Source organism: Nocardia abscessus NBRC 100374 (assembly GCF_000308455.1).
Taxonomy (GTDB): Bacteria; Actinomycetota; Actinomycetes; order Mycobacteriales; family Mycobacteriaceae; genus Nocardia; species Nocardia abscessus.
Window position 1 is genome coordinate 1 of sequence record NZ_BAFP01000081.1, and the last position, 57,671, is coordinate 57,671.

Below are 57,671 nucleotides of genomic sequence, written 5' to 3' on the forward strand. Positions count from 1 at the left end.
AGCAGCGCTCTCGGCGCCCGCATCACCGGCGCTACCGCCCGAAGAGGCCGCCGCCAACACCTCCGGCGCCTGCGGCGCACCCGCACCCACCGGCGACTGCACCCCGGAACCACTCACCACCACACCAGCAACAACCAAAGCCGAGACCGTTATCGGAGCAGATACACGCATTCGGCCACACCCAATCCTCGACGTCGTCCGCGTCTCGGGACGGATGAACCGCACGGGACAACGGAGTCCTTCTTGCCGGGCCGCATCCACGACCCCGGCCCACGCCGCCGAGCGGTGCGAACCTGCGATAACAAACGGTACACAACACCGAGTACATCGCGGGTGAGATCCTGGAAATTCACACTAACTTAATGTCGAATGCGGCCCCTCTCGATCCAGAGTACCGGCCCGCCCCGCCACACGCCCGTGCCCGTTTCCGCTCCTCCTGCCACGGACAACGATCCGCGAAGACCTTGGCGCACTTCGCATGCCGGCCGATGTGGCCCGATCGAGCGTCGGCGCCACGCCTCCGCGCTCACAGCATCATGTCGGCGAGCAAGGGCTGCGGCCCGCGGCGTGCCACGAAAGGTACTCGGGCGGAGAGCTTTCCAGTAACCCCGCGTCGCCTAGGTCTCCCCGTGCTCGCCCTCGGGCGACTCTCCGGCAACCGGCCCGGTGAGGTTGGCGGTCAGCATGCGCACGGCGGCCACGCGCAGATCCGGGCGGGGACGGCGGGAGGTCAACTCCGCCAGGCAGATCTCGCCGACCAGGGCGACCTTCAGCCGGGAGGCGGCATCGGGATCGGGCCACCCGGCGGCGACCATATCCGGCCGCCCCACGTCGATGAACAGCTCGTGGCGGTGGCGGATCTCCTCGCGCAGGTCCGGATCGGTGCGCGCCTGGACCATGAACGCCTCGGTGCCGCGGGCGTCGAGGCAAGCGTCCAGGAACGCGTCGAGACTGGGGCCGATTCGTTCGATGCCCGGTGGGATTCCGTCCAGCGCCGCGGCCACCGACTGCGACAGCGCGTCGAAGAAGCGGCGGTGCAGCGCGATGACGTAGCTGCGGCGATTGACGAAGTGGTGGTAGAAGGTGCCCTTGGCCATCCCGGCTTCCTCGACCACCGCGTTGATCGAAAGCCGGTGCAGCCCCTCGCGTTCCGCCACCACGGTGCCCGCGATGAGCAGCGCCGTGCGACCGGGGTCGGCAATGACTGTCATGCTTTCGAATTCTCCCCACTCTTTCTGGAAAGCCTAGTGCCGGGCACCGGCCGCACCTACGCTGTGACCGATCGGTCGGTCGTAGCCTAGCCGGGTTCCGGGTGGGCCATCGGGTCATCGAGGACCGATCTGATTCCGGGCGTCCCTGGGGGTTCGAATTGTCCGCTGAGTGTAAATTGGTGAGCGGCGACGTGGTGCCGCTGGCGTCGAACGCGCACTATTTCGTATCGATCGACGAACTACTGCCCGCGGATTCGCCGCGGTCGAACGGCGAGGACCGCCGGCATATCGCGCGGCTGGCCGAAAGCGAAAACGATTTGCCGCCGATACTGGTGCACCGCAGCACGATGCGAGTCATCGACGGAATGCATCGGTTGCGCGCCGCACAATGGCTCGGTCACGAGCGGATCGCGGTCGTGTTCTTCGACGGGACGCAGGCCGAGGCCTTTCTGCGCGGTGTCGAACTGAATACGACGCACGGGCTTCCGTTGACGCTCTCGGACCGCAAAGCGGCGGCCGAGCGGATCATCGAGACGATGCCCCAATTGTCCGACCGCGCCATCGCGACCACCGCGGGGTTGTCCGCGCGCACGGTGGCCACGCTTCGTAAACGTTCGAGTGCGGAAGTTCCGCAGTCGAACGTGCGTGTCGGCGCCGACGGCAGGCGCAGGCCGATGGATCGCGCGCAACGCCGACGCCGCGTCGCCGAACTCCTGGCGGCCTCGCCGGACATGCCGTTGCGCGCGCTGGCCGCCGCCGCCGAGGTGTCCATCAGTACCGCGCACGCGATCCGCAAGCGGCTGCGCGAGACGGGATCACCCGAATGCGACGGTCCCACCGCTCAGCCCGAGGGCAGTGCGCTGCTGCTGCAGCAGCTCACCCGCGATCCCGCCATGCGGCACAGTCAGCAGGGCCGTGACCTGCTGCGGTGGCTGCACACCCACTCGATGCAGCGCGAGGTGTGGACCGCGTTGGTCGCCGCGGTGCCGCCACATTGCATTCCAGCCGTCGCCGAACTCGCCAGCCGCAACGCCAAGGAGTGGCGCGCACTGGCGGGCTACATCGATTCCGGTTCCGCCGAATAGCACCGAGCCACCGTCGCATTCGCACGGCCGGAGTTCGAGAAAAGGTCACTCATCATGCTCGTTGGTCTCGCACGCCTGGCAGTCCGGCGCCCACGATCGATCCTCTACGGTGCGCTGCTCGTCGGGTTCGTCTGTGTCGCGCTGGGCTGGTCGGCGCCCGCCCATCTGAAGTCCGGCGGCTACATCCCCTCCGACACCGAATCCGCCGAGGTCGCCGCGTTGCTCAACCGCGACTTCCCCGGCGCGGCGCCGAACCTCGTGCTGCTGGTCACGGCGCCGGACGGACTCGACAGTCCCGCGGCGCGAGCGGCGGGCGAACGTCTGACCGCGAACCTGCGCGGACGGGGCGAGATCGACGCGGTCCAGTCCTACTGGGAGCTTCCGCCGGATCTGCGGCAGGCCCTGCGCGGCAACGACGGCCGCTCCGGTCTGGTCCTGGCGCACGTCACCGGGGACGACACCGACGCGCCCAAGCGAGCGGGGGCGATCGCCGAACAGGTGAGCGGCGAGGTCGCCGGCGTCACCGTGCGGGCGGGCGGCCAGGCGGTGGCCTTCGCCGAAATGAGCCATCGAATCGTCACCGACCTGCTGATCACCGAGGCGATCGCGGTGCCGTTGACGGGGCTGGCGTTGATCCTGGTCTTCGGCAGTGTGACGGCCGCGCTGATCCCGTTGGCCGTCGGCGTGTTCAACATCTTCGCGACGCTGCCGATCCTGCGGCTGCTCACCGAGGTGGGCGACGTGTCGATCTTCGCGCTGAACATGATGAGCGCACTGGGTTTCGCGGTCGCGATCGATTCGAGCCTGTTCATGGTCAGCAGGTTTCGGGAAGAACTCGCCGGGGGCAGCGACACTGCCGCCGCGGTCTTGCGTACGGCGCGGACCGCGGGGCGCACCGTCCTGTTCTCCGGTGTGGTCATCGCGCTGTCGCTGTCGACGCTGCTGGTCTTCCCGCTGTATTTCCTCCGTTCGCTGGCCTATGCGGGACTGGCCGTACTCGGGGCGGCGGTGTTCACCACGCTGCTGCTGGTGCCTGCGGCGCTGGCACTGCTCGGCCCCCGGGTGGACGCGCTCGACCTGCGCATCCCCCTGCGCCGCCGGTTCCGCCTGCCGCCGCCGCGGCCGGTCGAGGTCACCGAGACGCGGTGGTACCGGACGGTGCGGCTGGTCATGCGCCGCCCGGTTGCGGCCGCGCTGGCGGTGATCGCGCTGCTGCTGGTGCTGGGTTCGCCGTTCCTGTCCATCCGCTTCGGAGCCGCCGACGACCGGGTCATCAGCGGGGCGTCCAGCCACGAGGTCGGCGACGCGTTGCGCACCGACTTCCGGGAGAACGCCATGGCCGGTGTTCTCGTGGCCCTGCCCGGATACCAAGGCGACGACGCCGAAGTAGCCGCCTACGCCGAGCGCTTGTCGCGAATCGACGGTGTCACGTCGGTGCTGTCCTCCGCGGGCGTCTACATCGTCGGCCTGCGAGTCGCCGCCGCGCCATCGGGCATGCGCAACGACGCGGGCACGTATCTGCGCCTCGGCACCCGGCTCGACCCGTACTCCGCTGCCGCGATCGACCAGCTCGACCAGGTGCGCGCGGTCCCCGCGCCCGGCCGGGCACTGCTCGGCGGCGCGGCGGCGGAGAGCGTCGACGCACTCGACGCACTCGCGGCCAAAATTCCTCTGGCCCTTGTCGTGATCGCGCTGTCGACCCTGGTGGTGCTGTTCTTCTTCACCGGCAGCGTGCTGCTTCCGGTCAAAGCGCTGCTGCTCAACACGCTTTCGCTGGCGGCGACCTTCGGCGCCATGGTCTGGGTCTTCCAGGAGGGGCACCTGTCCGGTCTGCTCGGCTTCACCCCGACCGGCTACCTCGTGCCGACCATGCCGATCCTCATGTTCTGCATCGCCTTCGGCGTCTCGATGGATTACGAGGTGTTCCTGTTGTCCCGCATCCGCGAGGAGTGGCTCGCCTCCGGCGACAACACCCGGGCCGTGGCCACCGGCGTCGCCCGCACCGCACGCATCTTCACCGCGGCCGCCTGCCTGATGGCGATCGCCTTCGCGGGCATGGTGACCTCACACGTGTCGTTCATCCAGCTGTTCGGCCTCGGCCTGACCCTGGCTGTGCTCACCGACGCCACGTTGATCCGCGGCGTGCTCGCGCCCGCGTTGATGCGGCTGCTCGGCTCGGCCAATTGGTGGGCGCCGCGCCGGCTCGCCCGCCTGCACGAACGTATCGAAATTCCCGAGACCAGCGCCGCTCTCGAACCCGTACCCGAATAGCGCGATAGGAACAACATGGCGAAATTCCGCACAGGCGTGATGGATTCCGGTGTCTACACCCGGTTCGCGCCGGATCTGCAATTTCGCGGCAGCCGCTCGGTGGCGATGGCGGGCGGAGCGGACTCGCTCTGGGTGACCGACCATCTGCCCTCGATCCTGCCCGCCTCGATCTGGACACCTCGCCACGTCGGCATCACCCGGCTCGCGCCGCACGCCGACGGCATCTACGAACCGTGGACCGCGCTGGGCTATCTGGCCGCGCAGAACCGCTTGGCCCGGCTGCGGCTCGGGGTCGGCGTCACCGACGCGGGCCGCCGCAATCCGGCGGTGACCGCGCAGGCCGCGGCCACCCTGCACCAGTTGAGCAGGGGCCGGGCCATTCTCGGCATCGGCACCGGCATCCGGGACAACAATGAGCCCTACGGCGTGGACTGGACCGCCCCGGTCGCACGGTTCGAGGAGGCGCTCGCGACCATCAGGGCGCTGTGGGATTCCCACGGCAGCCTCGTGACCAGGGACTCACCGCACTTCCCGCTGCGCAACGCGGTCTTCGACGTGCCGCCCTATCGGGGCACCCGCCCGGAGATCTGGGTGGCCGCGGGCGGGCCGCGCATGCTGCGGGCCGCCGGACGATACGCCGACGTGTGGTTCCCGGGCTTCGCCCAGCGCCCGCACGAGTACCGCGACCGGCTCGAGCGGGTACGCGCCGCGGCCTCGGACGCGGGCCGGGACCCCATGGCGGTCGCGCCCGCCGCCGTGTTCAGCGTGCTGACCGCGGCGCGGCCCGCCGAGGTGGACGCTCTCGTGGACAGTGTGGGCGCGCGAGCGCTGACCCTGTGCGCGCCGGGAGAGATGTGGACCAGGCACGGTGCGACCCACCCGCTGGGCGAGGACTTCACCGGCCTGCAGGACTACCTGCCGCAGACGCTGGACGAGCGCACCGTGCTGGACTACATCGAGAAGGTCCCGGCAGCGCTGGTGCGGGAATTCTGTTTGACCGGAACACCGGACGAGATCGTCGAGCAGGTCGAGGACTGGCGCGACCACGGTTTGCGCTACGCCGTCCTCATGAATCTCAGCGCAATTCATCCGCGCCTAGCGCGCGGGATGTTCTCGAACGCGCCACTGGTGGCGACTTTGCGGAAATTGAAAAGACTCTGACGCAAGACAATTGACGGCTCGGTGGCAGCGCAATAGCATTGCCATTCGAGCGAAGAAGCTCGTCAGATATTTGTGCTGCTGCGGTCGGGGGGCTCAGCATGGTCCCGCATTTCAGGCCAGGAGAAACAATGGTCGACATTGCAATAGTGGGTATCGGCTGCCGTTTTCCAGGCGGTGTATTCGACCCGAAGAGTTACTGGAATTTCCTGCTCGATAAAGGCGACGGGATCGTCGATATCCCGCCGGACCGTTGGAGTATCGAGAAGTACTACGACCCGGATCCGGACGCGCCGGGGCGTATGTACACCCGGCGCGGCGGCTTCCTCACCCAGCCGCTGTGGGATTTCGATGCCGACTTCTTCGGCATCGCCCAGAAGGAGGCCGCCATCCTCGACCCCCAGCAGCGGCTGCTGCTGGAGGTGACGTGGGAGGCGCTCGACGACGCCGGCATGGCGGGCCGGGTCTCCGGCCACCGCGTCGGCGTCTACGTCGGCGGGTTCATCCTGGACAACGTGCTCGGACGCAGCGGTCCGCTGGTGCGCTCGGCGATCACCAACCACACCGCGATGAGTGCCTCGCACACGTTGCTGTCCAACCGCATCTCGTATCTGCTGGACCTGCACGGACCCAGCCTCACCGTCGATACCGCATGCTCGTCCTCGCTGGTTGCCACGCATCTCGCGGTGCAGGCCATCGCCAACGGCGAATGCGAGATCGCGCTCGCCGGCGGAGCGAACGCGATGCTGCAGCCGGAGACGTTCATCTCGATGTGCAAAGGCCGGTTCCTGTCCTTCGACGGGCGCTGCAAAACCTTCGACGCCGCCGCCGACGGGTACGGCCGGGCCGAAGGCGCCGGGGCGGTGCTGCTCAAGCCACTGGACGTGGCGCAGCGCGACAACGACCGCGTCTACGCCGTCATCCGCGCGACGGGCGTGAACCAGGACGGCCGCACCATGGCCATCCCGGTGCCGAATCCCGTCGCGCAGGAACAGCTCGCCCGTCAGGTACGCGACGACGCCGGTGTCGCCGCGCACGAGGTGAGCTACCTCGAGGCGCACGGCACCGGTACGGCGGTCGGCGATCCGATCGAGATGTCGGCGCTGGGCGCGGTGTACGGCGCGGTGGACGGCCGCGGCGAACCGGTGCCGGTCGGTTCGGTGAAGAACAATTTCGGGCACACCGAGGCCGCGGCCGGGGTCGCGAGCCTGATCAAGGCCGCGCTCACCCTGCACCATCGCACGGTCGCACCCCAATTCGACTTGACCACACCCAATCCGGAGATCGCGTTCGACGAGCTACGACTACGGGTCCCGCTGCGGCCCGAGCCGCTGTCCGCGGCGCCGGGCAAGGGCGTGGTCGCGGTCAACGGCTTCGGCTACGGGGGCACCAACGCCCACGCCATCCTCGTCGAAGCGCCACCGCGCGCCCCGCGGGCCGACGACGAACGCCCGGTGCCGCGGGTGCTGCCGATCTCCGGGCGCCACGAGGCCGCGGTCCGGACGCTCGCCGGCGAACTCGCGCAAGCGCTGGACCGGCATTCCGCCGAGGCGGTGACCGCGGCCGCCTGGACCAGGCGCGCCCACCACCCCCTGCGGGCCGGTTTCGCCTACGACGACGCCGACGATCTGCGCACCCAGCTGCGGGCCTTCGCCGCGGGCGAGGGACGTGCCCCGTCCCGGATCATCGGAGACGGTGCGGTGGAGCCGGTCTTCGTCTTCAGCGGAATGGGCCCGCAGTGGTGGGGCATGGGCCGCGAGTTGCTCACCACCGACAGCACATTCGCCAAGGTCGCCAGGGAGATCGACCGCGAGTTCGTCTCCATCGCGGGCTGGTCGATCCTGGCGGAGATGCTCGCCGACGAGGCAGACTCCCGGATCGCGCGCACCGCGCTCGCGCAGCCGGCCAACTTCGTGCTGCAGGCCGCACTGACCGCCGAGCTCGCCGAGTACGGCGTGTATCCCGCCGTGGTGGTCGGGCACAGCGTCGGTGAGGTCACCGCCGCGTACGTCTCCGGCGCGCTGTCGCTGCGCGACGCGCTGACCGTCAGCTACCACCGCGCCCGGCTGCAGGCGACCACCGCGGGCACCGGCGGCATGCTGGCCCTGGGCATGTCCGAGGATCAGGCCCGCGAATTGCTCGCCCGCACCGACAGCATCTCGATCGCCGCGGTGAACAGCCCCGGCGCGGTCACCCTGGCCGGCGACGGCGCGGACCTCGAACTGCTGCGCGACACCCTGTCGGCCACCGGCACGTTCGCGCGCAGCCTGCGGGTCGAGGTGCCGTACCACAGCCATCTGATGGACCCGATCCTCGATGACCTGCGTGGCGCACTGGCCCAGCTCGCGCCGCGGGACGCGAAACTCACCACGTATTCCACCGTGACCGCGGCCGAGATCGCCGGCGCCGACTGGGACGCGGACTACTGGTGCCGCAACGTGCGGGAGCCGGTCCGGTTCGCCGATGCCATCGGCGCACTGGTCGACGCGGGGCACCGGGTCTTTGTCGAGGTGGGGCCACACCCGGTGCTCAGCGGCAACATCCGCGAGACGCTCATCCACCGCGGAGTGATCGGCGCCGCGGTCACCACGCTCTCCCGGGATCTGCGCGACCACAACAACGTGCTGCGCGCCGTCGCGGACCTGTATGTCGCCGGCTCGCTGGACGGTTCGTCCGTGCCGGGCCGTCCGGACTCGATCGTCGGGCACCTGGATCTGCCCGCATACCCCTGGCAGCGCAAACGGGTCTGGCACGACGAGCCGGTCACCCTGCTCGATCGCCTCGGCACGCCGGAGGGCTACGCGCTGCTGGGCGACCCCACGACGGCGGCGAGTTCGGAATGGGAAGTGCAGCTGTCGGTTTCACGGCTGCCCTGGCTGCGCGACCATGTCGTGGCCGGACACGTCGTGCTGCCCGGCGCCGCCTACCTCGACGCCGCGCTCAGCGCCGCCGTCGAGCGCACCGGACGCACGAGCGTCGGCCTCGAGTCGGTGGAATTCGTCGCGCCGCTGGTGATCGACGAGCACGACGTCCCGGTGCTGCGGGTGAGCGTCGAGGAGTCGACCAAACGCTTCCGGATCCACTCGCGCTCGGCCACCGCCACCACATGGACGCTCAACGCGCACGGCAGGCTCATCGAAGCCGACTTCACCGCCGCCGTGCTCGATCTCGACGCCCCGGAGCACGCCGCCGCCGTCGCGGGCGCGGATCTCTATCGAGGCCTGGCAACACGCGGACTGGACTATGGGCCCGCGTTCCAGCGCATCGTCTCCGCCGTCGTCGGTGCGGACGCGGTGGTCGCCTCGCTCGCACCGGTCGAGGATGCCGCCCCTATCCGGCATCTGGCCCACCCGGCACTGGTCGACGCCGCGCTGCAATGCGTCGCCGCGCTGGCAGCGGATTCCGACAGCGACGGGGCCATCGTGCCCGCCGCCATCGCCGGGGTGCGCCGGCTGGGCCCGCTGCCGGAGCGTCCGCGGGTGGTCGTGACCCGGCGCGGCGTGGACCCGCTGCGCGCCGATATCGCGATCGTCGGGGAGCACGGCGAGGTCGCCATGCGGCTGCTCGGTGTCGAGTTCCGCCCGGTCAGCACGGCGGTCGATGTCACCCATCAACTCGAACGCGTTTTCTACCAGCCCGTCTGGGAGATCGTCGAGGCGCCTGCGGGCCAGCGTCCCGCCGAGGACGAAGTGGTGGTCGCCGTCGCTGTCGGCGCCGACGCGGCCGACCGCGCGGCGGCGCTGCTGGGCGACCGGACCGGTGTCACCGTCGTGTTCGACGATCCCGAAGACGGCGGCAACGACGAGCGGCTGCGGCTGGCGCTGCGCTCACCCGAGGGCGCCCCGCTCGCCGAACAGATCAGGGTGGTCGGCGTTTTCGGTGCGGCATTCGATGGGGCGCGCAACGTCTATTGGCTCGCGCGCGTGGCGAACGCCATCGAGCACCTGCTCGCCGACGCACCGCAGGTCCGGGTCCACGGCGTCGTCGTCACCGAGAACGCACTGTGCACGCCCGCCGACACCGCCGCGCAGGTGTCGCACGGCGCGCTGGTGGGTGCGCGGCGCGCCCTGCTCAACGAACAGCCCACCGCCCGCTGGCGGCTGGTCGACGCCGGCGCTCGGGATGCGGCGTCGCTCACCGCCCTCGTCTTCGCCGACGACGTGCTCGACGAGGTCGGCGTGCGCGGCGCCGACCACTGGGCGGTCCGCCTGGACCGGAACTTCGCCGCGCATCTCGACGAGCGCAACCGGGCCACGCCGCTGCCGGACCCGGACGCCTCCTTCGTGGTGGAGATTCCGAAGTCTCGGTTGCTGTCGGATCTGGCGCTGCGCGAGGCCGATCGGGTGGCGCCCGGCCCGGGCGAGGTCGAGGTCCGGATGGAGACGGCCGGGCTCAACTACAAGGACGCGATGAAGGTCATCGGCGTGCTCACCGAAAAGGAGCTCGCGGGCACCTATTTCGGCACGACGGTCGGCATGGAGGGCTCCGGTGTGGTCGTGCGGGTCGGGCCCGGCGTCACCGACGTCGCGGTCGGCGACCGGATGATGGTGTGCGCCCGCGACATCCTGCGCAAGTACGTGACCATGCCCGCGGACGCGGGCGCGACGCTGCCGCACCGGCTGCTGCCCGGGGAGGTCTACGATCCGCTCACCTGCGGGTCCGGTCTGCCCTTCCTCACCGCGGAATTCGGGCTGCGTACGCTGGCGCGGCTGCGGCCGGAGGAGACCGTGCTCGTGCACGGCGCGGCGGGCGGCATGGGCATGGCCGCGGTGCAGGTCGCGCTGGACATCGGTGCCACGGTGATCGCCACGGCGGGCACGCCCGAGCGGCGTGCGGAGGTGCGCGGGCTCGGCGCGCGGTACGTGCTGAATTCGCGCTCGGCCGATTTCGTCGACGAGATCGCCGAGCTGACCGGCGGACGCGGCGTCGACGTCGTCTACAGTTCGGCTCCCGGTGAGATCCTGCGGCAGAACTTCCGGGTCGCCGCGGAGTTCGGCCGCGTCGTCGACATCGGCAAGGCCGACATCTACACCGGCGGGGTCATCGACCTGGGGCCCTTCGACCGCAACCTCACGTTCTTCTCCGTCGACATGGACCGGGCGCTGGCCCACGATCCGGAACTGCTGCGCACGCCGATGCGGGCGAGCCAAGTGGCGTTGCGCGCGGGCACCTACCGGTATCTGCCGTACTCGGCCTACCCGGTGTCCGAGCTGGCCGCGGCGTTCGAATCGGTCGCACGATCCGACCAGATCGGCCGGGTCGTGCTCGACCTGCGCGAACACCAGCCGATGGTGCGCCCGAAACGCACCCACCCGCGCATCGACCCGGACGGCTGCTATCTGGTGACCGGCGGCTTCGGCGGCTTCGGCCTGGCCACCGCCCGCTGGCTGGTCGCCGAGGGCGCGCGCACGCTGGTCCTGGTCGGACGCAGCGGCGCGTCCACCCCGCAGGCCCAGGCGCAGGTCGCGGCGTTCACGGCGGCGGGCGTGACGGTGGTCGAGGAACGGGTGGACATCGCCGACTACGCCGCGACGGCCGCCCTCGTCGGCCGCATCCGGTCCGTCGCGCCGCTGCGCGGGATCTTCCACGCGGCGGGCGTGGTGAACAATCTGCCCATCCCGCAGATCACACCGGAGTCGCTGGACGAGCTGTTCGCCAAAGTTCGTGGAGCGCAGCATCTGGACCGTGCCGTCGACGCGGCGGGCATCGAGCTGGACATGTTCGTGCTGTACTCCTCGATCAGCGCGCTGGGCTGCATCACACCGCAGGTCGGGTATGCCGCCGCCAACGCCGCGCTGGACGCGCTCGCCGCCGAGCGGCGCGCCCGAGGTGCGGCGGCGCTCGCGGTGAACTGGGGCTTCATGAGCGGCGGCGGCATGGCCGACAAGACCGAGGCGCTGGTGGACTACGTGAAGTCGATCGGCTTCCTGCCCATCGACATGGACCGCGCGACCGCCCTGCTGCGGGAATGCCTGGCCCTGGACACCGCTCAGGTCGCGGTGGCCGATATCGACTGGACGGTGTGGTCGCGGGTGGCGCGCCCGTCCACCGACACCCGGCGTTTTCGCGAATTGCTCGCCGACATCGGGGTCGGCGGCGAAGCCGGCGGCACGCTGCGCGCCGAAATCCTCACGCTGCCCACCGAACAGCGAGCCGACTTCGTCGCCCAGCGCCTCGCCGATCAGCTCGCGGTGGTGCTCGGCGTGGACACCGACGCCGTCAACATCGACGAGCCGGTCACCGACCTCGGCATGGACTCGCTCATGGCGATGGAGTTCGGCGCCCGCACCGAGAAGGAACTCGACGTGAAGATCTCCGCCCTCGAACTCAGCAGGGGCCTGTCGCTGCGCGGCATCGGCGCCAAGGTGGTCAGCCAGTTCGCCGAGCCCGGCGACGCGCAGGCCGCGGCATGAAAGGAACCGACATGTCCACCGAGCTGATCGCCTACGCCGATATCGACGCCGTTCTGGGCCACCGGGACGGGCGGTTCTTCGGCGAGGGATACAAGCGGATCACCCACCGCATCTTCGACATCACCCTCGACCGCGACGCGCAGGACCGTCCGCGGCTGACGGCGACGGCCGGGGTGCACTATCCGCTGGACTGGTCGCGCAAGAGCACCCGGGTGCTGGTCCCGCACGTGAGCAGCATCGACTGCTCGATCCTCGGCTACCGGCTGCTCGAGGTGATCCTGCGCGAGTGCTACGGGCTGACCGACAGCGAAATCCGTACCAGCTGGGTGCCTTTCGTCCAGTTCAGCAGCGGAACCATCGCGACGGAGTCACTGGCGGAGTTCTCGATCAGCGCCACGGTCGTCGCGGTGGAGGGCAAGACGATCAGCATCACCGGAGCGCTGGGCGGCGCGATGAGCCTGGAGGCCACCGTGGCGCTGCCGGTGACGCCGCCACCGTGGCGAGCCGAACGACGCATCGTGCACGAGACCGGGCGAGGATATTTCCACGGCGGGGTCTATGACCGCGGGCAGTATCTGCGCAATGTCGTCGTCTCCGACGGCAACAGCCGGGCCCGCGCCGATTTCGCGCTCACCGAACCGGATCCGGCGGGCTCCTGGCACGGAGTGGCCGACGCCTACCAGCCCTCCGTCACGCTGGTCGACGCGACGGTGATCCTGGCCCAGCTGTCCCAGGTCGTGCTCTACGAGCTGGACAACATCGCCCGTAAGGACAGCGAGACGCTGTGGATGCGCCGGATGACCGCCCACGCGTCCGCTCCCCCTGCGCTGGTCACCGCCGGCACCGCGACCACGCACATGGTGCGCTCGATGGTCCTCGCCTTCGGCGGCGGCGACTGGCGCATCTCCAGCTGGGCATCGGACTTCGCGGGATGCGAGATCCGGTACGACCTCGCTCACCGACTGCCCGCCTAGCCCGCGCCTCCCCGAACGCTCAGAAAGGCATTCCCATGTCGGGAACCAACTATCGACGCATCGTCATCTCCGGGACCTACTCGACCGGAAAGACCACGACTTCCACGGCACTGTCGCTGCTGACCGGTATCCCCCGGGTGGACGCCTCCTCCGCCCGCGAGGTGGTCACCGAGCTCTACCCTGGCATGCGATTCCAGGACCTGAGCACCACCGAGCTGATGGCGCTCGGTTTCCGCAGGCTGGAGTTACGCATCCAGGCCGAGGCGATCCTCGACGCGCAAGGCGGATTCATCGCCGACGGCTCGGTGCTCAACGAGTGGATCTACGGCACCACGCGGCTGGTCACCGGCCCCAACCCCGGGTCGACCCGGTGGCACAAGGCCGTCAAGAACACCATCACCCTGCCCGGCCGGCCCTTCTATCGCCGCTACCTCAACGCCTACGGCGACATGGCCCGGCAGCGGGCCCGGCAGAACTACGACATCTTCTTCCACCTCCCGGTGGAGGTGCCGATGGACCCCGACGGTCACCGTCCGGTCGACGAGCGCTACCGCGCCATCTCCGATCGGCAACTGCTGCACGCGATCAGCGAACTCGGGCAGCCGGTGGTTACGGTGCGCGGCACCCCGCAACAGCGCCTGGAATCGATCGTCTCGATGCTCGACATCCCCACCGTGATGGACATCGACGTCGCGGTGAAAGAGGCGATGGAGATCGTGCGCAGCAGCCGTGAGCGCGTCCAGGAAACGATCATCGCCCAGCAACAGCCGAACACTTTCCGCCGCAAGATCAAGTTCGCCACCCGCGTTTAGGAGCACGCCATGACCGTCCTGCTGGACAAGACCAAGCGCTACAACCCGATCGACTCGTGGTTCTACGACAACTTCATCTCCGACGCCGTCCGGGAGATGACCCCGACCCTGTTCGACGACATCGTCGCCCAGCTCGACGACGGCGCGCAGGTGCTCGACGTCGGTTGCGGCGGTGGGCAACTCGCTGTCGGGCTGGCCACCGCAGGGACGACGCTGCGGCTGACCGGCATCGATCTCTCGCCGCAACAGGTGCGCCGGGCTCGCAAACGCGGTGCGGCCCTGGGCAGCCGCATCCAGTTCCGGGAGGGGTCGGCGATGGATCTGCCGTTCCCTGACGCCGCCTACGACGCGGTGATCAGCTCCGGGTCGATCAAGCACTGGCCGAATCAGCGCAAGGGGCTCGCGGAGATGCTCCGGGTGCTGCGGCCCGGTGGCCTGCTGCTGGTCATCGAGGCCGACCGCGGTTGCACCTTCGAGGATGCCCGCTCCTTCGTCGACCGCTGGAAGCTGCCGCAGCCGATGGCGCGGGCCTGCCTGCCGTTCTTTCGCACCTACATCGCCGGCTACGGCCTCGACCTGGAGGACGGCCGCGAACTCGTCGCCGATCTCCCGGTCACCGACGCGACGGTGCGCCGCATCGCGGGTGAGCCCGGCATTCAGATCACCGCGCGCAAACGGGACGAGTAACCACCGGGCGCGGCGGCGAGTCCGGAAGGGGTGGCGTCAGGGCCGAGACGCCATCCCTGGCTCCGGTGGCCGAGGCGGACGAACCAGCCACCGCGGCGCGATCTTGCGGTCCCTGGTGGCCCGGCGATCGGCGGCGCCGAGGCGGACGCATACCGGCCACCGCGGCCCAGCGTCTCAGCTCGATTCGGCAGCTCACGGGCGCCGGGCGCGCTGCGGTTTACGCGCCGCCTCCTCGGTCACCTCGGCCTGCCGGTCGGCGGGCACGAGGCGGCGGATGTCCTCGCGCGAGCCGATCATCAGTTTCTGCAGGATCGCCGCCATCTGGGCGTCGACCGTCTTGAACGAGCTGCCGCGCCGGGCGGCGATGGCGGTGTTGGTCCAGCCCGCCGCCGCCAGCACGGCCACGTCCTGTTCGGCCGCCGACAGATCCGGCCACCGCGAGGGGCGGCTGCGCCGCACCGGATGCTCGAGGGGCAGTCGGTCCAGCGACAGGTTCCCCAGCGCCAGCTGCGCCACCTCGCCCAGTTCCGGGCGCAGCAGCGCGCCCTCGCGCTCCGCCTCCGCGAAGGCGGTCTCCCCCAGCACCGCTCGGGCGGCGTCGGCGGCGATGTCGGTCTCGGTGGCGAACGGGCCGAGATTGGCGATGTCCACGCCGAGCCGATCCCGCAGCGTAGCGCCGCCGCCGGTGAGCCGCGCGATGTCGCGCGCCCAACCCGTCACGGCATCGGAGCGCTCGCCGTCCGCGTCGCGGATCAGGCGCGCCAGCGTCCAGGCGCGGATGTGGACGGCCCACACCACCCCCCACTGATCCCGCATCGCGAGCTGAGTCGTCAGCGACGTCCGCACCACGGCCGCCGCTTCGCTCGGGTCGCCGTGTTTGGTCAGCGCGATCGCCCAGACCAGACTCGCCCATGATGTCGCCCACCGCGCCCCGGAGCGCTCCGCGTGGTCCAGATGCCGCCGGGCGATCTCCAGCGCCTGTTCCGGCGTGCCGAGGAACGCGCCGGCCAGCGCCTCGAACAGCTCGGCCATCGCGGCGGGGCCGTGTTGTCCCTCCACGGCGAATCCAGCCCTGGCGCGGGCCAGGACCGCGATCGCGCGCACGTCGCGGTGCACCAGCATGAGTTCGGCGCCCCTGGCGAATTCGACCGGAGCGGGCAGATCGACGTCGCCGTCGGGCTGCTCACGCCACCTCGACCGGGCCGCGGCGTCCGGGACGCACAGCGCGACGCACTCGTCGAGCATCCGCTCGGCGTCGCGGTGCATGCCCTGGCACAGGCTGATCCAGGCGATCAGCGACATCGCCGTGACCTGCAGTGGCACCGGCTGTGTGCCGAGGTCCCGGCTGGCGGCCAGCGTGCGCTCGGCCCACCGGCGCGGTTCGCGCAGCGAGCCGGTGAAGAACGGGCTGCGCAGCGCGATCAGCCCGACCGCGATCTCCAACCCGACCGCGGCCTCCTCGGGCGTGGCGAGGCTGCCCGCCATGGCGCACAGCAGGTTGTCCCACGCCGCCCGCGCCCAATCCAGCAGCTCCTGCTCGGCCGGGCCGAACCATCCGGTTCGAGCCGCGACGACTTTGTCGCGATAGTAGCGACGGTGCCTGCGCTCCAGCCGGGCGCGTTCGCCGTCGCTTTCGTCCAGGCGCTGCTGGGCGAACACACGGAAACTCTCCAGCAGCGAGTAGCGCACCGTGGTCGCGGTCAGGTGGACCGACACCAGCGATTGGTCCGCCAGCCGCTCCAGCAGGCCTTCGATCTCGGCGCGGGCCAGACCGTCCGGGCCGCTGGGGTCGTCGTCGGCGCAGACCGCCTCGATCGCCTCCAGCTCGGCGCCGACGTCCAGCGCCGGCGCGTCCGCGCTCTCATGGTCGGCGTCGTACCCGGCCGCGAACACCGACAGGCGGTCGAACAGCAGCCGCTCCTTGTCCCGGCACAAGTCGTAGGACCAGGCGATGACGTCGCGAATGCCCTGGTGCCGCGTGTCGGCCCCGACCCGGGGTCCGGGCGACCAGCGCAGCCGCCGGTCGCTCGCCTCGCCGCTGAGGTCGCGCAGGATCATCGGCAGCGGCTGGCGCACCAGCCGCGCGGCGGCCAGCCGGATGTAGAGCGGATGGTTGTGCACGTGCCGGCAGATCGCCGCGGCCACCTCGGCCTCGGCCTCGCCGATGGTGTGCCCGGTCAGGCCCGCGCGGGCCCGGAACAGGGTCAGCGCTTGCTGTCCGGACAGCGCGGGCACCGGCACCAGCTGCTCGTCGACCCATCCGATCGCCTCACGGCTGGTGGCCAGCACGGTGAGCCCGGGCGCGGCGTCGAGCAGATCGGCGATCACCCGGCCCGCACCGTCCAGCACGTGCTCACAGTTGTCCATCACCAGGATCGTCTGCAGGGTGCGCCCGACCGCGTCGCGGCGGCGCAAAGTGTCGAGCACCGCCTCCCACGCCGACCTCCCGGAGAAGTCGGCGTCGATCAGGGAGCGAGCGAGGAGTTCCTCGACCGCCGCCGCGTCGGCGTCCCGGGACAGCAATGCCAGACGCACCCAGTGCACGGGCACGCGCCGGGCCTTGTGGAACCGGTGCACGGCTTCGGCCGCCAGCCGGGTCTTGCCGATACCGCCCGCGCCGATCAGCGTGACCAGGCGGCTAGCCCCCAGCAGCGTCATCCCGATCTTCTCCAGCTCCCGTTCGCGCCCTACGAAATCGCTGGCGGCCGCGGGCGGCAGCCCCGGGCCCGACGCACGTCCTACCGACACAACAGGGCAGCGTAGTCGGATCACGATCCGGAGATCCGCGGGTCTCTACCGATGCGCCGAACCCACCTATGCGCCGACGATTTCGCTATCGCGGCAGTCGATCTCACGACCGAAAGGACACCACGGTGGGACAGATACTGGTACTCGGCGCGGGCGAATGCGGATTGCCCCTCGCCCACCGCCTGTTGCGCGGCGGCCGTCCCGTCACGCTGGTGACCGATCGCGACGCCGAGGCGGTCCTCGCGGGCACGGTGACCAGCACCCAGGTCAAGTTCCCGGCGACGCTCGATCTGGAAGCCGACCTCGGCCTCGGTTTCTGGCGCTCGACCGCGCCGAACATCGAGGGCATCCGGTTCACCATGGTCGTCGATCGTGCGGCGGTGCTCACCTGGACCGGGCGATTGACCCGCCCCGCGCAGAGCGTGGATCAGCGGACGGTGTTCGCGCGCTGGCTCGCCGAGTACCTGGCCGAGGGCGGTGACCTGCGCGTCGCCACGCCGTCGGTGCCGGAAATCGATCGCATCGCCGCCGGCTACGCGTTGACCGTGGTGACCCGCGCCGGGCGCGAGCTCGCCGCATGCTTCGAGCCCGATCCGGCGTGGCCGGTGCCCGCCGCGCCCCTGCGGCGGCTCGCCGTGCTGTACCTCGACGGTGTCGAGCCGGACCCGGAACGACTGGGCTCCTACACCGCGCTTCCCGAACACGGTGAAGTGATCTCCTATCCCGGCCTGACCGGTCGGCCGGGGCAGGAACGCCGCTGCGAGATGCTTCTTTTCGAGGCGCGGCCGGGCGGCGCGCTGGACGTGTTCGACCAGCACGGCACACCCACGCAACACTGGTCGCAGGCCAGAGGGCTGCTCGAGGCGCACTTGCCCGCCGAGATCGCCGACCGGTACCGGCACGCCGAACCGACCGATGCCGGGGCGACGCTGGTGGGCGCGGTGTCTCCCGCCATGCGCAGGCCTGTGGGCATGCTGCCGTCGGGTAGGCCGGTAATGGGCGGCGGCGACGTCCTCTGCCGCATGGACCCGGGCGGCGCACAAGGCGCCAACAACGCCGTGCACTGCGCGATCCGCTACGGCGAAGCGATCCTGCACGATCCGGACGGTCCCTACGACAGTGCCTGGATGGAGTGGGCGGCCGCACCCTGGCTCACGGCCGTCGCGCACCCGGCCGCGCGGTGGACGGCGACGGTGCTCGATCCGCCCCCCGCGATGCAGGAGATGATGCTGGCCGCCCAGCACGACGCGACACTGGCCGACGCCTTCGCCGACACCTTCGCGCGCCCGGCCAACCTGGCTCGGTTCGCCGCGAAAGTACCGTCTTGATCGATCCCCGCCCGGAGTTCAGGGCTGCCAGGGCGGCGTTTCGGGGAACACCACCGGGAGTTCGGCCAGGGCTCGGTGAAAAGGCCCCGGCCGCCAGCTCAATTCGCGCATCGGCACGGCAGGCCGCAACTCCGGCAACGCGTCCAGCAACTGGTCGACCGCGTCCTGAGCGATCAGATATGCCGGGCTGCGGGCCGGGCAGGCGTGCGGTCCGGCGCCCCAGGCCAGATGTGACCGGTTGCCGCTGTGGTTGTTTCCACTGATCGCCGGATCGTTGTTGCAGGCCGCGAAGCTGATGACGACCGGCTGGTGGGCGGGCAACCACACGTGCTCGATGAGGATCGGCTGACGCGGATAGGTGACCGAGAAGTTGGCCATCGGCGGGTCGGTGAACAACACCTCGTCCAGCGCGTCGCGGGTGGACAGGCTCCCACCGAGGACTTCGCCGCCGAACCGATCGTCGGTCAGGATCAGCAGCAGGGTGTTGATGATCAGGTTCTGCAGCGGTTCGATGCCCGCGCCGTAGAGCACGACGAGCTGGTGGATCATCTCCGCGTCGTCCAGGCCGGCCGGATGCCGCAGCAGGCGGGTGGTGATGTCCTCGCCCGGCTGGGCACGCTTGAGTTCGAGCAGCCGCAGCAGCGCGCTGCCGAGCATCCGATTGCCCTCCTCGGCGTCCACGCCGTCGAACACGGCGGCGGTCGCGGCGGCGACCTCCTGCCCGATCTCCGGCGGGCAGCCGAGCATGGCGTTGATCGCCGCGAAGGCGAGCGGAAAGGCGTACTGCGAGACCAGATCCGCGCTGCCCTCCTGGCAGAAGGAGTTGATCAGCGGAACCGCGATCCGCTCCACCGTGGCATGCAGGACGTGCAGGTCGACGGCGTTGATGGCGGCGGTGTTGGCCTGGCGGTAGCGTGCGTGTTCCTGGCCCGTGCTGCGCATGGCGTTGGGCCGCCACTCCAGCACCGGCAGCACCGGGCAATCGGCGGGGACGTTCGCCTGCCAGGTGCGCGGGTCGGCGGGAAAGTGCTGCGGATCGTGCATGATTCGCACGGCGGTGTGATAGCTCAGCACCAAGGTCGCCGGCACGCCCGGCGCCAGTTCGACCGGCGCCATCGAACCATAGCGGGCGCGCATATCCCGATAGGCGCGATGCGGATCGGCCGCGAACTCCGGCGAATACAGCGCTACCCGCTCGACGGGGGCGCCGATGGGCGAGCCGTGCCGGTGCGCGGTCTGGTCGAGGTCTCGGGGTGTGGTCAACGCGTGACTCCCACAGTAGAAGCGTCTTCGGTGAGTGCGCGCGGGCGAGCTCGACGCGCACCGTCGCGACGCCGCTGTCGTTCGGTCCGTGCGGTGCATCGATGCGACGCGTCGCCCCGACCGCGAGCGGATCGACACACAGGATGGCCGGGTAGGTAGGTCGCGGACATCGGTAGAGGCGGAGGACCTGCGGCGATGCGACCACTACCGGCGCGCGGCAACCGAATTCGAGACCGCGGCGCGAGCGATCCAGCGCCGCCGATCCCGTGACGGTCACCGACGAGTGAACGTCCGGCGCGCGGCACACACCGAATTCCTCGACGGCGCTGGAATATCCACTCCGGGCGGTGGGAACGGCATCGCAGGTGCGGCGGGAGCACGGTAGGCCACCGTGCGCTCGCATGCACGGGAACACAAGCACTTCGGCGTGCAGAGGGCTGGTGTATAACTTCCATCGGCCCGGTCGCCTCTACCGACAAGCGATAGCGAGACACGATGCACGGTTACCTGAACCAGGTGTCCCAAAGCACGACGCCCTCCGGCTATCCGACGCGCGAGCCCGAGACACGCGCGGTCGAACCGCCCCGCAGCGCGGATCTGGTCTTCACCGCACTGTTGTGGTTGCTGCCCGCGACGCTGGCCGCCATGTCGGCGGTCCTCGCGCCATGGTTCCTGATGGCGGGCGGGATCTGCGACTCCAAGCCGGAGTGCCGGGTCGACACCAGCGCCGGCGTCTGGATCATGGTCGGCGGCGGAATCGTCGGATTCGCCGTGGGAGCGTTGCTGTCGGGTATGGCGGCCCGGCAGGGACGGGCCTTGTTCCCGGGTGCGCTGATCGGCGCCGTCCTGGTGGTGCTCGCCTGGTTCGCCGCGTCGTTCCTCATGGGCTGAGACGCCGCTCGGCAGGCTCTCGCCCCGGTCACGGGAAGTGGTGCGGGTGTACTATTCGCCGGATCACTTCACCGCGGGAGCTCGGGCACGGCCGGGCTGAGAGGGCGAACCGCGCGCTTCGCCGACCGCATGAACCTGTCCGGGTAATGCCGGCGTAGGGAGAGCGTTTCCGTCATGTCGTCGTCGACCCGCGCCACCGTGGGGCAGGAAGCCCCGCTGACCCTCGAGCAGCCCGCACCGAAGGTGCTCTCGTTCTGGGACCAGAGCGCGTTCTGGGCCAACCTGGGCGTCAGCCTCTTCGCGTTCTCCGGCGCGTACACGGTGCTGGCGCCCAACGCCGAGGGCGCCGCGCAGATCTCGATCGCGGCCGGCATTCTGGCGACCGTCCTCGGCACGGTGGTGGGCGGACTGATGCTCGGCGCGGCGGCACTCACCGGCGCGCGCACCGGGCAACCCGCGATGGTCCTGCTGCGCGGGCTGTTCGGTGCGAGACTCAGCTACCTGCCCACGGTGCTCAACATCGCTCAATTGCTCGGCTGGGGAACCTTCGAGCTGATCGTCATCGGCGACGCGGCCGAAGAGCTGTTCGGCGGCGGCCCGCATTGGCTCTACGTGGTAGCCGCCGGTGTGCTGACGACGGTTCTCACGATCTGGCCGCTCGGGTCGGTCCGGCTGCTGCGCAGGTTCGTGACCGCCGGTGTCGTGATCGCCCTGGTCTGGTTCTATGTGCAGTTCTTCCGAGCCGGTCTGCCCGATCTGCGCGCGAACCCGGGACCGGCCGGTGGCGGGCCGTTCGGCGTCGACTGGAACCTCTTCTGGATCGCGACCGATGCCGCCTTGGCCGTCTCGATCTCCTGGGTGCCGGTCGCGGCCGACTACACCCGGCACGCCCGCACCGGCCGCTCGGCATTCGGCGCGGCCGGCGGCGCGTACGCGCTCACCCAGATCATCGCCTACGTCCTCGGCCTTTTCGCGCTGGCGCTCGCGACCGGCTCGGGCGGACCGTACGCGGCGTTCCTGCAGGTGAGCCTCGGCGCGCTGTTCTTCTTCGTCTTCGTGCTGCGGGAGGCGGACCAATCCTTCGCCAACGTCTACTCCACCGCCGTGTCGATCCAGAATCTCGCACCGCGCGTCGACCGCCGGGTGCTCTCGATCGGCCTCGGCGCCCTGATCACGGTTTCGGCCCTCTGGTTGGACATGGCGAACTACTTCGGGTTCCTCGGGCTGATCGGCTCGGTGTTCGTGCCGCTGCTGGGGGTGCTGGTCGCCGACTTCTTCCTGCGCGCAGGCGGCGAGTGGAACACCGCGAGCGACGCGCCTGCGCGGTGGGGAATGGTCGTCGCGTGGCTGACCGGATTCGTGGTGTATCAACTGGTCAACCCCGGTGACGCCGGGGTCTGGACCGAGTTCTGGGTTCGGGTCCGGCAGGCCGTGCACTTCACCGGGCAGGCGTGGATGAGCGCCTCGCTGCTGTCGTTCCTGGCGGCGCTGACGACGGCCTGGCTGGTGGGGCGGATCGCGGCGAGGACCGCATCGGCGTAGCGAATTTGCCACCATGGAGAGATGGGTCGGATCCGGATCGGCACCTCGGGATGGGTGTACCCGCCCTGGCGCGGGACCTTCTATCCGCAGGGCCTGACGCACAAGCGGGAGTTGGCCTATTTGTCGGAGCGGCTCGACAGCGTCGAGATCAACGGCTCGTTCTATTCGCTGCAGCGTCCGTCCAGCTATCAAAAGTGGGCGGACCAGACCCCGGACGATTTCGTGTTCGCGGTGAAGGGCAGCCGGTTCATCACGCATATGAAGCGGCTGCGCGACGGTGACGAGCCGCTGGCCAACTTCCTCGCCTCCGGCGTGCTGGCGCTCGGGCCCAAGCTGGGCCCGATTCTCTGGCAACTGCCGCCGACCTTCCGATTCGAGGCGGACGTGCTGGACGCCTTCTTGTCCCGGCTCCCCCGCGGCACCGAGCCGGCCGCCGAGATCGCGCGGCGGCACGACCACCGCGTCGATCCCGCGTACACGAGCACAGACGCGGACCGGCCGATGCGGCACGCCCTCGAGATACGGCACGAGAGCTTCGTGACCCCGGCCTGCACCGAATTGCTCACCCGCCACAACGTGGCACTGGTCGTGGCCGACGCGGCGGGCAAATATCCGCTGCTGGAAGAGGTCACCGCCGATTTTGTCTACATCCGGTTGCACGGGCACGACGAGCTCTACGTCAGCGGATACACCGACGAGGGCTTGGACATGTGGGCGGAGAAGATCCGTTCGTGGGCCGGATCCGGCGACGTCTATACCTATTTCGACAACGACGCGAAGGTGAAGGCGCCGCGCGATGCCATGGCGTTGCGGGAGCGCCTGGAACCGGTCGTGTCACCCCGGCCCGCGGGGTGAGGACAGAAAGGAGCGCCGGTGCGGCAGGTCGCGGTCTGCGGGCCGAGGGAGTGCACGGAACAGGAAGCGGAGTGGGCGCGCGCGGTCGGCGGGCTCTTGGCGCGAGCGGGGGCGACCGTGCTGTGCGGTGGCGGCACCGGCGTAATGGCCGCGGTCGCCGCGGGTGCCGCCGAGGCCGATGGGCTCGTGATCGGCGTACGTCCGGATACCGACCGCAGCGTGGCGTGTGCCGGGTTGTCGGCGGTGCTGTTCACGAATATGGGTGAGGCGCGCAATGCGATCCTCGTCGAGTCGGCGGACGCGGTGATCGTCATCGGCGGCTCGTGGGGCACGCTGTCGGAGGTCGCGCTCGCCCGGCGGCGCGGTGGGATTCCGGTTGTCTCCCTGGGCGGTTGGGAGGTTCGCGACGCGACCGGGCATCCGCTGGCGGCGACGGTGATCGCGGCCGACCCGGTCGACGCGGTGCGCCGGGCGTTCGACGGGATCGGCGCGGCGCAGCCCGATCCGGCCTGATGCCATCGGTCGGCACGCACCACCGGCGTCGCCTACGCATCCGGTCCGATCGTCATCGAATTCCGGATATATCGGTGACGCCGTCGCGGCAGCAGGCTAAGCCGACTGACGCAGGGGATGCAGGGCGGCCAGAGCCCGCAGGGCGTCGGCGCGCGAAATGGGCTGGTCGTTGTCCAGGGCGGCCAGTTCCAGCTCGATCCAGTCCCGGATGAGCGCCGACATGGTCACGTTGCGCTGCTCGGCGGCCTTCTTCACCCGCTGGTGCAGGTCGAGCGGGATGCGCAGGGACGTGGTGACGGTGACCGCGTCCTCGGCGCGCAGCGGCGGGGGCAGCTCGGCCGGTTCCACGGGCGCGTCGGTGTATTCGAGACCGGACAGGAAGTCCTGGACGTCCTTCGGGTTCGTCGGATAGTCAGTCATCGGCGTGCTCCCAACGCTCGAGTTCGGCCACCTGAGCCTCGGTCATCTCGACCGCGCCCAGAATGTCCCACTGCCAGCCTTCGGTGCGGCGGACAGCGACGATGAGTGGCCGGCCTGTCTCGGTCCGGCCCCACACCGTCAGGACCGCGAGTTCGTTCCTGCCACGCGCCTGCCGAGGCCATCGGCGGGCACCCATGAGCACCTGCAGCACTTCGCGAGGATCGATCCCCACCAGCGACAACAGTGCCCACTCAGGCCAGTTATAACCCACGATCAGCGATAATACAAGTGTATTGCACGGGAGCTCACCGCGCTCTCGCCCGCGAGAGATTCCAGCTCTGCCAGGTGTCCTCGTCGAGGTCGGCGCGCAGCCGGGCGCGCACGTCGGCGCGCAGGGGTTCGGGAAGCCGATCGATCGCCGGCAGGATGTCGGGCGAGAGGGTGAGCAGGTACTCGGTGTCCAGCGATTTCCCCCGTTGCCAGCGATCGACGTTCTCGTCGGCGATCAGTCGTTCCGGGTCGAGGACGGCGAGGACGAGCAGCGTGGCCATCGCGGTGCCCAGTACGGCGCGCGGCAACCACGCCCGGCGCAGCCGCACGACCGCGACCAGGACCAGGACGTAAACCAGGCCCAGCCACATTTCGCAGGCTTCCACCAGGAGACGCAGCACGGTGAAGCCGTAGGCCTGCTGGTAGGTCCACATTCGGCCGAGGGCCGAGGCGACGATGACGAGGGCGAGCAGGCTCACCGCCGTGAGCAACCCGCGCAGCCACCACCGATCGGCGGCGGTGTCCTGGGCGGCCCAGCGCAGCACGATCAGCAGCACCGCGAGGGTCAGCACGGTGACCGCCGAGAGCTGCCAGAACCCGGTGCGGGCGTATTCGGCATAGGTCAGACCCGAGGTTTCCTGGACGTAGTCGTCGCCGCCGAAGAGCGCGACGAATTGCGTCGCGACGAACGCCGCGAAGAGGATCGCGAGCGCGCCGACCGGCAGCGCCCATTCCGTCCGGCGCAAAGTCCGCCCGCCCGCTGCCGCGGTGGCGGGCAGCGGGGGTCCCGCGAGCACGTACATCGCGCCGAGCGCGCCGAGCGCCACCACCGCGAACACGACGACCCACCGCACCACCGACGGCATCTCCAAGTCCGGGGTCACGGTCTCGAGCAGCGCGGCGAACATCGCGTCGGCGCTGCCGAGCAGCGGAACGAACACCGCGAGCAGCGCGAGGGTCACCGCCACCGACAGTCCGAGACGCAGCCCGCGTGCGGTGCCGCCTGCGCGCACCCGAGCGGTGCCCGCGTACGCCCACGGCACAGCGGCCACCGCCTCCAGCCCGACCGCGAGGGTGTCGTAGAGGATGCCGTTCGCCGACCGGCGTCCGACCACCGCGAGCGAACCGGCGACGCAGGCCGCCACGACGCACAACGCGAAGAGCCAACCCGCGGCGCGGACGGCCCCGACCGCGAGCAGAGCGAGTGCGACGGTCGCCCACCACAAACGGCCCGCGTTCCACACGTAACTCGTTGCCGCCGTCAACCGTTCGGGCGCTGCCTTCGCGTTCCCGGAGGCTCCGGCCGTCGTGTCGGTCACACTCTTGCGGGCATTGCGGTCGACGAGGAAGACCGCCGAAGCGGTGATCGCGGCGGCGAGGACCCAGCCGATACCGGGCCGGTCCCAGTGGATCAGGATCGCCGCGGCGAGTCCGGACACGAGCGCCGCGAGCGCCACGCCCGGAGGGCAGGCGACACGGCGCCACTTGGGCGGCCGCGGCGCAAGCACGGGCACGCCGGAGGGCGGCGTGCCGGGCTTGCCGTCCCGGGCAGGCGAATCCGGAGCGGTGGTACTCGATGCCTCCTGCTCGCGGCCCGCCGACGCGTCCGATACCGGAGCAGTGGGCGCAGCGGTCTGTTCGCTGGAATCGGTTGTCGTGGTTTCAGCGCTCGAGGCAGGCGGTGCGGACGCAGGCGACGGCTCGGCTGTCGGGGCGGATTCGGGTTCTGGAGGCATGGTTCGTTCCTTCGGTGGGCGTGCGGAATGGCCCCGGGTCCGTCCTGGCGGTCCGGGTCGTGGGGTGTGGCAGATCAGCGGCCGGGCAGAACCACCCGGATGCGGGAGCCGGGATCGGCGACGGCGATGGTGCCGCCGTGCAGGTCGACCACCCAGCGGGAGATGGCGAGGCCGAGCCCGGTGCCGCCACCCGAGGTGCGGCCGCGGGTGAACCGGTCGAACACCCGGGCGCGTTCGGCGGGCGGTATGCCGGGGCCGTCGTCCTCGACGTCGATCACCACCTCGCCCGGCACCACGCGCACGGCGAGGCGGACCTCGCCGCCCGAGGGGCCGTGTCGAGCGGCGTTGTCGAGCAGGTTCAGCAGCACCTGGTGCAGACGCGCGCGGTCGGCGTACACGCGGGCGGTGCCGGGCAGCACGTCGGTGCGGAAGCGCACGCCGCGCCCGAGCGCGGCGGTCATGACCTCCGCTTCGGCGACGACGTCGGCCAGCAGCGGCGCGATCGGCAGATCCTCGCGGTCCAGCCGTAGAGCGCCCGCTTCGATGCTGGAGAGGTCGAGCAATTCCGAGACCAGCAGCGCCAGCCGTTCGGTCTGGGCCAGCGCGGTGCGCAGGGTCGCCGGGTCGGGTTGGGAGACGCCGTCGACCAGGTTCTCCAGTACCGCGTTCAAAGCGGTGATGGGGGTACGCAATTCGTGCGAGACGTTCGCGATGAGGTCACGGCGCTGCTGGTCCGCCGCGGCCAGGTCGGCGGCCATCTGGTTGAACGCCTCGGCCAGTTGCCCCACTTCGTCGCGGGAGCTCGCCCGCACCCGCAGGGTGTAGTCGCCCTGGGCCATCCGCTTGGCCGCCGCGGTCATCTCACGCAGCGGCCTGGTGATGCCGTGGGCGAGGAATTGTGAGGTCACCAGCGCGATCACCACCGCGGTGAGGGTGGTGCGCGGCGGCAGCCACCCGATCTTGAAGCGGAAGAACCCGAACGCGACCCCGCCGGAGCACAGCATGAGGATCGCCAGTTTCAGCTTGATCGACTTCACCGGGTCCAGCGGCCGCGGCAACAGCTCGGCCGCGCGGTCACCGACCCGGCGCACCCAGCTCCACCTGACTCGAACGGCGCCACCGGGCAGGTCCGAGCCGATCCGTTCCACATCCGGCGCTCGGCCCCGCTCGGCGCTCATCGTGCCTCCAGGGCGTATCCGACGCCGCGCACCGTGCGGATCAGGTCGGCGCCGAGTTTGCGGCGCAACGCCTTGATGTGGCTGTCGACCGCGCGGGTGCCCGCCGCGTCGGACCAGTCCCAGACGTCCTCGAGCAGCCGCTCGCGCGCGAGCACCGTGCGCGGACGGCGAGCCAGCCGGGCGAGCAGTTCGAATTCCAATGGCGTGAGCCGAGCTTCGACCTCGGCGCGCCAAACCCGGCGCTGATCGACATCGATGCGGAGGTCGCCGACCAGGATCGTCGCGCCGTCGCGGTCGGCCGCCCGATCCATCCGGCGCAGCAGCGCGTGCACTCGGGCGGCGAGCACACGCAGCGAGAACGGCTTGGTCAGATAGTCGTCCGCGCCTACGCCCAAGCCGACCAACTGGTCGGTTTCGTCCGCCCGCGCGGTCAGCATGAGTACGGGCACCGGCCGACGCGCCTGGATGCGCCGGCACACTTCCAGCCCGTCGAAGCCCGGCAGCATGACGTCGAGGACCACCAAGTCGGGCTCGACGGCCTCGGCGGCGGCAACGGCCGAGGGACCGTCGTGCGCCAGATCAACGGTGAACCCCTCCGCCCGCAGGCGCGCCGCGACGGATTCGGCGATGGTCAACTCGTCGTCCACCACCAGGATCCGCCGCGCGCCCTGCGCCGGTGCGCTGTGTTCCATGCACGGAACCCTAGCCATCGGCTGTGGAGAGATCCGGCGGCAATTGTGGAGGTTTCGTGTGCATCCGGCGGCTCGCGTTCACGGCCGGGGCCACGGGCGCTTGTCGATGCGTTCGATATCGGTGTTGAACCGCTTCAGGAATCCCGCGAACGCGGCGACGTCCTCGGCCGTCCAGTCCGCCAGCACGGTCTCGAGTGCGTGCACGTTGTAGGCCCGTTCGGCGTCGAGCTGCCGCCCGCCCTCGGTGGTGATGCGGAACTTGCGCGCCATGCCGCCGTCCGGATCCGGAATGCGTTCGATCAGACCGGCTTTGCGCATGGCGGTCGTCTGACGGTGCAGCGTGGAGGTGTCCAGACCGAAGGCTTCGCTGAGCTCACCCACGGACATGGGCCCCTGGACTCGCAGCCTGCTCAGCACGGTGTAGGCGCTGCGGTCGAGGTGGCCGCTGCCCCGGCGGGTCTTCGCGCTGAGGCTGTGCCGCCCCAGCAGCATGGTTTCGAACTCCACCGAAGGTACGGGCTTGTCCACGCGACACTCCTGCCGATCTCGCGAGCCACGGGCTCATCACCCCGCAGCTATACCACATTCATGCACCTGTGCAGGGAATTTGCATAGTACAACCCTTGTGCATGATGCAATCAATATGTATCGTGCACATCGATCGAGAATGGAGATTCGCGTGGCAGCACCATCCGCAGTCCGGTCCGAGGGCATCGTCGGCGTACTCGCGGCGGCGGGCATCGTCGCCGCTCTGATGCAAACCCTGGTGGTGCCGTTGATCGGGGATCTTCCCCGGCTGCTGCACACCACCCCGTCCAATGCCTCCTGGGTGATCACCGCGACGCTGCTCGCCGGCGCGGTGGCCACTCCGATCACCGGAAGGCTCGGCGATCTCTACGGCAAACGCCGGATGCTGCTGGTGTGCACGGTTCCGCTCATCGCGGGGTCGCTGGTGTGCGCGGTGGCCAGCTCGGTCGTCCCGATGATCGCCGGACGCGGCCTGCAGGGCATCGGCATGGGCGTCGTCCCGCTCGGCATCAGCGCGTTGCGCGACGTCCTGCCCACCGAACGGCTCGGCACCTCCATCGCGGTGATGAGCGCATCGATGGGCATCGGCGGCGCACTGGGGCTTCCGCTGGCCGCTGCGGTCGGCGAGAACGCCAACTGGCGGGTGCTGTTCTGGGGCTCGGCCGTACTGAGCGCGGGTGTGGCCACGCTGATCTGGCTGCTGGTGCCCGCCATCCCGGCGCGCGGAGGCGGCGGCTTCGATCTGCTCGGCGCACTCGGCCTCGGCACCGCGCTGGTGTGCCTGCTGCTCGCGGTGTCCAAGGGCGCCGACTGGGGTTGGGCCGGCGCAACCACCCTGGGCCTGTTCGCGGCCGGTGCTCTGGTGCTGGCGCTCTGGGTCTGGTGGGAGCTACGGACCGCCGACCCGCTGGTCGACCTGCGGGTGACCGCGCGCAAGCAGGTCCTGCTCACCAACGCCGCCTCCATCGTGGTGGGGTTCGCGATGTACGCGCAGTCGTTGATCATCCCGCAGCTGCTGCAACTGCCGGTGGCCACCGGTTACGGCCTCGGGCAGTCCATGCTCGCGATGGGACTGTGGATGGCCCCCGCCGGGCTGGTGATGATGGCGGTCTCCCCGCTGGGCGCCCGGCTCTCGGCCGCGCGTGGCCCGAAAGTGACGCTCATCGTGGGCAGCGCGGTGATCGCCCTCGGTTATGGTTCGTCGGTCCTGCTGCTGGGCTCGACCTGGGGCCTGCTCATCGTCACCTGCGTGTGCAGCGGTGGCGTCGGCTTGGCCTACGGCTCCATGCCCGCGCTCATCATGGGTGCGGTCCCGCTGTCGGAGACCGCGTCGGCCAACAGCTTCAACACCTTGATGCGCTCGATCGGCACCTCGGTCTCGGCCGCGGTCGTCGGCGTCGTGCTCGCGCAGATGAGCACCCGCCTCGGTACCCACACCATCCCCACCGAAGCTGGGTTCCGCACGGGTTTGCTGATCGGCTGCGGCGTCTCCGTGCTGGCCGCACTCGTCGCGCTCGCCATCCCGGTCCGCAAGCCGACCGCGCCGCCGCAGGACGCCCTCGACCTCGAGCCGGCGGCCGCACGCGCCTGAGTCCTCGCCAAGCCCCGGTCAGGCGAACAGGCGCGCGACGAACGGAATGCTGTCAGCCAATGAAGCGGCCATGGTGGCGCTGTGATCCTTCCCCGGATACACATGGACTTCGGGCCGCACGCCGTGCGATTCCATGTCGGCCACCAACTTCGCGGTCAGCGGGGCAGGGACGTCGGTGTCGTTCGTGCCCTGACCGACGAAAAGCGGGCGGTCGTAGCCGGTGAGAGGAACGTCCATCACGGGGCGGGCAGTGGCGACGAAATCCCCGTCCGCGAGCGGGCGCGAGAACAACCGGTTGACCGGAATCCCTCGCGCGCGGCCGGCCAGCGGTTGAAAGCACAGCGACTCCGCGGCGTTCGCCAACTGCTTGCCGTCGGGGCTGAGGTAGCTGTCCAGGTCGAAGCCGGGGCGCGCTGCCTTCAGTCCGTTCATCACATATGCGAGGTAGGCGGTGAGGTGCGCGTTGTCGATCGCCGGCGCGTCGGGCCCGAGGAACGAAGCGGCGTCGACGATATTGGCGGCCGGACCGGTGGCGACGGAGCCGCGATAGTCGAGCTCGGAGGCGTACCTCGTGGCAAGCGACGCGGTGAACAGCGCGGCGCCGCCGCCTTGGGACTGGCCGATCGCGACCCACTTCGACGACAGCGATCCGTCGACGGCGCGGGCCGCGCGCACCATGTCGATCGCCGCGTGCGCCTCGGCGCGCCCATCCAGGTAGGCGTGCGGGCCCGGGGTGCCCAGACCGATGTAGTCGGTCGCCACGACGGCGTAACCCTGCCGCAGCCAGGTCGCCAGGTAATCCAGGTCCCGCTTGCTGCGACCCACGGTCGAAGGAGCGCACTCGTCGGCGAGGCCGACCGTTCCGTGCTCCCAGGACAGCACCGGCCAGCCGCCACTCGGCGGTGCGCCCGCGGGAACGAACACGGCGCCGCTGGAGAGTGCGGGCTGGTCATCGGAGGTCCGGGTCCAGTACGTCACGCGGCGGGCCGTGCCCGTGCCCTCGATCCAGAGCTGTTCGGGCAGCGCCGCATCGGTCGCGACCGTGCCCGGCGCCGCGCCGGCGGCGACCGGATCGGCCCCCACCGAACCGACCGACGGCCCCGCGAAGAGCAGTGCCGCCACGGCCACGCTGATTCCTGCACGTCGCACCGACATGGCGCCACCTCTCGTTCTCGGCTCGATGTCTCGACGAGACACTCTAGCCCGACTCTCCCCTAAAGTGTCACTTTGAGACACCAATGTCGGCGACATCGGGAAGAGGGATTGCGGCATGACGGGCGTGAACGGTCCGCGCGAACGCGAGAAGGCGCGAGTTCGCCGGGAATTGGTCGATGCCGCGCTGCGACTGTTCGAGCGGCACGGGTTCGAGCAGACCACCGTGCAGCAGATCGCCGACGCGGCGCACGTTTCCCGGCGCACCTTCCACCGGCATTTCCCGTCGAAACTCGCGGTCGTCTTCAGCCATGAGGAAGACCTGATGGCACAGTTGCTCGCCGCCGTCGACCTGCGCCCCACGAGCGAGTCGGTGCTGACCGCACTGCGCGCGGCGCTGAGCGACTTCCTCCTCGACGAACAGAACGCGCGGGCACGCGACCGCCAAGCCGAGACGGCACGGCGGGCCAGGCGACTGCTGATCGGCAACCCGGAACTGCGCCGCGAGAACTTCATCGGCGCCCTGGGACGACAGCGCGCGATGGCACTGAACTTCGCCTTACGCGCCGGGCTCCGCGCCGACGATCTGCGGCCGCAGCTCACCGCCGCGGCTTGTTTCGCCGCTTTCGGCGTCGGCCTCGATCACTGGATGCTGGGCGAGGACCATTCCGTCGCGGCCTTGCATCGCATTCTCGATCACGCGGTCTCGTCGCTTCAGCAAGGCATCGACATCCAGGGCGCGGGGTGAGCGCATCGGGCTCGGTCCAGCCCGCGCCGCAACCTGTTTCACCCGGTTCGCCTACGATCGCGAGGGTGATCACGGTGGCCACTTGGAACGTTCTGCATCGCGTCCACGCCGAGAACTGGTATGAGGACGTCGCGACCCGCTGGCCGGACGAGGGCGCACGGATCGCCGCGATCACCGCGCGGGTGGCCGAACGCACCGAGCGGATCATCGCGTTACAGGAGGTCAGCGGCGATCAGCTGGCCAGCCTGCGAATGGCCCTGCCGGACCGGACGTTCCACGCGATGCGGTATCAGCGGCTGCCGACGCCGCGGCGTATGCCCAGTTCCCTACTCGACGGCGGCGAGTACCTCGTGGTGCTCACCGCCGAACCGAGCAGGGAGCTCGCGGCCGAATCCTTCGCCCACGATCACGGCAAAGGCGCCCTGGTCGTCGACGCGGGCGAGCTGACGGTGATCGCCACCCATGTGACCGGCGACCGACGGCGCACCGACCAGTTGTCCCGCCTGGCCGAACTCGCCTCGGACGCACCGGCGCCCGCTGCGGTGCTGCTGGGCGACTTCAACACCGATCGCGCCTCGGTCGCCGCCGAACTGGGCGACGACTTCGTCGTCGCCGAGTGCGCCGCCGGTTCGCTGCCGACCCGCCCGCGCTCCTCGGGCGCGAAATCCCAGTACATCGATCACGTGGTCGTGCACGGCGCGAGCGTCACCGGGGCATCGGTCGACGACGTCGGCGGAGTATCCGACCACAACCTCGTCCACGCGGCCGTCACGGTGTGAGCGGACCTCGGCTTCCGCGTCGCGCGCACCCTTCAACGCGATGAACGGCCCCGCGGATCGGCGTCGGCCTGCGGGAAGTATTGCGCGCAAAGCTGTCTCGTTCCGTTTCCGCGCCCGTGCGGCTCGAGCCGGGGCCGGACCGGAGTGCCGCGGCGGGCTCGATCCGATGTCCACAACGGCTACGACAAACGGTAGTATGAGTCGGTGCGAAATCCGACGGTGATGGCGGCGCGGCTGCGCGGCGCGTTCGTCGGATCCGCGGCGGGGGCGGTGAGCATCGCCGCGCACGCACTCGGTGGGGGTGCGATGTCGCCGGGCGCCTCGCCGATCGCCACACTGATCGCGGTCTGCGCGGCGGTGGGCGTGTTCGTCGGCGCGCGACCACACCGCCACGGGCTCGGCGAGATCATGGCGACGCTGGCGATCGCGCAGGCTCTCGCGCACCTCGCATCCACCCTGTCGAACGCGCACCACCACGACGCGGGCGCGACATCGGTCATGCTCGGCACGCATCTCGCGGCTGTTCCGCTCGGCGCGCTGCTCATCCACGCCGCCGAACAAGCTGTGCTGCGTGCGGCCTCCGAGATGCGGCACACCGTGCGGGTCCTCGCCGATCGCCCCGGCGCACCGGTGCGGATCAGCTCGCTCGCGTTCGGCCGTGCACTCCCCCGGCCACGGCGCCTGCTGCTCAGTTCGGGCTCCGGCCTGCGCGGCCCACCGCCGAACTGACCCTCCACCTCGCAAGCGGACATCGCAGGCTCATCGCCGACGGGCGCGCGATGCGCTCACCGCCGCCCGCGGCCGATCCGGATCACCCGCCGATCCCGTGCGGCTCGTAGCGGTCTTCGGCGGCGTCGATCACGGCCCCGCGCGCCACGACATGGCGGCCGACGAACGATTCGTCCCGAGATCCGGTGAATCGCGCCTCGTTCCGCGCATCAGCGGTCGAAGTCCCGCATCCAGGTGACGGCTCCGTTGCGTTGCGTGCGCCGCACTGTCTTCGCCCGTCCCGCCATGCGCCACATCACATCTCACATCTTCGGAGTTCTCATGCATACCTTCACTCGGCAACGCACCACGCGCTTCCTGCCCGGTGCGATGGCCGCCGCTGCGGCGGCGCTCCTCTTGACCGCCTGTTCGTCGGCCGACGCGACGCAGGCCGCCGCCTCGGCCGACACCGTCACCATTTCCGATCAATGGGTCAAAGCCGCCGACAGCGGAATGTCGGCGGCGTTCGGCGACCTGACCAACTCCGGCGACACCCCCCGCACCATCGTCTCGGCCACCAGTCCCGCTTCGGAGCGGATCGAACTGCACGAAGTGGTCACCGACGCGAACGGGACGAAGGCGATGCGGCCCAAACGCGACGGCTTCGTCGTTCCCGCGCACGGGCGCACGCAGCTGCGGCCCGGCGGCGACCACATCATGTTCATGGGTCTGCTCGGACCACTGCGCACGGGGTCGCAGACGTCGGTCACGCTGACCTTCGACGACGGCTCGAGCACCACCTTCACCGCCCAGGTGCGCGACTTCTCCGGTAACCAGGAGAATTACGTGCCCGACCACGCGGGCGGCGAGTCCCATACCGGCGCGCAGACCCCCGCGCACGGTGGCTGAGCGGACCGAACCGAGACCCGCACGGATCAACCGGCGGCGTCTGCTGGGCGGCGGCGCCGTCGCGGCAGGCGCCGCCGGTATCGGGCTCGGCGCGGCCGCCCGCACCGGGCGGCGGGACCCCGATCCGTCGTCGGGGGACGCGACGGTGCCGTTCTACGGGCCGCACCAAGCCGGCATCGACACCCTCCCGCAGGCGCATGCGGCGTTCATCGCCTTCGACCTGAAGCCGGGCGCTCGCCGCGACGACCTCGTCGGACTGCTGAAGATCTGGACCGGCGACGCCGCCCGGCTCACCCAGGGCAGGCCCGCGCTCGCGGACACCGAACCCGAGCTCGCGCTGCGCCCGGCGCGGCTCACCGTCACGGTGGGTTTCGGACCCGCGGTGTTCCCGGCGACCGGGCTCGAGCAGCACCGGCCGTCCTGGCTGCGGCCGTTACCGCCGTTCGCCATCGACCGGCTCGAACCGGCGTGGACCGGCGGCGACCTGCTCCTGCAGGTCTGCGCCGACGAGGTGACCACGGTCTCGCACGCGGTGCGGGTGCTGTGCCGGAGCGTGTCCTCACTGGTCACGGTGCGCTGGGTGCAGCGCGGATTCCGGAATGCCGCGCCGGGCAGGACACCGCGCAACCTGATGGGCCAGGTCGACGGCACGGTGAACCTCGCGCCCGGCACGCCGGAGTTCGCCCGTCTGGTGTGGGATGACGGCGCGGCCCGGCCGTGGCTGGGCGGCGGCACGTCGTGCGTGCTGCGGCGGATAGCGATGGCACTGGACACCTGGGACGAAATCGACCGCGAGGAAAGGGAACTCACCGTCGGCCGCACCGTCGCCAACGGCGCGCCGCTGACCGGTGCCGACGAGTTCGACGAGCCGGACTTCGCGGCGGTGGACGCGAACGGGATACCGGTCATCCCACCGTCCTCGCACATCGCGCGCGCTCATCACACGCACGACGGCGAGCGCTTCCTGCGACGTGGCTACAACTACGACGACGCGCCCACGCCCGGCCGGATCTCCAACTCGGGTTTGCTGTTCGCCGCCTACCAGCGCGACGTGGACACCCAGTTCGTTCCGGTGCAACGCCGGCTCGCGGAGTTCGACGCGCTCAATGTCTGGACGACGCCGATCGGTTCCGCGGTGTTCGTGATCCCGCCGGGAGTTCCGGCGCCGGGCGGCTACCTCGGGCAATCGCTGTTCGAGGCCTGACCCGTGTTCGGCGCCGACGAGCACGCACCCGCCGGCGCCGAACAGGTCAGGTCCACAGGACGGCTACGAGAACGTTGACGATCGCCAGCACGCCCGCGGCGTGGGTCAGCCACGGCACCGACTTGCCGCGCTTGTCCCGCCCACGTCCGATCTCGGCGAATGCGGCCACCGCCACCGAAACGATCAGCTTCACGCCGATCTTCGCCATGTCCGGGTCCTTGCCGAGGGAGTCGATGGATTCGGCCATGCCGACCAGGATCACCCCCGTGACGATCTGCAACCGCGCACCCCAGACCATGAGTTCCGAGACGCGAGGCTGCCCCGCGGCATAGCCACCCACCACTGCGGCCATGCCGAGCAGGTGCGCGACGACTACGACGTTGTAGACGACTTCTGACACGTTCACGCTGCAAACATGCCACGGTTTCGGTGACAGCGCACAGTACCGATACCGGCGACCTGGCGGCACGCGTTTCCCCATCGAGCAGACCGTCACATCGCCGCGCAGCTGTGCGGGCGCGGCCTGTATCAGGCGACGCCGGTCTGGGAGACCGCCGACCTGTGACGAAGTCCAACCATGAAACGTGATACACGTCATTGCCCGAGAAGGCGTATTTGGGCATCGTCATCAATTCGTTTTCGAAAAGAGCCTGGTTGGAGATGCCCGGATGGCCGACCACAATTTTGCCTACGACCTCACGCTGGACGAGGCACGACGGCGCAGCGCCGTCGTCGCGGCGCTCGGTGACGACTGGGATCCCGTGGCGGTGCTCGCCGAGGAAGTTCTGGCCTACGACATGCTGTACTCGAATCTCGACGATGAGCAGCAGCGGATCTACGAGGAACTCGTCCAGGCCGGGATCCTCCCGGATCGGGCTATGCGCAACATTGCCGACTGATGTTCGGCCTCTTGCCTCCGGCGAGTCGTGACCTGGCTGCTCCGGCTCTCGGCTGAGTTCGGATACTGCAACCGTTCCACCCATCGGGCACCACTTTGCCCCGGCCACTGATCCGACGGCGACGGACCCACGGGAGGAGTTACCGTGTTGTCTACTGTAATGATCTTGAGGCTGGCGGGGCCCTTGCGGCACGGGTAATGCCGCCGTTCAGCCGCCGACCGCAGCGCCGCGGACGAAGCCGGCGAAGCGGTCGGCGAATTCGGCGCTGACGTAGAGCTTGCCGTCGTTGCACACGAACAGGTGCAGGTTGTCGGCCAGCCACTTTGTGAAGATGGAGCCTTTGCGGTGGGCTTCGAAGGCTTCGCGGTCTTTCCAGGCGCCGAGGAAGATCACCTCGTTCGAGTTCGGAGGAGGCAGCGAGCCTGTCGCGTCGGCGGTGTGCAGACAGTACATGAGGGTGTCGTCCTCATGTTGTTCCACCTGCTTCACCAGTTCTTTGAGTGCGGTCACGGCTTCGTCGCCCTTGCCGGGGACATGCCACCACTTCGTCACGATGCAGATCATTTGGCCTGACCTCTCAGTTCTGCGGCCTGTTCGCGCTGTGCGCCCGGTCATTGTGGGTTACGTAGCAGAATCTGGGGCACAGCGTGTGCCCCGGGGAGTTCGGATGCGGGATGCGCATCAGGCCGATGGCCATGTTCTTCAGTGCATACATGCCGTGGACGGCTTGCTGGAGCTGGGATTCGGCTGTCGCGGCGGCGCCGTTGTGGCCGGTCACCGCGTTGTTGTTCCGGCCCGAGAGGGCGTGGTAGAGGTTGTCGATAAGTTGCGTGTACGCGAGGTCGAATGCGATCAGTGCGGCGTGTTCGGGGCTGTCGGTAGGTGGGCTGTTGTGTGGGTCGTGCAGCGCCGGGTGGACGGCGTCATACTCGATCGGCAGGATTGCCCCTTCGGGTTTCTCGCCGGCAGTCTGGTCGCGGCGGAAGCGGCGGCCGGTTCGGAGTTCACGGAAGCGGGCGTAGTGGGAGTACATCTTCCATCGGGAGCCGAGATCGTCGCCGTCGATGACCGCCTGCCTCCCTAATGCCTCCTGAGGAAGCCCTTCGCCCTCGTCCACGATCTTGTTGATCGCATTCACCGCGCTGGCACGGTCTATCACCTCGATCACCTGGCCCGCGCCGCCGTAGTACTGCGTGCTCGGCACCTGATTACCGTGGGCGAAGTCCGAATCCTGGACTATGTGGTCGTCATTCAGCGCGGTGGTGATCGCGTGATAGAACTGGCCGATGGTCTGGTAGCCAACCGAGCTGGTCGCGGTCAGGTAATCCGCGCCGTGCAGCGGGTGCTCGATCCGGAGGAAGGTTTCCACGGCGTCCGGCGAGAAGGGGCGCAGTTCGAGTATGCCCAGGCCGGATATCACGGGACTGATCAGCGGGTAGGAGGGGATCGGGCTGAGATTTGTGTAGCTCTGGAAGTTGACGGGTTCGGTGCTCGGCCGCGTTCCGAGGGCGTTGAGGACGTTGGCCGCGAGCGTCATGTGGAGCATTTCCTCCATGACGACGCTGCGGATGGTCTGTGCCGCGTCGGCGTTGTGGCCCTCTTCGATGGAGTAGAGGGCGGTGAGGTAGACCGGGATGGTGCTCAGCTCGACGCCGACGGCGAGTTGCAGGGCGGCTGTCAGCTCCGCAAGATCGCGGATGGGAGTCGGAACGGTCTGTTGTTCGTTCACGCGTGCGATCCCTTCTGCTGACCCAGGATCTCGGCGATCTGGTCGCCGGTGCGGATGGCCAGTGCGGTCATGGTGAGGGTCGGGTTGGAGGTGCCCAGTGTCGGCATGCTGCCGCAGCCGACGATGTAGAGGTTGGGCAGGTCGTGACTGCGCTGGAAGCTGTCGACGACCGAATCCGTCGGATCGTCGCCCATGCGGTGCGTGCCCACGACGTGGCCCGCGCCGCGCACCCAGTAGGTCTCATCCCCGACCACCACGGCCGCCGCGTCCGAGGCGTCGTAGTGGGTGTAGTCGCCCGGCTGGTATGTGGGGCGCTGTTGGGGCTTGGCGATGCCGAGATACTCGAACAGTTGCCTGCTCGCTTCCGCTGCCCAGGGCAGCGATTTGCGTACGTACTCCGAGAGGTCGTATTCGATGACCGGGCGGTGCTTGCCGAGCGCGTCCTTGTATCGGTCGTCGATGGTGACCCGGTTTCTCTGCTCGGGGTCCTGTTCGAGCTCCCAGGCGATCCGGAATTGACGGGGCAGGACATCTCCGAGTCTGGTGCGCAGATTCTTGCCGTACAGCGGGCCCTTGTCTTTCTCACCGATGTCGACCAGGTCGTGGACCGTGTCATAGGGGGCGTTCTCCGGGAAGTTCCAGCCCCAGTTGCCGATCTCGACACGGAAGGCGGTCCGGTCGCCGCGGAAGTCACCGTCGCGGAAGGAAGGGATGCCGGACGTGGAGCCGGGGCCCCGGAAGGCGCCGACGTTGTCCTCGAGCAGTCCCCAGGTGAGCAACAGCGGATGGTCCATCAGGTTGCGGCCTACCTGGTCGCTGCGGTTGGCAGCCTGGGAGGCCAGCAGCAGGGTGGCGTTCTCGATGGCATTCGCGGCGAGCACGTAGATGTCGGCGGTCGCCGTGTGCTCCTGTGGTGGGCGGCCGTCGTCGAAGTAGGTCATGTATGTCACGCCGGTGACCACACCCGTCGGTCCCTTGTCATCGGAGGCCACTCCACGACCACGCGGGACGGCCGAGAACTCCGGGGTGTGCAACACACGGGTGACGACGCACTGGCTGCGCACAGTGACGCGGGCCTTGGACGGCGGGTTCGCCGACGTGGAGTCGGGGTAGTTGATGATCAGCTCGTACAGAGTTTTGAGCGCACTGTATTTCGCCTGGGCGGGGCAGATCGGAATGCAGCTCGAGTTGCCTTCGCAGCGCTGCCCCTGGTCGGCGTTGCCGACAGCACCGACGACCCGGTACGACTCGGTGGTCGGGGTGGAGTTGCGGGCTACGGGGGTGTTGCTGACCGTGAGCGTGAATTCGTGGCTGTCCAGGGGCTCGGAAAAGTTGGGATCCGGGAGGGTGTCCGGAGGGTCGGGAACGGGACCGGGGACATCCGGGAAGTCACCGAACAGCGTGACTGTCTTGTTGTCGATCTTGCCCTTGATGTAGTTGTCGAGATAGCTGGATGGAATCGGTCGCATGGGGAAGTAGTAGGCCCCGTGCCCGAACCTGTCTCCGTCCTCGCTCTGGAAGTAGTTCGTCGGCTCGATGCCGGGGTAGTTCTGATCGTCCACGTCTCCCGCAACGCCGATGATGTCCCACTCGGCCCGCTCGTAGTACGGCTTCACATCCTCGTAGGTCAGCGGCCAGTCGACGCCCCTGTTGTATGTCGTCTGCATCTTGAAGTCGTTGGGGAGCATCCGCAGGCAGGTGCCGAGCCAGTGCAGGGTCGTGCCACCGAGCGTGCGGGCGTAGTCACTGCCGAAGGGCATCGGGCCCTTCTGAACAAAATATCCCTTGCTGCTGGGCGGCCGGTCGATGTCGAGCACATCGGGCTGGGGTGCAGAACTCGTCGCGGGATAAGGGGAGTTGGGCACCTTGTACAGGGCCTGCTGGTACGCCTGGACATAGGTGTCGTACTTGTCGGCGCTCATGGCTGTGGCCCGGCCGGCCTCCAGGATCAGGATGTGGGGGTGCCGGGGCGGATTCTGCGCGGCGGCCTGCTCGATGACGGTCTTGGCGATGGTGGCCGCGGCGATGCCTCCGCCGACGATCACCAGATCGAAATGCTCGGGCTTGCTCATCGTGCTCCTTCACGGTCAGAAGGTCGCGGGCCGGTCGGGGGTTGTGCCCAAGAGCCGAAGCCGGGCGCCTTGGCGCCCATCGGATGTGCCCCGGCCGCGGCCCAGACCAGGCCCTCCCGATATGCCTGGGCGGAGATGACGTGTTCCACGTCGTTCGCGGTCGACCCGTGTTTGTCGCGGTAGGCCGGCGGCAGCGGATACCAGCGGCCGAGGTACCAGAGCTTGATCAGGCTGAGGACGACCGGACGGTACCGCTCAGCGTGGATCACCTTCAGCTCGAGAGCCGCATTGTTGTTCTTGTGGTTCTCGCGGTCCTGAGCGAGGGCATCGCCGGCGTCTCGGAGCAGGTGTCCGGCTTCGCGTTCGCCGATGATGCGCAGAAGGGTGTCGTAGTAGGTGTCGAGCAGACCGGTGGCTCCCAGTTCCGCCCGGTCGAAGCCGGTGAGGGCCACCGACAGGTCGGTGAAGATCTGTCGAGGTGTGGGTGTGTCGTTGGCCATGGAGGTACTCCCGAGCAGGGTCGGTGCGGGGATCAGTAAAGGGTCCGGTTGAGCGGGCTGAGGTCCAACGGGCGGGAATCGAGGTTCGGCCGGTAGTCGGAGTCGACCGACTGCTGGAAGTGGAAGAAGGGGTGGGGGCCCGGATCGGCCTTGTGCTTGATTTCCTTCAACCGCTTCAGGTTGTCGCCGTAGTAGGCCGTGGCCCAGTCCCTTTGGAGTGGGTCGATGTAGTTGACGTAGGCGCCGTGGAAGTCATTTTTGAGTGCTTCGCCGTAGTCGAAGGCCCATTCCACGTTGTGCCGGGTTTCGGCCGGGTTGTTCCAGATAGCTTTGAGTTCGAAGACGTAGCGCTTGTCGCGATGCGGGTACGGGCCTTGGTCGCGGCGATTCTCGGCGCAGACCTGGCCGCGGCCGTGGGTCCAGACGACGAAGCTCTCCTTCGACGGCGCGGTCTCCGAATGTTTCAGGAGGGCCTCGATCATTTGCGGAGTCCAGCCCTTGTTTCCGATCACTCCGGAGCGGATATAGGCCAGTCGGTTGCCGACGAGGGTGGCCTTGCCGAAGACGGCCTCCCACGTCGGCAGCGGCATCGCGTACAGATGGGTGGCGAGAGGTTTCAGCCTGAGCATCGGCCGGAGTAGGTCGATGCCGTCGGCGAACTCACCGTTGTAGACCGGGGTGATCCGGAAAGTGGGGATCCTGCGGGTCGGCTCCGTCGGGTCCGTCTGGTAGCCGATGTAGCCGTAGGCGGCCATCGCGTCGGGGGCGCCTGCGGCCCATGCGTCGTAGGCCGCGATCACGTGCTCGGCTCGATCCAGGGGGAAGGACAGTTCACCGCCGAGCATGGTCGCGGTGGGCGGACGTTGCAGTTGCAGGGTCATCTCGACGGCGACTCCGAAATTGCCGCCGCCACCGCCCCGGCAGGCCCAGAAAAGTTCTCGGTCGTCGGCGTCGGCGGTGGCGGTGAGGGTGCGCAGCTTGCCGGCGGCGTCGACGAGTTTGATCTCGGTGACGTTGTCGCTGCCGAGTCCGTAGGAGCGGGACACGAAGCTGTAGCCGCCGCCCAGGAGGAAGCCGGGCAGGCCCACGGTGAGGCAGCCACCGCCGACAGGTACCAGCCCGGGGTGGTGGGCGACGTAGTTGTACACATCGCTCCAGGTGGCGCCCATCTGCACGGTCAGCCGGTTGTTGTGCTTGTCCAGTGTCATGGTTTTCATCAGCCCGAGGTCCAGCACCACGCCGCCCCAGTTCAGGCAGTACCCGGCGGCACTGTGCCCGCCGCCGCGCACCGTCAGGGGCAAGCCGGTTCGACGCGCGAACGTGATGGCGTGTTCGACATCGTCGTAGGAGTTGGCACGGATGATGTATGCCGGTTCGGTTCGGGTGCGGCCATTGTCGATGGCGACGACCTGTGCGTAGTCGCGGCTGCCTGGTTCGCACACATAGCCGCTCAAGTGTCGGACCAGGTCGTTGAAGGCACTCCTGTGATCGGAGTCGTTGACGGTGCTCGTGTGACCGGCCATGGTCAGCTCCCTTCCCCCTGTGGCTCCACAACCGTGCCGAACTTCTTCAGGGCGCTCAGGCTCGGGACGAAGAAGTACTCGCCGCCGCGCATGCTCACCCACTGGCCGACTCGCTGTCGGAAGAACCAGTCCGTGTACCGCGGCGGCTTCTTACCGAAGTCCAGTTCGTTGCGGGAGCCGTACAGCTTGGGCCACGGTTGTTCGGCCGCCTCGGCGCGTTCTGTCTCGTCCTTCGGTGGCCCGCCGTCCCGGGTGCCGATCACCGGGTCGAGGCCGCAACGGCTGCGCAGGAAGTCCTCGTTGTTCGCCCACGCCTCCTGGATGAACTCGAACTGGTCGGCAATGCTGCTCTGCGCACACAGGAACAGCAGCCCGACTTTCTCGCCGTTCTTCGGCTCGAGTGTCACCGGGCCGTAGCTGATGGCCCGCCGCGCGATTCGCCGGGACCGTTCCTGGGTGAGCGGCACCCCGAACTGGCGCTGCTTGTCACCCCGCGGGTTGGATTTGCGGATATGGGCCTGGAAAGGACAGCGGATGCCGTCCACGTCGGCGTCGAAAGTGAAGTTGTTCGGCAGTTCACCCTGACCGGCGAGTGCTCGGTTCACCACCGGCGTTCCATCCTGGAATCGGCCGACCATGTAGGCCCCGGCCAGCGCGATGTCGGCGTCCGTAGGCTGGGGTGAGTTGTGCTGGGACTCGGGATGGCCGTACTCGGCGATCTTCACGGCGAGGCGCTTCTTGTCCGCGTGGAAGCCGACCACGTCCTGCTCCAGCTTGCGGTACACGAAATACGAGCCGTAGCCGTCGGGGCCCCCAGCCGGATCCTTGACCAGAACCTGCCCGAGGGGAGCACTGGGATCGTACTGGTCGATGCCGCCGTGGCGGGTCCGCGCCTGCTCGATATCGGAGGCGTAGAACAGCGGCTGGCTGATTCCGTCGACGAACCCGAAATGCTCCCGGACAGGGGCGGTGGGACTCGGATGCCCCTGCGCGTCCAGTCGCATCGCTGTGCCGATCTCCGACTCGACCGCGGCGCCGATGCCCTTCAGCTCGTTCTTCAATTTTGTCGCGAGCGTTTCGACACGCTTCGCGTCGTCGTCGGCAATGACTACCAGGGCATGTAAGTCGCCCCGGAACTTCTCCTCCCACTCCGACACCGGCGGGTCATGCAGATCCTTCACGCGGGCTTTCGCTCCCACAACGAAGGACGGGTCGTCGGGCGTGAGACCGGTACCGAGCGCGAGATCCCGATATGCGTGGATCGAAAGCATCACTCCGACGAAGACTTTACTGGCGTCCCGGACCCGCTCCCGTTGCTCGGCAGTCGCGTGTGTGCCGTTGTCCAGGACGATCTGGAGTGCTGCACGGTAGGCTTTCGCTTCCTCCCACTGTTGCATGGCCGAGGTAACGTGAAGGCCGGTTTTGTTGTCGGCCAGGTTGGCCAGCCATCTCCGGGCGCTCCGCCGGTTCGCGTCGGTGCTTTTCTCGAACTTGATGAACAGGTGCACGCTGTGGTCGCGCCCGTGGCTCTTGAGGAGGTTGCCCTGCATGTCTTTCAAGGCATTCTCCAGTGCCTGTTTCGTGTTGCGGGTGGGAGGAACTCCACCGTGGTCCGGATCGATGGCCGTTTGCGTCAAGTCGATTGCCATAAAGCTCTGGCGCTCCTCATGAGAATTGAAACCGCCCCGGTGAATCCACAGACTCACCGGTGTGACTGCCCCGCGGGTCGCCGGGCTGAATATTGAGCGCAGTGGGCAACCACCTTGTGCGGTGGCAGCACGTCACTGCGGTACTGGCTGAACACGCCGGTAATGGAACCAGTCGACCCATTCAGCGGTAGCGAACTCGACCTGGTCGATGCTGCGCGACGGTTCGCGCGCCGGGATCACCTCGGTCGTGTACAGCCCGTTAATCGTTCCGACGTCGGAATCACAGAAGCCCGAACCGAGCGCAGGTGGGAACCCGGCTTCGGACAGCCTCCCACCGAACACAATCTATGCATGGTGAGACCCCCTATCTGCATGATTTACAACGGTTTTGCGTATCAGACCGGCCGTTGCCGGCTCCAGATCTCGTGCTCGATCGCATCGAGCACGAGTGTCGCGGTCATCGATATCCAGGCGCACCAGCCGAGGGAGCTAGCCACAACTTTGCGCAAGCTCAGAAGTTCTCGGCCGCGAATTCGATTCTAGCGCAACGGGATACGACCACGGATGGTTTTGCAGACTTGATCGCTCGACCAGCGATGTCGCCCCAGCTCGGGTGCGGGGTGTTGGGGTTCGGCCTAGCGAGAGGTCGCTCTCGCAGGTTGCTCGTTGCGTCGCAACACACCTGAAAGAAGAAGTTCGGTGTCAGAGCTGCGCGGCCGGGGAGCTAGCTGTTGCGGGGGCATGACAGCCGATCACCGCAGCCGAACCGACGCAGGCAGCCGTTGGCCGGGCCTCGGTTTCCGCTGGAGCAGGCTCGCCGCCAGAGACTGGAGCCACTTCTTCCTCGATCGCCGAGATTCCCGCAGTGGCCGGCCCGGCGCCACTCGTCGTCGTCTGTTGTTCGTCCGGCAGCATGGGGTAATAATCGCCGCACTGCCGGATCTACCGGCAAACCAAACGACCATTTCGGACAGTGCGAGGCCGGGCGGATTTGTGACCCGCCCGGCCGTGTCGATTACTCTATTCGGTTCTTCTGGATGATGGATCAGAACGGGGTGAAGAAGAAGCCGAACCAGGCACCGACAGCAGCGCCGACCGCGCAACCGATGACGGCGCCGACGATGAAGAACCAGATTCCGATGGCAATGCCGATCGCGCAGCCGATTGCCGCGCCCACCAAGGCACCGCCGAACAGGGCATCATGCATCAGGCCCTGCAACTCGGGTGAGACCGCGGCAGGTGACGGAACACCGGCCGCCGGTGTCATCGTCAGCGTCCTACCCGACGGGTCGAGCGACGGTGTGACGCTGAAATTCTGGCCGGTCTCCATACGCAATGTCGTCGGAATCGCGCCGACGATCGCGCCGTCGTCCGCGATCACGTTGACCGCGTCCGGCGTCACCTCGAATCTGCCGGAGGCAAGATCGACTACTGCGCTGCGGTGATCCGCGGCCAGCGTTGTGGTGTAGGAGATAGGGCCGTCCACTCCGTTCATCGTGAGGCTTGCCAGAGTGCCCTCACCATGCGCTGTGGCCATTGCGATGCCCGTTGACGCTATGGCCAACAGAGCGGTCGCCACTAGTTTTTTGATAATCATTGGGAGTCCAATCATCGGACCGATGTGTGGATTCTTTCCCCCGGGCGGGCGACATTGACCGTCAGGTATGATTTACCACCTTCACCTATCGCTGTCGATAGGTGTTCGCTATAGGGGGTTTTTTCGTATTCGAAGTCGGTATTTTCCCCTATTCACACAGCGGCGCGAATGGTGAGATCCGGTAACGACTTACGGGTCGAAGACCTCCGCGATATCGCTGCGCGCATTCGCCGCGCCACTGCAGGACCTCCAAGGCCGCGGCGAGGGCAATATGGTTTGTCCGCCAGCGGTTTCGGAGTTCATCGGCAAGTGCCGGGCACCGATGATCGTGTTTGCAGTGGAAGTCTGCTACGTCTGGTCGAGCATGGTGAGGTAGGTGTCGAGTTGGGCCGCGCCGGCGAGCAGGTTGCGGCTGCGCGTGGTCAGCCGATCGTGCCAGGCGTCCAGGAAGGCGCTCAACGCGTCCGCCCCGCCCGCCTCGCGCAGCGAATCGATGAACTGCGCGACCTGGGTCAGCAGGTACCCGCCTCGGCGCAGCTGTCGCGCGATCTCGGCGTCGCGCACGCAGTCCGGTCCGTATAGGCGATAACCCGTTGCTCGGTCGCGTTCGGGGCGCAGGATGCGCTGAGTCTCCCAGGTGCGCAGCGTGGCCGGGTGGACGTCGAGCCGGCGCGCGAGTTCGCCCACGGTCAGCGGTCGACCGTGGGCAGGGGTCGGCATCGTGGTGGCCAGGCTGCCCAGAGCCGTTGCGACTTCGGCGCGGGTGTCGCGTTCGGCGAGCAGCGCGCCGTGTGCGGCGTCGATGAGCCGGTAGGCGGACTCGGTGTCGCCGCGGTTGATCGCGCGCATGATTTCGATTGCCCGCTGATGCCCGTGCCCGCCGCGCAACGCGAGGAATGCGCGTAGGGCCTGCGCGTGCAGGGGCGTGTAGCGCCGGTAACCGGTCTCGCTGCGCTCGGTCGGCGGGAGGACGCCCGCGTCGTCGTAGTTGCGGATCGCCTGTGCGGACAACCCGTGCTCCCGGGCGAGGTCGATGGGCCTCAGCTTGCACCTCCGGTTGAGGCTTTTTCTCGGAATGCCAGGTAGAAATCGCAGAAGTCTCACTCGAATCTTCAACGATAGTGTCGAGGGTACGCGATCTCGAAAGGGTGTTCATGTCTACTGCCACATCACTGCGGGGAATCGGCCGCCAGCTCGACGACCCGGAAAGCCTGGGCCGCGTCCTCGACGAACTGCTCGCGGCACGGACCGAGCCGCCGGCCCTGCTCGCTCTCGGCGAGCCGACACACGGGATCGAGGCGTTCCCGTTGCTGCGCAACGAACTCCTCCGTCATCTGGTCGAACAGGGGTACCGGTCGATCGTGTTGGAGACCGATATCTTCGCCGCGTCCGTTGTCGACGACTACGTGGGCGGGGCAACGGCGGAAATCGACACTGTGCTCGCGACCGGGTTCAGTCACGGGTTCGGCGCCGTGCCGGGCAACCGCGAACTCGTCGAATGGCTCCGCGCGCACAACGCCGGCCGCGCACCGTCAGAGCGGGTCCGCTTCCACGGTTTCGACGCGCCGGTGGAGCACTCCGGCGCGCCGAGCCCGCGACGCGCACTGTCCGCCGCCGTCGACTACCTGCCCGAGGCGCTGCGGCCCGAATCGGTCCGCGACCTCGACGCACTGCTCGGCGAGGAGGCGGACTGGACGAACCAGGCGGCCATGTTCGACCCGGCAGCGTCCATCGGCGACTCCGACCGTGCTCGCGCCCTGCGCATCGTCGCGGACGACGTCGCGAGCGCGCTGCGTCGCGCGGCGCCCGGCCTGCGACGCGCCGACCCGACCGGTTACGACCACGCCGTCGCGCACGCGCGCACCGCCCAGGGCCTGCTGCGCTATCACGCGGCCATGGCCGCCCGCACACCCGATCGCATCGCGACCTTGCTCAGCCTGCGCACCGAGATGATGGCCGAGAACCTGCTCGCGATCGTCGCCCGGGAGCAGCGACGCGGACCGAGCCTGGTTTTCGCGCACAACGTGCATCTGCAGCGTGCGCAGTCCCACATGTCGGTCGGTCAGGACGACGTGAACTGGTGCGGCGCAGGCGCGCTCGTCGAACTCGCCCTCGGCGAGCGCTATGTGTTCCTGGCGACCGACGCCGGCCCCCACAGCGATCCGGGCACCCTCCAGCACGTATTGGCCGAGGCGACCACCCGCCGCGCACTGTTTCCGGCACAGGCCCTGCGCGCGGCACTCCCCCCGTCGATCGGCACGGGCGAACCCATCGTGCCCGGCCACATCCCGCTCACCCCGGCGGACTTGGCCGGCGCCGACGCGGTCATCTTCGTCGCCGATACCGACGGAAAGCGGCATCAGTACTGGTAGCGGCACTGGGTATGAGCAGCGTGTGCCGACCACGACACTGCGCCACGCCCGTCGACGGGAACTGCGCCACGGCTCAGCATGAACGATCTGGATATGAGTTCTGCCCTGCTGTCCGTTGAGGGCGGCTCCCGTGTCGGCGGCCGCGCCGTCAATGCTCCCACAGCAGCGGCTGGGGCTGGTAAGTGGTTTCGACCGTGGTGATGTGCGGGTCGAGTGGGCGGTCGGCGCGCTGGGCAACCACGCGCACGTAGCCGAGGTAATCGCCTCGGTCCTGTGCGAGGGCCTGAATCTCGGTGGTGTTGTCCGGTGCGACCTCGCGCTGCCAGTCGAGCCAGCGCTGCCATCCGTCGGGCATGGTGTCGGCGCGAGTGACGTCGAGGACACCGCTGCGCTGCCAATGGCGCTGCCACCACGTAGCGGAGTGCAGGCAGGCCATGCTCGGTTCCCACCAGGACCGCAGGTGCTCGGGGATCGGACCGTCGATTTCCCGGGTCAGCCCGGCTCCGGCGATGGCGATGGTGGCGCCGGGGCCGACGAACGAGGCCAGATAGTTGGCGTAGAGGTCGTCGGTGCCGTAGTAGACGAAGGAGTCGATGCTGACGATCGCGTCGAAGAATCCGGCGGCGAACGGCAAGGCGCGGGCGTCCGCACGGATGGCGTACACCGAGTCCGCGACTCCGGCGTCGCGGAACCGTGCCGCTCGTTCGTCGGGGCTGAACCATAGATCGGTGGCCCAGACTTCGACTCCGAATTCGCGGTGCAGAAACACCGACGACGCGCCACGTCCGCAGCCGAGATCGAGCACGCGCATGCCGGATTTCAGATCGATGGCCTCCGTGAGCCATTCGGTGAGCCACAACGAGTTCGCGCCGCCGCTGACGCCGGCGCGAATCCAGTCGGGGTGGTAGGCGTTGGTTCGAGGGAAGTTGTCGTTGATCAACAGGGTTCCTTATCGGGTGGGGCCGAGTCCGCCTCGGCCTGGACGCGAGCCGACACCGGTCACTGCCCGACTCCGGCCATGAGCACCAGGGACGCGGCCGACAGCGCGAGGAAGACGGCGGGTGCGGCGACATCACGCCGGCGCGCACGCAGATGCATGCCGATCGCCGCGACGAAGTAGACAACGAGACCGAGCGCTGCCGCGACCGACACCGGCCACCACAGCAGCCCGCAGGCGAGCCCGGCGGCGGCGACGAGTTTGACGACACCCAGCATCCACACATGTTGTGCAGGGAAGCCGACAGCGGCGACCGTGTCGATGATCTTCGGTTGGCGGACAAGTGTCGCCACACCCGAGCCTGCCACCGAAAGGGCCAGGCAGCCCGTCACGAGTACTGCTGCGATGTTCATTTCCACTCCTGAGTAGTCCGGGAACGATGTGCGGCGGTCGCGAGGATCGCGGCGCCGAGGGCGTAGGGAATCAGCGTCGCCATGAACGGGATGCTGGTGACGAAGGCGATCGTGGCCGGTACCGCGTCGGCCGCGTGTGGCAGAGCAACCGCCGCGGCGACGCTGACCGACAGCGTGGCGGCCAGGATGCAGGCCGTCGTGGTGAGGACTGTTCCGATCCGACGCGGCACCGCGGTTTCCCCAACCGCAAGCCAGGCCAGTGCCGCCGCGGCGGCATAGGCGGAGACGACGTAGGCGATCTGCACCAGGTCCAGCCAGACCAGGGTGTAGCCGACGAAGTCGACCGGCCCGGCCGTGCCGCGCAGATACTGCGCTGCCGACCAGTGCGTCGCCTCCACCGCCAGCTGTTGTTCCTCGGCGCCGGTGAGCACGATCGCCATGCGCGCCAGCAGGTTCAGCACGAACCCACCGGTCCCGAGCCCGAACACGGCCACCGCCGGCACCGCCACTCCCACGCGAGGCGACCGCCGGAACTGCACGAGCAATCCGACCGCACCGACCAGGACAGCGATCGACACAACCAATAACACCGCAGTGTTGACCACCATCGACAACGGTCGGCTCGCTGTGGGTTCTCCGGTGAAGCCTGCGATCGCGAACAGCACGACCGCGGCTGCCACCAACGTCACCGCTGGTGGTCGCCCCGGAGTGACGACACGCCTGATCGCCACCGCGGCGAGCGCGACGTAGCTCCCGGCCAGCACCGCGAACACCGGGGCGGTCACGACGGCGACCGCGGCGTTGACCAGCGCAAGCGCCAGTCCGACGGGCCACAGGGCGAGCAGGCCGTAGCCGACTCGCCGGGTAGATGGACCACTCATCCAACTCCATTTCATCAGACATGCTGTCTGGCAAAATGATGCGCTTTCATCGGACAGCTTGTCAATTGAAATGTGCGAGGATGAGCCGCATGACCAAGCGCAAATACGACCAGGCCGCGCGGGCGGAGGCCGCGGTCCAGACCCGGCGCCGCATTCTGGACGCCGTCGCCGACCAGCTCCGTGCGGCGCCGACCGAGCCGTTGAGCCTGGACAAAGTCGCCAAGGCCGCCGGTGTGTCACGCTCGACCATCTATGTGGACTTCGGTTCGCGCGCCGGCCTTTTCGACGCGTTCGTCGCGGATCTGTCCAGCCGCACCGGCTTGCCGGAGCTCACCGCGGCCGTCGACTCGGACGACGTGCGCGCACACCTGCGGGGCGCGATAGCCACCGCGAGTCGCATGAAGGCCCGCGACCCCGAGATCTATCGCGTGCTGCACGCCATGGACCGCCTCGATCCGTCCTCGGCCGCCGAAGCGGTGCGGGCGATGGAGGAGGATCGCCGAGGAGGCGTCGCCCACCTGGCACATCGGCTCGCCGCGGCGAACGTACTGCGCGAGGACGTCTCGGAAGAATGGGCGACCGACGTGCTGTGGATGTTGACCAGCTTCGAAAGCCTCGATCTGCTCATCACCGGTCGCGGCCTGCCCGTCGAGGAGGCGATCGAGCGGCTGACCGTGACCGCCGAGCGAACATTGTGCCGCCCCGCGGAGTCCGGGGGATCCGGTCGTCCAGCACGCGGCACGACATCGCCACCATGACACCGGCTCGCACGGTTCGGCCGGGTTCTGCGTCGGCATCGCCGTGCGGTACCTCGCGTTGGCTCAGGCCACGCCCGACTCCGGCATCTGGCCGGTGACCGCAGGCTGGGCAGCGGCCGTCGTTGTCGTCGCACCTGGCCGTGGCAGGACCCGGCGACTAAGTCCGATCCGGTCGTTCGTGGACGGTCAGCAGCAGATGGTCGAACTGGGTGCGCTGCCGAACCGGCCCTCCGCCCAAGCCAACGACCGCGGCGACGAGTTTGGCCGCCAGGTCGCGAAGTTTGGTGTTGGTTTCCTGGGAGCGCCACTGCAACACCCCGAACGCCTGCTCGGCGTTGACGCCGTACACGAACATCAGGATGCCTTTGGCCTGCTCGATGACCTCACGCGCGGCCACGACTTCCGGCAGGGTCTCCTGCAGCACCTTTTGCCGGTTCTCGTCCAGCCGTCCGGTGAGATCGACGTAGTAGCCGGTGGTCCCCACCGTCGCACCGGTCGAGTCGTGCAACCGATCCCCTACGACCAGCACGTGATGCACCCGGCCGGCCAGATCGATGACGCGGTGACGACTGCAGAACGGCTCCCCGGTCCGCACCGCCGTGGCCAGCGTTTCCGCTACCGTGGCACGGTCATCCGGGTGCTTGTGCGCGAGCAGCAGCTCCGTGGTCGGTTCCACCGTTCCCGGCGCGTACCCGTGCAACCTCGCGACCTGTTCCGACCACTCCCACCGCTGGTCGGCAAACCAGAAGCGGAAGCTCCCGATGGTCTCCAGCCCTTGCCTGCCGTTGCCGTCACTCTGCGCCGCGCTTCCGTTGCCGAGGTCGACTGTCTTCATCGTCACCCGGGCATCCACTCCCCGAGACGCACCGACGACAAGGTCTCGTGTGCCCGTTGGCCGAAGGGCGTGGGTGTTCTGGCCGGCGCCGTCGGAGTCACTGCCGGCCGAGAGCGTGGTCATAGCCGTTCCTCCTCGAACGTGATCATGTGTGGAGTCCGGCGAAAGGGGCGGGTGGGCCCGGAGGACCATGCCGGCCGAGCCCACCCGCCGGAGAATGGGATTCGACGGACTGATGAGTCCCGCGCGAGGCGGGTCCGGGGCAGTCGGCTACCAGCAGCGCAGCATGCGGGCGGGTGGGCTGCGCTGGGTTGCCGGCACCGGCCGCGGGCGCCGTCCCCGTAACCGGGGAGGCTGCCGCGGTCGCGGTCTACCGCGGTTGCGCGCGTCGCCGGGGCGTTGCCGCCACCGCGCCCTTGCCTCGCACAGGATGTCGTCGACCTCGGCGAACAACTCCTCGAGGTCGGGATCCAGTGCGAGCAGCCGGGCATCCAGCCACGACAACTCGGGCGAGCCGATACCGGTCGACACCTCCACTCACTCTTTCTCTCTCGCGTGTGACTCCAGTTAATCTGTGCCACCTGACACAGATATTATCTAGCACTCTACATAGAAGGGTGCAAGTACTCGAGTCAGATAGTGCCGGAACCACACCATCACCGCAGCCACGGCGAAGTCCGCTGAACAGCGGCTTGTGAGGCAGAAGGGAAGGGAGTCCTCGAGCGGCCGGCAGGTTCGCTGCCGCCTACGCAACCGCGACACGTCGCGATGGCTACCGATGCTCTCGCGGATGCGCCCACTCAGGGCGGGCATCCTCGGCTATGGCCGGGTGCCACCGCGTGATCGAGAGATCGTCATCCACCGCACCTGCGCCAGTTTTCTCGCAAGCCATGCACTTCGGCGCCCGTGAGCGCGGCGAGCAGCACGGCTTCACCGACATTGCCGAGTGGCGGAACCGCCACGGCCGCCGCGGACGCGAGCAGCAGCCCGGTTCCGAGCAACGGAGACCGCCGCCCCTCGCTGCGCCACAAGACGATTCCCGCGGCGATCAGCACCGCGGTCACCACGAGCGCGGGTACCGGTGGCGCGGGGGATTCGGCCGAATAACGAAGGGTGTCGGCGAATCGGCGGGGTACGAGTCGCAAGTGCGGCAGTTCCGCGAGCACGCCCCAAGCCACCAGGGCCACGGTGAGCACCAGCGCCGACCGGCGCCACCGCGGATTCGCTCCGGTGCGGTCGGCCGCCCAGAGGACCAGCAGCGGAGTCAACAGGGCGTGGCCGACGAATCGGCCGACACTCGAGGCGTGCAGCAACGGCCCCTCCCCCAGCATCGCTCCGAGCCCGACGACCGCCGAGTCGTAAGCCAGCCCGATACCCACCAGGCCCAGCAACCAGATCCGGGCGACGCGCGTAGTACGAGCCCACAACAGGAACACGCAGGCCAGCTGCACACAAGCGGTCAGGAGAAGGACAGCGGACACCATAACGATCTGGAGAGTACCGGGGCTTTTCCGAAAGCCTCCTCTGTGCGCACGGTGACGGTGCGGGAATCACGGCAGTCCGGAACGGCGCTTTCGAACGCTGCCCGGGAGATCGTGTCACCGATATGCTCGGTCGGTGCCGAACGATCCGCACGTGCCCGGCCCAGGCTTCGGGCCGCGTCCACCGAGCCCACCACCCCTGCCGAGTCAGCAACCGCCGTACCCGGACCAATTCGGGCGGCCCTCGAATCAGCCGCCTCAGTTCCACGACGGTCCACCCTCAGCGTGGCCCCAGCATCCGCCGAACGCTTCCGTCGTGCCCTCCAAGGGAATCGGGTTCGCCGTGATCGCCTTGATTCTCGGTGTTGCCGGGTTGGTCGTGCCCTTTCTCCCGATCGACCTTTGGGAGGTTCGTCAGTACGTGGCATATGTGTTCGCGCTGCCCGGACTCATCTTCGGCATTGTCGGCTGCGCCGGTCCGCGCAAAGGCAAGGCTGTGGCGATCACCGGCTCGGTATTCTGCGTACTGGCGCTGGGGATTTGGATGGTATCCGCTGCTGTGCAGCTGTGATCGGCGCCCTGCGCCGTCCGGGAAGAGGATGTTCGACTCCGCACAACCGACCTCGGCTTCGCTGCGACCAGGGGGTGAAATGCGATCGACAATGGTGCCCGCCGATGACGGGACCTTGCTGCACGTCGGTGTCACGGGAGAGGGTCCGGATGTCGTGGTTCTATCGGGTGGACCGGGCTCCGTCCACTACCTCGAGGACGACCGGCTGGCACCTCGCGGGATGCGGGCCTGGTACCCGGAGCCGAGAGGTGTCGGACGCTCCGGCGGTGGGCCGCACGACCTCGTCCGGGCAGTAGCCGATATCGAAGCGGTGCGGCGGGCCGCAGGGATCGACAGCTGGGTGGTGCTCGGCCATTCCTGGGGCTCGGACCTGGCGGTGCGTTACGCGTTGGATCATCCCGACCGAGTCGGATCCGTGGTCGGCGTCGCAGGACACGGACTACACAAGGACCGCACCTGGTCCCAGGCATACGAGTCCGCGCGGCACCTGGAAACCGACATCGAGATCGACTGGGCAGCAGACGTTCACGCCGCACTGAGCGCGTCGTTCGTGCAGTGGATTCAAGAACCCGACCTGCTCCGCCGACTGGCCGACTCCGATGTCGCCATGACGTTCATCGCCCCGCAGCACGACATCCGTCCGTCCTGGCCACTGCGGCAACTCGCCGCCTTGATCCCGCACGGCAAGTTCGAGGAGCTCCCCGGAGTCACGCACAACCTGTGGTCGACCGATCCGCAGGTGTGGGTCGACCTCGTCACAAGAGCATGCACGGCGACGACACCACCGAAGTCGTAGTTCGATTGCGCAGCTCCACTACGGGGGCACAGAATTGCCTCCATGACTGGGGGTTCGAGTCGACCGTTATTGTTCCTGGACGTCGATGGAACATTGCTTCCCTGCGGTACTGCCGGTTCCCCGGTACGCGAGGTGGACTGGTCCACCTGGCAGCAGCCATCGAATCCGCTCCTGTCCCGGCTGACTCGCAGCCTCGGCGACCGACTGTTGGCACTGGGCTGTGAGCTTATGTGGGCCACCGGGTGGGGCGAGGACGCCAACCGCGTCCTCGCTCCGATCCTCGGTCTGCCACAGCTGCCGGTGGTGGCATTGCCCGAATATCCCGTCGGCGACTACTACGACGACGAGTTGCACTGGAAAACCCGGACTTTAGTCGAGATGGCCGCCGGAAGATCGTTCATCTGGATCGACGACGAGATCAGACAGCAGGACTGGACTTGGGTCTGCGGGAACCACCCCGGCCGCGCCCTCCTCCATCGTGTCGACGGCCTCCAGGGTCTTCTCGACGCCGACTTCACAACTCTCACCGACTGGCTGCGGGCATCGCCGTAGGTGTCCAGCCGTCTGGCCGCCGTTTCGAAGCCGTCATCGCAGAGAGTGCGCACGAGTCGCGTCGTGGAACCGATGTCGTCCGGACATCACACCTGGGCGGTGCGGCCGGTCGCGAGGGCGGCGGCGATGTCGACGGCGCGGCGAGCCTGGTAACCGGCCGCCTGCAACGCCACGGTGCCGGGTAGGCCATCGCGCGCCACGTGGGAGGCGCCGTATGGGTTTCCCGACTCGAATTGAACAGGGTCGGTGTAGCCGGGGGGCACGATGATGCCGCCCCAGTGGTAGAAGGTGTTCGCGAGCGCCAAGAGGGTCGATTCCTGTCCGCCGTGGGCGGTGTTGCTGGCGGTGAATGCCGAGTACACCTTCCCGGCGAGTCCGCCCTGCGCCCACAGCGGACCGGTGGTTTCGATGAATGCCCTGAGCTGGCTGGCCGGGTTGCCGAAGCGGGTGGGCGTGCCGAACAGCACCACATCGGCCCAAGCCAGATCGTCGAGGCCGGCTTCGTCGATGTCGGCGGTGTCTCGGAGATGTCGGCTCCACGCCGGGTTGGCGTCGACCGCTGCCGGTGGGGCCGATTCGAGAACTCTGCGCAGCCGCACCTGTGCGCCGGCCTTCTCCGCGCCTTCGACTGCGGCTTGCGCCAAAGCATGCACGTTGCCGGTGGCGCTGTAGTAGATGATCGCGGCGTTCACGGGTTCCATGGCCGGTTTCCTTCCTTCGCTGGTGTTCCTCCGATCAGTCCGACGACGCAACCCTTCGGAATGTGAGTCGACACGCCGATCTCACACTTCGGTGCGCTGTTTCGTCGGACTTATGACGGCAGACGCGACCAGAGGAGCCGGCTACCCATGACCACCCGATCCGCCCCGGCAGAGGGCCGGGCCGATCCGAGCCTGGCTGCGATCATGAGCGAGCGGCGCGGGCTGATCAATCTCGCGTACCGGCTGCTCGGCTCGCTGGCCGAGGCCGAAGATGTCGTACAGGAGACCTACGCCCGCTGGTACGCCATGTCCCGCCGTCGGCAGGAGGCGATCGAATCTCCCGGCGCCTGGCTGACGAGGGTCGCCGGCCGCATCTGCCTCGACCAGCTCGGCTCGGCACGCTCCCGCAGAGAGCGATATGTGGGCGAATGGGTCCCCGAGCCGCTGCCCGAGCGCACGGAGTGGATCAATGGATGGTCTCGTGGCGCCACGGACGACCCCGCCGACCGAGTCACCCTCGACGAGTCGATCAACATGGCATTCCTGGTCGTGCTCGAATCGATGACCCCAGCCGAGCGGGTCGCGTTCATCCTCCACGATGTATTCGGCTTTCCTTTCGCCGAAGTGGCCGAAATAGTCGGCCGTAGCCCGGCAGCCTGTCGGCAGCTGGCCTCCTCTGCCCGTCGGCGCGTTCGCGCGTCTCAGGGCCCCCCGGTGCCGGAAGGCCGGCGGGCCCGAATCGTCAGGGACTTCAAGCGGGCATGGGAAGCCAAGGACATCGATGCCCTGATCGGTCTCCTCGACCCCGATGCCAGGGCGATCGGGGACAGCGGCGGACTCGCCAGCGCCGAACTCCGCCCGGTCGAAGGTAGTGGACCGATCGCGCGTACCCTTCTCGACGTCGTCGAAAAGGTAACCGACATGACGTTTTCGGAGCGTACGGTCAACGGTCAGCCCGGATTGGTAGCTCAGCAAGACGGCGTCACGGTGACCGTGATCGCGTTCGATTTCTCCGGCGACCGGATCACACGCATCTGGGCAGTTCGCAACCCGGACAAGCTCCGGACCTGGACAACGGGTTAGGGCTGCTTGACGGCATGCAGAACTCGCAGCCCTCCGGGCCCGATGTCGTCGTGGTGGATACTCAGGCCCGCCGCGCGGCACTGAGCGGCCACCCACTGGTGCGGCAGCCGGAGTTTGGGGTAGCTGCCGGTGGAACCCCGGACCGGCCTCGACCGGCAGAATCAGCGACGGGCCGCTGTCGCCCACAGCCGTAGTGGGTCCGGAGTGACAGCGTGGCGCTCACGATCGCCGACGGCCTTCGGCAGTTCCGCGTATTCGCGAGAGGTTCGAGACCTGTGGCGGCACAGCAGCGCAACCGACCACACCGTCGCCCAGAGCAGCATCCCGTTGCGCACTGTGAGAACGATTACTCCCGGCCAGCTTCCGGTGGCCACCCGGTCGTAGAGGAACGGGAATTCCACCTGACTCACCAGCGCTGTCGCCAGTACCAGTCCCAGCACCGGCCGCTGCGTGGTGCGCGAGTCGAGCGCGCAGACCGAGGCCACCGCCACCGCCCACACCAGGTATTGCGGGCTGAGTACCCTGCTGGTCACCAAAGCGAGCAGCACCGCGGCCAACACCAGATCCGCTGCCGGTGGCCGGATGCGCCACCAGATGACCAGCAACACCGCGCCGCCGAGGACCGTGGCCGCCACGCACCCCCGAGCCACGGCGGA

The 57,671-nt window shown here is 68.6% G+C and carries 52 protein-coding genes and 1 riboswitch (1 of these 53 running past the window's edge); of the genes, 25 read left to right on the forward strand and 27 right to left on the reverse strand.

Annotated features, from left to right (window positions below):
* Positions 1–617: 617 nt before the first annotated feature.
* Positions 618–1,211, reverse strand: a complete 594-nt coding sequence (locus tag ON19_RS15900; RefSeq protein ID WP_043692458.1) for a TetR/AcrR family transcriptional regulator — start codon at positions 1,209–1,211, stop codon at positions 618–620.
* A gap of 179 nt (positions 1,212–1,390) precedes the next feature.
* On the opposite strand from ON19_RS15900, the gene ON19_RS15905 reads away from it, so the two are divergent.
* The 7 genes from ON19_RS15905 (at position 1,391) to ON19_RS38975 (ending at position 14,611) form a co-directional block, all read left to right on the forward strand.
* Entirely contained in the window at positions 1,391–2,296 is a 906-nt protein-coding gene (locus ON19_RS15905; RefSeq protein ID WP_051168942.1) for a ParB/RepB/Spo0J family partition protein, read from the forward strand.
* A 54-nt stretch (positions 2,297–2,350) separates the two neighbouring features.
* On the forward strand, positions 2,351–4,567 hold the full coding sequence (locus ON19_RS15910; protein ID WP_043692462.1) for an MMPL family transporter: 2,217 nt from the start codon (positions 2,351–2,353) through the stop codon (positions 4,565–4,567).
* Positions 4,568–4,582: 15 nt separating this feature from the next.
* Entirely contained in the window at positions 4,583–5,728 is a 1,146-nt protein-coding gene (locus ON19_RS15915) for an LLM class flavin-dependent oxidoreductase (protein WP_043692464.1), read from the forward strand.
* Positions 5,729–5,856: 128 nt separating this feature from the next.
* Positions 5,857–12,138: a type I polyketide synthase gene (locus ON19_RS15920; RefSeq protein ID WP_043692467.1), complete on the forward strand. Its 6,282-nt coding sequence runs from the start codon at positions 5,857–5,859 to the stop codon at positions 12,136–12,138.
* Positions 12,139–12,149: 11 nt separating this feature from the next.
* Positions 12,150–13,112, forward strand: a complete 963-nt coding sequence (locus ON19_RS15925) for an AvrD family protein (protein WP_157229728.1) — start codon at positions 12,150–12,152, stop codon at positions 13,110–13,112.
* Positions 13,113–13,147: 35 nt separating this feature from the next.
* Complete coding sequence (locus ON19_RS15930; protein WP_043692474.1) at positions 13,148–13,924, forward strand: ATP/GTP-binding protein; 777 nt, start codon at positions 13,148–13,150, stop codon at positions 13,922–13,924.
* Positions 13,925–13,933: 9 nt separating this feature from the next.
* Positions 13,934–14,611 (forward strand): class I SAM-dependent methyltransferase, encoded by a 678-nt coding sequence (locus ON19_RS38975; protein ID WP_051168943.1) that lies wholly within the window; start codon positions 13,934–13,936, stop codon positions 14,609–14,611.
* Positions 14,612–14,803: 192 nt separating this feature from the next.
* Here ON19_RS38975 and ON19_RS15940 read toward each other — a convergent pair whose 3' ends face one another.
* Positions 14,804–17,359: a LuxR C-terminal-related transcriptional regulator gene (locus ON19_RS15940; RefSeq protein ID WP_043692476.1), complete on the reverse strand. Its 2,556-nt coding sequence runs from the start codon at positions 17,357–17,359 to the stop codon at positions 14,804–14,806.
* A 125-nt stretch (positions 17,360–17,484) separates the two neighbouring features.
* Between ON19_RS15940 and ON19_RS15945 the strand changes: the two genes are divergently transcribed.
* The gene (locus tag ON19_RS15945; protein WP_051168944.1) at positions 17,485–18,687 is read left to right on the forward strand and encodes a styrene monooxygenase/indole monooxygenase family protein; all 1,203 of its coding nucleotides are present in this window, start codon (positions 17,485–17,487) and stop codon (positions 18,685–18,687) included.
* Between the two features lie 18 nt (positions 18,688–18,705).
* On the opposite strand, the gene ON19_RS15950 is transcribed toward ON19_RS15945, so the two are convergent.
* Positions 18,706–19,950 (reverse strand): cytochrome P450 family protein, encoded by a 1,245-nt coding sequence (locus tag ON19_RS15950; protein ID WP_043692480.1) that lies wholly within the window; start codon positions 19,948–19,950, stop codon positions 18,706–18,708.
* Between the two features lie 495 nt (positions 19,951–20,445).
* On the opposite strand from ON19_RS15950, the gene ON19_RS15960 reads away from it, so the two are divergent.
* From ON19_RS15960 to ON19_RS15975, 4 genes are all read left to right on the forward strand, one after another.
* A complete protein-coding gene (locus ON19_RS15960; RefSeq protein WP_043692486.1) occupies positions 20,446–20,841 on the forward strand; it encodes a hypothetical protein in 396 nt (131 codons plus the stop codon).
* Positions 20,842–20,904: 63 nt separating this feature from the next.
* A riboswitch (TPP riboswitch) is annotated at positions 20,905–21,020 on the forward strand.
* The gene (locus ON19_RS15965) at positions 21,016–22,383 is read left to right on the forward strand and encodes a purine-cytosine permease family protein (protein ID WP_043692489.1); all 1,368 of its coding nucleotides are present in this window, start codon (positions 21,016–21,018) and stop codon (positions 22,381–22,383) included. It overlaps the preceding riboswitch by 5 nt.
* Positions 22,384–22,404: 21 nt before the next feature.
* Positions 22,405–23,238: a DUF72 domain-containing protein gene (locus ON19_RS15970; protein WP_043692492.1), complete on the forward strand. Its 834-nt coding sequence runs from the start codon at positions 22,405–22,407 to the stop codon at positions 23,236–23,238.
* 18 nt (positions 23,239–23,256) lie between these two features.
* Complete coding sequence (locus tag ON19_RS15975) at positions 23,257–23,751, forward strand: SLOG cluster 4 domain-containing protein (protein WP_043692495.1); 495 nt, start codon at positions 23,257–23,259, stop codon at positions 23,749–23,751.
* A 96-nt stretch (positions 23,752–23,847) separates the two neighbouring features.
* Here ON19_RS15975 and ON19_RS15980 read toward each other — a convergent pair whose 3' ends face one another.
* The 6 genes from ON19_RS15980 to ON19_RS16005 form a co-directional block, all read right to left on the reverse strand.
* Positions 23,848–24,171 carry a ribbon-helix-helix domain-containing protein gene (locus tag ON19_RS15980; RefSeq protein ID WP_051168945.1) on the reverse strand — a complete coding sequence of 108 codons (324 nt, stop codon included), beginning with the start codon at positions 24,169–24,171 and terminating at the stop codon, positions 23,848–23,850.
* A complete protein-coding gene (locus ON19_RS15985; protein WP_043692499.1) occupies positions 24,164–24,442 on the reverse strand; it encodes a hypothetical protein in 279 nt (92 codons plus the stop codon). Before ON19_RS15985 ends, ON19_RS15980 begins: the two co-directional genes overlap by 8 nt.
* A gap of 34 nt (positions 24,443–24,476) precedes the next feature.
* Positions 24,477–26,177 carry a DUF4153 domain-containing protein gene (locus ON19_RS15990; protein ID WP_083899413.1) on the reverse strand — a complete coding sequence of 567 codons (1,701 nt, stop codon included), beginning with the start codon at positions 26,175–26,177 and terminating at the stop codon, positions 24,477–24,479.
* 74 nt (positions 26,178–26,251) lie between these two features.
* Entirely contained in the window at positions 26,252–27,181 is a 930-nt protein-coding gene (locus ON19_RS15995) for a HAMP domain-containing sensor histidine kinase (protein WP_227955025.1), read from the reverse strand.
* 170 nt (positions 27,182–27,351) lie between these two features.
* A complete protein-coding gene (locus ON19_RS16000) occupies positions 27,352–28,047 on the reverse strand; it encodes a response regulator (RefSeq protein ID WP_063709442.1) in 696 nt (231 codons plus the stop codon).
* A gap of 78 nt (positions 28,048–28,125) precedes the next feature.
* Positions 28,126–28,575 (reverse strand): MarR family winged helix-turn-helix transcriptional regulator, encoded by a 450-nt coding sequence (locus ON19_RS16005; protein ID WP_043692502.1) that lies wholly within the window; start codon positions 28,573–28,575, stop codon positions 28,126–28,128.
* Between the two features lie 139 nt (positions 28,576–28,714).
* Between ON19_RS16005 and ON19_RS16010 the strand changes: the two genes are divergently transcribed.
* Positions 28,715–30,166 carry an MFS transporter gene (locus tag ON19_RS16010; RefSeq protein WP_043692505.1) on the forward strand — a complete coding sequence of 484 codons (1,452 nt, stop codon included), beginning with the start codon at positions 28,715–28,717 and terminating at the stop codon, positions 30,164–30,166.
* A gap of 18 nt (positions 30,167–30,184) precedes the next feature.
* Here the strand turns inward: ON19_RS16010 and ON19_RS16015 are convergent, their stop codons facing one another.
* Positions 30,185–31,321, reverse strand: coding sequence for a lipase family protein (locus tag ON19_RS16015; protein WP_043692508.1), 1,137 nt, complete (start codon positions 31,319–31,321; stop codon positions 30,185–30,187).
* A gap of 115 nt (positions 31,322–31,436) precedes the next feature.
* On the opposite strand from ON19_RS16015, the gene ON19_RS38980 reads away from it, so the two are divergent.
* The 5 genes from ON19_RS38980 to ON19_RS16040 all read left to right on the forward strand — a co-directional run bounded on the left by ON19_RS38980 (position 31,437) and on the right by ON19_RS16040 (position 35,666).
* The gene (locus ON19_RS38980; protein ID WP_051168947.1) at positions 31,437–32,066 is read left to right on the forward strand and encodes a TetR/AcrR family transcriptional regulator; all 630 of its coding nucleotides are present in this window, start codon (positions 31,437–31,439) and stop codon (positions 32,064–32,066) included.
* 65 nt (positions 32,067–32,131) lie between these two features.
* On the forward strand, positions 32,132–32,845 hold the full coding sequence (locus ON19_RS16025) for an endonuclease/exonuclease/phosphatase family protein (protein ID WP_043692511.1): 714 nt from the start codon (positions 32,132–32,134) through the stop codon (positions 32,843–32,845).
* Between the two features lie 204 nt (positions 32,846–33,049).
* The gene (locus tag ON19_RS16030; protein ID WP_083899416.1) at positions 33,050–33,574 is read left to right on the forward strand and encodes a hypothetical protein; all 525 of its coding nucleotides are present in this window, start codon (positions 33,050–33,052) and stop codon (positions 33,572–33,574) included.
* Between the two features lie 321 nt (positions 33,575–33,895).
* Entirely contained in the window at positions 33,896–34,462 is a 567-nt protein-coding gene (locus tag ON19_RS16035; RefSeq protein WP_051168963.1) for a copper chaperone PCu(A)C, read from the forward strand.
* The gene (locus tag ON19_RS16040) at positions 34,455–35,666 is read left to right on the forward strand and encodes a Dyp-type peroxidase (protein ID WP_043692518.1); all 1,212 of its coding nucleotides are present in this window, start codon (positions 34,455–34,457) and stop codon (positions 35,664–35,666) included. The genes ON19_RS16035 and ON19_RS16040 overlap by 8 nt, the downstream gene beginning before the upstream one ends.
* 46 nt (positions 35,667–35,712) lie before the next feature.
* On the opposite strand, the gene ON19_RS16045 is transcribed toward ON19_RS16040, so the two are convergent.
* Positions 35,713–36,018: a hypothetical protein gene (locus ON19_RS16045; RefSeq protein ID WP_051168964.1), complete on the reverse strand. Its 306-nt coding sequence runs from the start codon at positions 36,016–36,018 to the stop codon at positions 35,713–35,715.
* Between the two features lie 316 nt (positions 36,019–36,334).
* Here ON19_RS16045 and ON19_RS16050 point away from each other — a divergent pair, with 316 nt between their 5' ends.
* Entirely contained in the window at positions 36,335–36,565 is a 231-nt protein-coding gene (locus ON19_RS16050; RefSeq protein WP_043692520.1) for a DUF6400 family protein, read from the forward strand.
* A 207-nt stretch (positions 36,566–36,772) separates the two neighbouring features.
* On the opposite strand, the gene ON19_RS16055 is transcribed toward ON19_RS16050, so the two are convergent.
* The 8 genes from ON19_RS16055 to ON19_RS16095 form a co-directional block, all read right to left on the reverse strand.
* A complete protein-coding gene (locus tag ON19_RS16055) occupies positions 36,773–37,129 on the reverse strand; it encodes a putative quinol monooxygenase (protein ID WP_043692523.1) in 357 nt (118 codons plus the stop codon).
* A gap of 13 nt (positions 37,130–37,142) precedes the next feature.
* Positions 37,143–38,294 carry a ferritin-like domain-containing protein gene (locus tag ON19_RS16060; RefSeq protein ID WP_043692525.1) on the reverse strand — a complete coding sequence of 384 codons (1,152 nt, stop codon included), beginning with the start codon at positions 38,292–38,294 and terminating at the stop codon, positions 37,143–37,145.
* Entirely contained in the window at positions 38,291–40,366 is a 2,076-nt protein-coding gene (locus ON19_RS16065; protein ID WP_051168948.1) for a GMC family oxidoreductase, read from the reverse strand. Before ON19_RS16065 ends, ON19_RS16060 begins: the two co-directional genes overlap by 4 nt.
* Positions 40,363–40,866, reverse strand: a complete 504-nt coding sequence (locus ON19_RS38985) for a hypothetical protein (RefSeq protein WP_051168949.1) — start codon at positions 40,864–40,866, stop codon at positions 40,363–40,365. The genes ON19_RS16065 and ON19_RS38985 overlap by 4 nt, the downstream gene beginning before the upstream one ends.
* A gap of 32 nt (positions 40,867–40,898) precedes the next feature.
* Positions 40,899–42,389 (reverse strand): FAD-dependent oxidoreductase, encoded by a 1,491-nt coding sequence (locus ON19_RS16075; RefSeq protein ID WP_043692528.1) that lies wholly within the window; start codon positions 42,387–42,389, stop codon positions 40,899–40,901.
* A 2-nt stretch (positions 42,390–42,391) separates the two neighbouring features.
* Positions 42,392–44,095, reverse strand: coding sequence for a Dyp-type peroxidase (locus ON19_RS16080; protein ID WP_157229729.1), 1,704 nt, complete (start codon positions 44,093–44,095; stop codon positions 42,392–42,394).
* A gap of 988 nt (positions 44,096–45,083) precedes the next feature.
* Positions 45,084–45,650 (reverse strand): DUF8020 domain-containing protein, encoded by a 567-nt coding sequence (locus ON19_RS39755; protein ID WP_227954816.1) that lies wholly within the window; start codon positions 45,648–45,650, stop codon positions 45,084–45,086.
* Positions 45,651–45,983: 333 nt separating this feature from the next.
* Positions 45,984–46,679 carry a MerR family transcriptional regulator gene (locus ON19_RS16095; RefSeq protein WP_043692690.1) on the reverse strand — a complete coding sequence of 232 codons (696 nt, stop codon included), beginning with the start codon at positions 46,677–46,679 and terminating at the stop codon, positions 45,984–45,986.
* A gap of 110 nt (positions 46,680–46,789) precedes the next feature.
* Here ON19_RS16095 and ON19_RS16100 point away from each other — a divergent pair, with 110 nt between their 5' ends.
* Entirely contained in the window at positions 46,790–48,007 is a 1,218-nt protein-coding gene (locus tag ON19_RS16100; protein ID WP_043692693.1) for an erythromycin esterase family protein, read from the forward strand.
* Between the two features lie 148 nt (positions 48,008–48,155).
* Here ON19_RS16100 and ON19_RS16105 read toward each other — a convergent pair whose 3' ends face one another.
* From ON19_RS16105 to ON19_RS16115, 3 genes are read right to left on the reverse strand one after another with little or no spacing between them, the layout of a single operon-like run.
* Positions 48,156–48,947 (reverse strand): SAM-dependent methyltransferase, encoded by a 792-nt coding sequence (locus ON19_RS16105; RefSeq protein ID WP_227954817.1) that lies wholly within the window; start codon positions 48,945–48,947, stop codon positions 48,156–48,158.
* Between the two features lie 59 nt (positions 48,948–49,006).
* The gene (locus ON19_RS41935) at positions 49,007–49,357 is read right to left on the reverse strand and encodes a DoxX family protein (RefSeq protein ID WP_043692537.1); all 351 of its coding nucleotides are present in this window, start codon (positions 49,355–49,357) and stop codon (positions 49,007–49,009) included.
* A complete protein-coding gene (locus ON19_RS16115) occupies positions 49,354–50,238 on the reverse strand; it encodes a hypothetical protein (protein WP_157229730.1) in 885 nt (294 codons plus the stop codon). Before ON19_RS16115 ends, ON19_RS41935 begins: the two co-directional genes overlap by 4 nt.
* An 89-nt stretch (positions 50,239–50,327) precedes the next feature.
* On the opposite strand from ON19_RS16115, the gene ON19_RS16120 reads away from it, so the two are divergent.
* Entirely contained in the window at positions 50,328–50,996 is a 669-nt protein-coding gene (locus ON19_RS16120) for a TetR/AcrR family transcriptional regulator (protein WP_051168953.1), read from the forward strand.
* A 157-nt stretch (positions 50,997–51,153) separates the two neighbouring features.
* Here the strand turns inward: ON19_RS16120 and ON19_RS16125 are convergent, their stop codons facing one another.
* From ON19_RS16125 to ON19_RS16135, 3 genes are all read right to left on the reverse strand, one after another.
* Entirely contained in the window at positions 51,154–51,831 is a 678-nt protein-coding gene (locus ON19_RS16125) for a PAS and ANTAR domain-containing protein (protein ID WP_043692543.1), read from the reverse strand.
* Between the two features lie 270 nt (positions 51,832–52,101).
* The gene (locus ON19_RS16130) at positions 52,102–52,368 is read right to left on the reverse strand and encodes a hypothetical protein (protein WP_043692547.1); all 267 of its coding nucleotides are present in this window, start codon (positions 52,366–52,368) and stop codon (positions 52,102–52,104) included.
* Between the two features lie 317 nt (positions 52,369–52,685).
* A complete protein-coding gene (locus ON19_RS16135; RefSeq protein WP_169334186.1) occupies positions 52,686–53,312 on the reverse strand; it encodes a hypothetical protein in 627 nt (208 codons plus the stop codon).
* A gap of 316 nt (positions 53,313–53,628) precedes the next feature.
* On the opposite strand from ON19_RS16135, the gene ON19_RS16140 reads away from it, so the two are divergent.
* The 3 genes from ON19_RS16140 (at position 53,629) to ON19_RS16150 (ending at position 55,231) form a co-directional block, all read left to right on the forward strand.
* Entirely contained in the window at positions 53,629–53,883 is a 255-nt protein-coding gene (locus tag ON19_RS16140; protein WP_043692550.1) for a hypothetical protein, read from the forward strand.
* A gap of 79 nt (positions 53,884–53,962) precedes the next feature.
* Positions 53,963–54,679: an alpha/beta fold hydrolase gene (locus ON19_RS16145; RefSeq protein ID WP_043692553.1), complete on the forward strand. Its 717-nt coding sequence runs from the start codon at positions 53,963–53,965 to the stop codon at positions 54,677–54,679.
* Between the two features lie 42 nt (positions 54,680–54,721).
* Positions 54,722–55,231 carry an HAD domain-containing protein gene (locus tag ON19_RS16150; protein ID WP_043692556.1) on the forward strand — a complete coding sequence of 170 codons (510 nt, stop codon included), beginning with the start codon at positions 54,722–54,724 and terminating at the stop codon, positions 55,229–55,231.
* A gap of 86 nt (positions 55,232–55,317) precedes the next feature.
* Here the strand turns inward: ON19_RS16150 and wrbA are convergent, their stop codons facing one another.
* Positions 55,318–55,932, reverse strand: coding sequence for an NAD(P)H:quinone oxidoreductase (gene wrbA, locus ON19_RS16155; protein WP_043692559.1), 615 nt, complete (start codon positions 55,930–55,932; stop codon positions 55,318–55,320).
* A 147-nt stretch (positions 55,933–56,079) separates the two neighbouring features.
* Here wrbA and sigJ point away from each other — a divergent pair, with 147 nt between their 5' ends.
* Positions 56,080–57,015, forward strand: a complete 936-nt coding sequence (gene sigJ / locus ON19_RS16160) for an RNA polymerase sigma factor SigJ (RefSeq protein WP_043692562.1) — start codon at positions 56,080–56,082, stop codon at positions 57,013–57,015.
* A 161-nt stretch (positions 57,016–57,176) separates the two neighbouring features.
* On the opposite strand, the gene ON19_RS16165 is transcribed toward sigJ, so the two are convergent.
* On the reverse strand, positions 57,177–57,671 hold the end of the coding sequence (locus tag ON19_RS16165) for a glycosyltransferase 87 family protein (RefSeq protein WP_157229731.1). It continues 747 nt past the right edge of the window; only the last 495 of its 1,242 coding nucleotides appear in the window; its start codon lies off the right edge, out of view; it ends in the stop codon at positions 57,177–57,179.

Coding starts and splice junctions, on each gene's coding strand:
- ON19_RS15900 (WP_043692458.1), bottom strand. CDS start 1,211: ATGACAGTCATTGCCGACCCCGGTCGCACGGCGCTGCTCATCGCGGGC.
- ON19_RS15910 (WP_043692462.1), top strand. CDS start 2,351: ATGCTCGTTGGTCTCGCACGCCTGGCAGTCCGGCGCCCACGATCGATC.
- ON19_RS15915 (WP_043692464.1), top strand. CDS start 4,583: ATGGCGAAATTCCGCACAGGCGTGATGGATTCCGGTGTCTACACCCGG.
- ON19_RS15920 (WP_043692467.1), top strand. CDS start 5,857: ATGGTCGACATTGCAATAGTGGGTATCGGCTGCCGTTTTCCAGGCGGT.
- ON19_RS15925 (WP_157229728.1), top strand. CDS start 12,150: ATGTCCACCGAGCTGATCGCCTACGCCGATATCGACGCCGTTCTGGGC.
- ON19_RS15930 (WP_043692474.1), top strand. CDS start 13,148: ATGTCGGGAACCAACTATCGACGCATCGTCATCTCCGGGACCTACTCG.
- ON19_RS38975 (WP_051168943.1), top strand. CDS start 13,934: ATGACCGTCCTGCTGGACAAGACCAAGCGCTACAACCCGATCGACTCG.
- ON19_RS15960 (WP_043692486.1), top strand. CDS start 20,446: ATGCACGGTTACCTGAACCAGGTGTCCCAAAGCACGACGCCCTCCGGC.
- ON19_RS15965 (WP_043692489.1), top strand. CDS start 21,016: ATGTCGTCGTCGACCCGCGCCACCGTGGGGCAGGAAGCCCCGCTGACC.
- ON19_RS15970 (WP_043692492.1), top strand. CDS start 22,405: ATGGGTCGGATCCGGATCGGCACCTCGGGATGGGTGTACCCGCCCTGG.
- ON19_RS15980 (WP_051168945.1), bottom strand. CDS start 24,171: ATGACTGACTATCCGACGAACCCGAAGGACGTCCAGGACTTCCTGTCC.
- ON19_RS15990 (WP_083899413.1), bottom strand. CDS start 26,177: ATGCCTCCAGAACCCGAATCCGCCCCGACAGCCGAGCCGTCGCCTGCG.
- ON19_RS15995 (WP_227955025.1), bottom strand. CDS start 27,181: ATGCTGTGCTCCGGCGGGGTCGCGTTCGGGTTCTTCCGCTTCAAGATC.
- ON19_RS16000 (WP_063709442.1), bottom strand. CDS start 28,047: ATGGAACACAGCGCACCGGCGCAGGGCGCGCGGCGGATCCTGGTGGTG.
- ON19_RS16010 (WP_043692505.1), top strand. CDS start 28,715: ATGGAGATTCGCGTGGCAGCACCATCCGCAGTCCGGTCCGAGGGCATC.
- ON19_RS16015 (WP_043692508.1), bottom strand. CDS start 31,321: ATGTCGGTGCGACGTGCAGGAATCAGCGTGGCCGTGGCGGCACTGCTC.
- ON19_RS38980 (WP_051168947.1), top strand. CDS start 31,437: ATGACGGGCGTGAACGGTCCGCGCGAACGCGAGAAGGCGCGAGTTCGC.
- ON19_RS16035 (WP_051168963.1), top strand. CDS start 33,896: ATGCATACCTTCACTCGGCAACGCACCACGCGCTTCCTGCCCGGTGCG.
- ON19_RS16045 (WP_051168964.1), bottom strand. CDS start 36,018: ATGGCCGCAGTGGTGGGTGGCTATGCCGCGGGGCAGCCTCGCGTCTCG.
- ON19_RS16050 (WP_043692520.1), top strand. CDS start 36,335: ATGGCCGACCACAATTTTGCCTACGACCTCACGCTGGACGAGGCACGA.
- ON19_RS16055 (WP_043692523.1), bottom strand. CDS start 37,129: ATGATCTGCATCGTGACGAAGTGGTGGCATGTCCCCGGCAAGGGCGAC.
- ON19_RS16065 (WP_051168948.1), bottom strand. CDS start 40,366: ATGAGCAAGCCCGAGCATTTCGATCTGGTGATCGTCGGCGGAGGCATC.
- ON19_RS38985 (WP_051168949.1), bottom strand. CDS start 40,866: ATGGCCAACGACACACCCACACCTCGACAGATCTTCACCGACCTGTCG.
- ON19_RS16075 (WP_043692528.1), bottom strand. CDS start 42,389: ATGGCCGGTCACACGAGCACCGTCAACGACTCCGATCACAGGAGTGCC.
- ON19_RS39755 (WP_227954816.1), bottom strand. CDS start 45,650: ATGATTGGACTCCCAATGATTATCAAAAAACTAGTGGCGACCGCTCTG.
- ON19_RS16100 (WP_043692693.1), top strand. CDS start 46,790: ATGTCTACTGCCACATCACTGCGGGGAATCGGCCGCCAGCTCGACGAC.
- ON19_RS41935 (WP_043692537.1), bottom strand. CDS start 49,357: ATGAACATCGCAGCAGTACTCGTGACGGGCTGCCTGGCCCTTTCGGTG.
- ON19_RS16115 (WP_157229730.1), bottom strand. CDS start 50,238: ATGAGTGGTCCATCTACCCGGCGAGTCGGCTACGGCCTGCTCGCCCTG.
- ON19_RS16120 (WP_051168953.1), top strand. CDS start 50,328: ATGACCAAGCGCAAATACGACCAGGCCGCGCGGGCGGAGGCCGCGGTC.
- ON19_RS16125 (WP_043692543.1), bottom strand. CDS start 51,831: ATGAAGACAGTCGACCTCGGCAACGGAAGCGCGGCGCAGAGTGACGGC.
- ON19_RS16145 (WP_043692553.1), top strand. CDS start 53,963: ATGCGATCGACAATGGTGCCCGCCGATGACGGGACCTTGCTGCACGTC.
- ON19_RS16150 (WP_043692556.1), top strand. CDS start 54,722: ATGACTGGGGGTTCGAGTCGACCGTTATTGTTCCTGGACGTCGATGGA.
- wrbA (WP_043692559.1), bottom strand. CDS start 55,932: ATGGAACCCGTGAACGCCGCGATCATCTACTACAGCGCCACCGGCAAC.
- sigJ (WP_043692562.1), top strand. CDS start 56,080: ATGACCACCCGATCCGCCCCGGCAGAGGGCCGGGCCGATCCGAGCCTG.